The sequence below is a fragment of the Natronosalvus halobius genome, assembly GCF_024138145.1.
GTDB lineage: Archaea > Halobacteriota > Halobacteria > Halobacteriales > Natrialbaceae > Natronosalvus > Natronosalvus halobius.
In genome coordinates this window covers 1,862,042-1,916,757 of sequence record NZ_CP099997.1, presented here as the reverse complement: position 1 = coordinate 1,916,757, position 54,716 = coordinate 1,862,042, and the positions used below count along the sequence as shown (strand labels likewise).

At 65.1% G+C, this 54,716-nt stretch carries 56 protein-coding genes and 1 tRNA gene (2 of these 57 running past the window's edge); 30 read left to right on the top strand and 27 right to left on the bottom strand.

Going from position 1 to position 54,716, the window contains the following annotated elements:
* Nucleotides 1–215, top strand: the 3' end of a protein-coding gene (locus NGM15_RS09450; RefSeq protein WP_253438001.1) for an endonuclease dU. Its footprint begins 472 nt before the window's first position; the window shows 215 of its 687 coding nt (coding positions 473–687); the start codon falls outside the window, past its left edge; its stop codon occupies nucleotides 213–215.
* Nucleotides 216–323: 108 nt separating this feature from the next.
* Nucleotides 324–1,328: an LLM class flavin-dependent oxidoreductase gene (locus NGM15_RS09445; protein WP_253429981.1), complete on the top strand. Its 1,005-nt coding sequence runs from the start codon at nucleotides 324–326 to the stop codon at nucleotides 1,326–1,328.
* A gap of 105 nt (nucleotides 1,329–1,433) precedes the next feature.
* On the opposite strand, the gene NGM15_RS09440 is transcribed toward NGM15_RS09445, so the two are convergent.
* Nucleotides 1,434–1,898: a DUF7992 family protein gene (locus NGM15_RS09440; RefSeq protein WP_253429978.1), complete on the bottom strand. Its 465-nt coding sequence runs from the start codon at nucleotides 1,896–1,898 to the stop codon at nucleotides 1,434–1,436.
* 107 nt (nucleotides 1,899–2,005) lie between these two features.
* Here NGM15_RS09440 and NGM15_RS09435 point away from each other — a divergent pair, with 107 nt between their 5' ends.
* Entirely contained in the window at nucleotides 2,006–2,794 is a 789-nt protein-coding gene (locus NGM15_RS09435) for an HAD-IIA family hydrolase (protein WP_253429974.1), read from the top strand.
* Between the two features lie 66 nt (nucleotides 2,795–2,860).
* Nucleotides 2,861–3,919, top strand: coding sequence for a S66 family peptidase (locus NGM15_RS09430; RefSeq protein WP_253429971.1), 1,059 nt, complete (start codon nucleotides 2,861–2,863; stop codon nucleotides 3,917–3,919).
* Nucleotides 3,920–3,973: 54 nt separating this feature from the next.
* Here NGM15_RS09430 and NGM15_RS09425 read toward each other — a convergent pair whose 3' ends face one another.
* Nucleotides 3,974–4,921 carry an NAD-dependent epimerase/dehydratase family protein gene (locus NGM15_RS09425; protein ID WP_253429967.1) on the bottom strand — a complete coding sequence of 316 codons (948 nt, stop codon included), beginning with the start codon at nucleotides 4,919–4,921 and terminating at the stop codon, nucleotides 3,974–3,976.
* Between the two features lie 115 nt (nucleotides 4,922–5,036).
* Complete coding sequence (locus tag NGM15_RS09420; protein ID WP_253429964.1) at nucleotides 5,037–5,483, bottom strand: acyl-CoA thioesterase; 447 nt, start codon at nucleotides 5,481–5,483, stop codon at nucleotides 5,037–5,039.
* Nucleotides 5,484–5,606: 123 nt separating this feature from the next.
* Here NGM15_RS09420 and NGM15_RS09415 point away from each other — a divergent pair, with 123 nt between their 5' ends.
* From NGM15_RS09415 to purM, 7 genes are all read left to right on the top strand, one after another.
* Entirely contained in the window at nucleotides 5,607–5,849 is a 243-nt protein-coding gene (locus NGM15_RS09415) for a hypothetical protein (protein WP_253429961.1), read from the top strand.
* Nucleotides 5,850–5,958: 109 nt separating this feature from the next.
* The gene (locus tag NGM15_RS09410; protein ID WP_253429958.1) at nucleotides 5,959–7,734 is read left to right on the top strand and encodes a TraB/GumN family protein; all 1,776 of its coding nucleotides are present in this window, start codon (nucleotides 5,959–5,961) and stop codon (nucleotides 7,732–7,734) included.
* Entirely contained in the window at nucleotides 7,731–8,372 is a 642-nt protein-coding gene (locus tag NGM15_RS09405) for a zinc metalloprotease (RefSeq protein ID WP_253429955.1), read from the top strand. Before NGM15_RS09410 ends, NGM15_RS09405 begins: the two co-directional genes overlap by 4 nt.
* Nucleotides 8,373–8,451: 79 nt before the next feature.
* Nucleotides 8,452–9,153, top strand: coding sequence for a hypothetical protein (locus NGM15_RS09400; RefSeq protein ID WP_253429953.1), 702 nt, complete (start codon nucleotides 8,452–8,454; stop codon nucleotides 9,151–9,153).
* Between the two features lie 93 nt (nucleotides 9,154–9,246).
* The gene (locus tag NGM15_RS09395) at nucleotides 9,247–10,164 is read left to right on the top strand and encodes an acetamidase/formamidase family protein (protein WP_253429950.1); all 918 of its coding nucleotides are present in this window, start codon (nucleotides 9,247–9,249) and stop codon (nucleotides 10,162–10,164) included.
* Nucleotides 10,165–10,259: 95 nt separating this feature from the next.
* A complete protein-coding gene (locus tag NGM15_RS18915) occupies nucleotides 10,260–10,655 on the top strand; it encodes a DUF7344 domain-containing protein (protein WP_425494439.1) in 396 nt (131 codons plus the stop codon).
* A 163-nt stretch (nucleotides 10,656–10,818) separates the two neighbouring features.
* Complete coding sequence (gene purM, locus NGM15_RS09385; RefSeq protein WP_253429945.1) at nucleotides 10,819–11,859, top strand: phosphoribosylformylglycinamidine cyclo-ligase; 1,041 nt, start codon at nucleotides 10,819–10,821, stop codon at nucleotides 11,857–11,859.
* Nucleotides 11,860–11,954: 95 nt separating this feature from the next.
* On the opposite strand, the gene NGM15_RS09380 is transcribed toward purM, so the two are convergent.
* From NGM15_RS09380 to NGM15_RS09365, 4 genes are all read right to left on the bottom strand, one after another.
* Entirely contained in the window at nucleotides 11,955–12,734 is a 780-nt protein-coding gene (locus NGM15_RS09380) for a DUF5803 family protein (protein WP_253429943.1), read from the bottom strand.
* A gap of 9 nt (nucleotides 12,735–12,743) precedes the next feature.
* Complete coding sequence (locus NGM15_RS09375) at nucleotides 12,744–13,427, bottom strand: DUF2110 family protein (protein WP_253429940.1); 684 nt, start codon at nucleotides 13,425–13,427, stop codon at nucleotides 12,744–12,746.
* Complete coding sequence (locus tag NGM15_RS09370) at nucleotides 13,427–13,951, bottom strand: transcription factor (RefSeq protein WP_253429938.1); 525 nt, start codon at nucleotides 13,949–13,951, stop codon at nucleotides 13,427–13,429. The genes NGM15_RS09375 and NGM15_RS09370 overlap by 1 nt, the downstream gene beginning before the upstream one ends.
* Before the next feature lie 172 nt (nucleotides 13,952–14,123).
* Nucleotides 14,124–14,678 carry a tRNA (cytidine(56)-2'-O)-methyltransferase gene (locus NGM15_RS09365; protein ID WP_253429935.1) on the bottom strand — a complete coding sequence of 185 codons (555 nt, stop codon included), beginning with the start codon at nucleotides 14,676–14,678 and terminating at the stop codon, nucleotides 14,124–14,126.
* A 172-nt stretch (nucleotides 14,679–14,850) separates the two neighbouring features.
* Between NGM15_RS09365 and NGM15_RS09360 the strand changes: the two genes are divergently transcribed.
* The gene (locus NGM15_RS09360; protein WP_253429932.1) at nucleotides 14,851–15,081 is read left to right on the top strand and encodes a DUF8119 family protein; all 231 of its coding nucleotides are present in this window, start codon (nucleotides 14,851–14,853) and stop codon (nucleotides 15,079–15,081) included.
* Nucleotides 15,082–15,205: 124 nt separating this feature from the next.
* Here NGM15_RS09360 and NGM15_RS09355 read toward each other — a convergent pair whose 3' ends face one another.
* The 7 genes from NGM15_RS09355 to NGM15_RS09325 all read right to left on the bottom strand — a co-directional run bounded on the left by NGM15_RS09355 (nucleotide 15,206) and on the right by NGM15_RS09325 (nucleotide 25,593).
* A complete protein-coding gene (locus NGM15_RS09355) occupies nucleotides 15,206–15,673 on the bottom strand; it encodes a universal stress protein (RefSeq protein WP_253429929.1) in 468 nt (155 codons plus the stop codon).
* 3 nt (nucleotides 15,674–15,676) lie between these two features.
* Nucleotides 15,677–17,395: a VC_2705 family sodium/solute symporter gene (locus tag NGM15_RS09350; RefSeq protein WP_253429926.1), complete on the bottom strand. Its 1,719-nt coding sequence runs from the start codon at nucleotides 17,393–17,395 to the stop codon at nucleotides 15,677–15,679.
* Complete coding sequence (locus tag NGM15_RS09345; protein ID WP_253429923.1) at nucleotides 17,392–17,844, bottom strand: DUF4212 domain-containing protein; 453 nt, start codon at nucleotides 17,842–17,844, stop codon at nucleotides 17,392–17,394. The genes NGM15_RS09350 and NGM15_RS09345 overlap by 4 nt, the downstream gene beginning before the upstream one ends.
* 74 nt (nucleotides 17,845–17,918) lie before the next feature.
* A complete protein-coding gene (gene acs / locus NGM15_RS09340; protein WP_253429920.1) occupies nucleotides 17,919–19,892 on the bottom strand; it encodes an acetate--CoA ligase in 1,974 nt (657 codons plus the stop codon).
* 229 nt (nucleotides 19,893–20,121) lie between these two features.
* Nucleotides 20,122–22,275 (bottom strand): bacterio-opsin activator domain-containing protein, encoded by a 2,154-nt coding sequence (locus NGM15_RS09335; RefSeq protein WP_253429917.1) that lies wholly within the window; start codon nucleotides 22,273–22,275, stop codon nucleotides 20,122–20,124.
* A 146-nt stretch (nucleotides 22,276–22,421) separates the two neighbouring features.
* On the bottom strand, nucleotides 22,422–24,386 hold the full coding sequence (acs, locus tag NGM15_RS09330; protein WP_253429916.1) for an acetate--CoA ligase: 1,965 nt from the start codon (nucleotides 24,384–24,386) through the stop codon (nucleotides 22,422–22,424).
* 130 nt (nucleotides 24,387–24,516) lie between these two features.
* Nucleotides 24,517–25,593, bottom strand: coding sequence for a KaiC domain-containing protein (locus NGM15_RS09325; RefSeq protein WP_253429913.1), 1,077 nt, complete (start codon nucleotides 25,591–25,593; stop codon nucleotides 24,517–24,519).
* Nucleotides 25,594–25,785: 192 nt separating this feature from the next.
* Here NGM15_RS09325 and NGM15_RS09320 point away from each other — a divergent pair, with 192 nt between their 5' ends.
* Entirely contained in the window at nucleotides 25,786–26,616 is an 831-nt protein-coding gene (locus NGM15_RS09320; RefSeq protein WP_253429910.1) for an NAD(+)/NADH kinase, read from the top strand.
* Nucleotides 26,617–26,623: 7 nt separating this feature from the next.
* On the opposite strand, the gene NGM15_RS09315 is transcribed toward NGM15_RS09320, so the two are convergent.
* The 3 genes from NGM15_RS09315 to aroA all read right to left on the bottom strand — a co-directional run bounded on the left by NGM15_RS09315 (nucleotide 26,624) and on the right by aroA (nucleotide 29,846).
* On the bottom strand, nucleotides 26,624–27,361 hold the full coding sequence (locus NGM15_RS09315) for a DsbA family oxidoreductase (protein ID WP_253429907.1): 738 nt from the start codon (nucleotides 27,359–27,361) through the stop codon (nucleotides 26,624–26,626).
* 59 nt (nucleotides 27,362–27,420) lie between these two features.
* Nucleotides 27,421–28,230 (bottom strand): DNA-directed RNA polymerase subunit epsilon, encoded by an 810-nt coding sequence (locus NGM15_RS09310; RefSeq protein ID WP_253429905.1) that lies wholly within the window; start codon nucleotides 28,228–28,230, stop codon nucleotides 27,421–27,423.
* Between the two features lie 323 nt (nucleotides 28,231–28,553).
* Nucleotides 28,554–29,846: a 3-phosphoshikimate 1-carboxyvinyltransferase gene (gene aroA / locus NGM15_RS09305; protein WP_253429902.1), complete on the bottom strand. Its 1,293-nt coding sequence runs from the start codon at nucleotides 29,844–29,846 to the stop codon at nucleotides 28,554–28,556.
* A gap of 102 nt (nucleotides 29,847–29,948) precedes the next feature.
* On the opposite strand from aroA, the gene trpC reads away from it, so the two are divergent.
* From trpC to NGM15_RS09270, 7 genes are all read left to right on the top strand, one after another.
* Nucleotides 29,949–30,734, top strand: a complete 786-nt coding sequence (trpC, locus tag NGM15_RS09300; protein WP_253429899.1) for an indole-3-glycerol phosphate synthase — start codon at nucleotides 29,949–29,951, stop codon at nucleotides 30,732–30,734.
* Complete coding sequence (gene trpB, locus NGM15_RS09295) at nucleotides 30,731–32,083, top strand: tryptophan synthase subunit beta (RefSeq protein ID WP_253429896.1); 1,353 nt, start codon at nucleotides 30,731–30,733, stop codon at nucleotides 32,081–32,083. The genes trpC and trpB overlap by 4 nt, the downstream gene beginning before the upstream one ends.
* The gene (trpA, locus tag NGM15_RS09290; RefSeq protein WP_253429894.1) at nucleotides 32,080–32,922 is read left to right on the top strand and encodes a tryptophan synthase subunit alpha; all 843 of its coding nucleotides are present in this window, start codon (nucleotides 32,080–32,082) and stop codon (nucleotides 32,920–32,922) included. Before trpB ends, trpA begins: the two co-directional genes overlap by 4 nt.
* A 26-nt stretch (nucleotides 32,923–32,948) precedes the next feature.
* Nucleotides 32,949–33,749 (top strand): 2-amino-3,7-dideoxy-D-threo-hept-6-ulosonate synthase, encoded by an 801-nt coding sequence (locus tag NGM15_RS09285; protein WP_253429891.1) that lies wholly within the window; start codon nucleotides 32,949–32,951, stop codon nucleotides 33,747–33,749.
* A gap of 142 nt (nucleotides 33,750–33,891) precedes the next feature.
* Nucleotides 33,892–34,269, top strand: coding sequence for a winged helix-turn-helix domain-containing protein (locus tag NGM15_RS09280; protein ID WP_253429888.1), 378 nt, complete (start codon nucleotides 33,892–33,894; stop codon nucleotides 34,267–34,269).
* A gap of 2 nt (nucleotides 34,270–34,271) precedes the next feature.
* On the top strand, nucleotides 34,272–34,568 hold the full coding sequence (locus tag NGM15_RS09275; RefSeq protein ID WP_253429885.1) for a DUF7521 family protein: 297 nt from the start codon (nucleotides 34,272–34,274) through the stop codon (nucleotides 34,566–34,568).
* Between the two features lie 194 nt (nucleotides 34,569–34,762).
* Nucleotides 34,763–35,467: a hypothetical protein gene (locus tag NGM15_RS09270; protein WP_253429883.1), complete on the top strand. Its 705-nt coding sequence runs from the start codon at nucleotides 34,763–34,765 to the stop codon at nucleotides 35,465–35,467.
* Between the two features lie 165 nt (nucleotides 35,468–35,632).
* Here the strand turns inward: NGM15_RS09270 and NGM15_RS09265 are convergent, their stop codons facing one another.
* A complete protein-coding gene (locus NGM15_RS09265; RefSeq protein WP_253429880.1) occupies nucleotides 35,633–35,893 on the bottom strand; it encodes a DUF8006 family protein in 261 nt (86 codons plus the stop codon).
* Nucleotides 35,894–35,923: 30 nt separating this feature from the next.
* Nucleotides 35,924–39,007 (bottom strand): FAD-binding and (Fe-S)-binding domain-containing protein, encoded by a 3,084-nt coding sequence (locus tag NGM15_RS09260; protein ID WP_253429877.1) that lies wholly within the window; start codon nucleotides 39,005–39,007, stop codon nucleotides 35,924–35,926.
* A 171-nt stretch (nucleotides 39,008–39,178) separates the two neighbouring features.
* On the opposite strand from NGM15_RS09260, the gene NGM15_RS09255 reads away from it, so the two are divergent.
* The 4 genes from NGM15_RS09255 to hpt all read left to right on the top strand — a co-directional run bounded on the left by NGM15_RS09255 (nucleotide 39,179) and on the right by hpt (nucleotide 42,585).
* Entirely contained in the window at nucleotides 39,179–39,916 is a 738-nt protein-coding gene (locus tag NGM15_RS09255; RefSeq protein WP_253429874.1) for an NAD(P)/FAD-dependent oxidoreductase, read from the top strand.
* A 91-nt stretch (nucleotides 39,917–40,007) separates the two neighbouring features.
* Nucleotides 40,008–41,165, top strand: coding sequence for a bifunctional phosphopantothenoylcysteine decarboxylase/phosphopantothenate--cysteine ligase CoaBC (coaBC, locus tag NGM15_RS09250; RefSeq protein WP_253429871.1), 1,158 nt, complete (start codon nucleotides 40,008–40,010; stop codon nucleotides 41,163–41,165).
* A 163-nt stretch (nucleotides 41,166–41,328) separates the two neighbouring features.
* Complete coding sequence (locus NGM15_RS09245) at nucleotides 41,329–41,898, top strand: DUF7344 domain-containing protein (protein WP_253429868.1); 570 nt, start codon at nucleotides 41,329–41,331, stop codon at nucleotides 41,896–41,898.
* Nucleotides 41,899–42,015: 117 nt separating this feature from the next.
* A complete protein-coding gene (gene hpt / locus NGM15_RS09240; RefSeq protein WP_253429865.1) occupies nucleotides 42,016–42,585 on the top strand; it encodes a hypoxanthine/guanine phosphoribosyltransferase in 570 nt (189 codons plus the stop codon).
* 309 nt (nucleotides 42,586–42,894) lie between these two features.
* Here the strand turns inward: hpt and NGM15_RS09235 are convergent, their stop codons facing one another.
* The 7 genes from NGM15_RS09235 to NGM15_RS09205 form a co-directional block, all read right to left on the bottom strand.
* Complete coding sequence (locus NGM15_RS09235) at nucleotides 42,895–44,217, bottom strand: ABC transporter ATP-binding protein (RefSeq protein ID WP_253429862.1); 1,323 nt, start codon at nucleotides 44,215–44,217, stop codon at nucleotides 42,895–42,897.
* A complete protein-coding gene (locus NGM15_RS09230) occupies nucleotides 44,214–45,281 on the bottom strand; it encodes an ABC transporter ATP-binding protein (RefSeq protein WP_253429859.1) in 1,068 nt (355 codons plus the stop codon). The genes NGM15_RS09235 and NGM15_RS09230 overlap by 4 nt, the downstream gene beginning before the upstream one ends.
* Nucleotides 45,278–46,423, bottom strand: coding sequence for an ABC transporter permease (locus NGM15_RS09225; protein WP_253429856.1), 1,146 nt, complete (start codon nucleotides 46,421–46,423; stop codon nucleotides 45,278–45,280). Before NGM15_RS09225 ends, NGM15_RS09230 begins: the two co-directional genes overlap by 4 nt.
* A complete protein-coding gene (locus tag NGM15_RS09220; RefSeq protein WP_253429853.1) occupies nucleotides 46,423–47,406 on the bottom strand; it encodes an ABC transporter permease in 984 nt (327 codons plus the stop codon). Before NGM15_RS09220 ends, NGM15_RS09225 begins: the two co-directional genes overlap by 1 nt.
* A 237-nt stretch (nucleotides 47,407–47,643) precedes the next feature.
* Nucleotides 47,644–49,542, bottom strand: a complete 1,899-nt coding sequence (locus NGM15_RS09215) for an ABC transporter substrate-binding protein (protein ID WP_253429850.1) — start codon at nucleotides 49,540–49,542, stop codon at nucleotides 47,644–47,646.
* A gap of 681 nt (nucleotides 49,543–50,223) precedes the next feature.
* Nucleotides 50,224–50,298: transfer RNA gene (locus tag NGM15_RS09210), tRNA-Met, on the bottom strand.
* Nucleotides 50,299–50,565: 267 nt separating this feature from the next.
* Nucleotides 50,566–50,832 carry an HAH_0734 family protein gene (locus NGM15_RS09205; RefSeq protein ID WP_253429848.1) on the bottom strand — a complete coding sequence of 89 codons (267 nt, stop codon included), beginning with the start codon at nucleotides 50,830–50,832 and terminating at the stop codon, nucleotides 50,566–50,568.
* A gap of 168 nt (nucleotides 50,833–51,000) precedes the next feature.
* On the opposite strand from NGM15_RS09205, the gene NGM15_RS09200 reads away from it, so the two are divergent.
* The 6 genes from NGM15_RS09200 (at nucleotide 51,001) to NGM15_RS09175 (ending at nucleotide 54,021) form a co-directional block, all read left to right on the top strand.
* On the top strand, nucleotides 51,001–51,285 hold the full coding sequence (locus NGM15_RS09200) for a 50S ribosomal protein L44e (protein ID WP_253429845.1): 285 nt from the start codon (nucleotides 51,001–51,003) through the stop codon (nucleotides 51,283–51,285).
* A gap of 5 nt (nucleotides 51,286–51,290) precedes the next feature.
* Nucleotides 51,291–51,464, top strand: coding sequence for a 30S ribosomal protein S27e (locus NGM15_RS09195; protein ID WP_253429843.1), 174 nt, complete (start codon nucleotides 51,291–51,293; stop codon nucleotides 51,462–51,464).
* On the top strand, nucleotides 51,461–52,261 hold the full coding sequence (locus tag NGM15_RS09190) for a translation initiation factor IF-2 subunit alpha (RefSeq protein WP_253429839.1): 801 nt from the start codon (nucleotides 51,461–51,463) through the stop codon (nucleotides 52,259–52,261). Before NGM15_RS09195 ends, NGM15_RS09190 begins: the two co-directional genes overlap by 4 nt.
* Before the next feature lie 19 nt (nucleotides 52,262–52,280).
* On the top strand, nucleotides 52,281–52,460 hold the full coding sequence (locus tag NGM15_RS09185) for an RNA-protein complex protein Nop10 (RefSeq protein WP_253429836.1): 180 nt from the start codon (nucleotides 52,281–52,283) through the stop codon (nucleotides 52,458–52,460).
* A 6-nt stretch (nucleotides 52,461–52,466) separates the two neighbouring features.
* Nucleotides 52,467–53,237 (top strand): proteasome assembly chaperone family protein, encoded by a 771-nt coding sequence (locus NGM15_RS09180; RefSeq protein ID WP_253429833.1) that lies wholly within the window; start codon nucleotides 52,467–52,469, stop codon nucleotides 53,235–53,237.
* A 166-nt stretch (nucleotides 53,238–53,403) separates the two neighbouring features.
* Nucleotides 53,404–54,021: a J domain-containing protein gene (locus NGM15_RS09175; protein WP_253429830.1), complete on the top strand. Its 618-nt coding sequence runs from the start codon at nucleotides 53,404–53,406 to the stop codon at nucleotides 54,019–54,021.
* 113 nt (nucleotides 54,022–54,134) lie between these two features.
* Here the strand turns inward: NGM15_RS09175 and NGM15_RS09170 are convergent, their stop codons facing one another.
* Nucleotides 54,135–54,716, bottom strand: partial view of a DUF7839 domain-containing protein gene (locus NGM15_RS09170; protein WP_253429827.1) — the 3' portion only. Its footprint extends 198 nt past the window's final position; only the last 582 of its 780 coding nucleotides appear in the window; its start codon lies beyond the right edge, outside the window — the gene reads right to left on this strand; the stop codon is at nucleotides 54,135–54,137.

Below are 54,716 nucleotides of genomic sequence, written 5' to 3'. Positions count from 1 at the left end.
ACGAGATGGGTTCGGACGAGATGGGTTCGGACGGGGCGGATTCGGACGGAGCAGAGACCGTCTACGTTCGAACGGCTGGTCTCGACGCCGACCGGGCCGCGTCGTTCGTCCAGACGTTTACGCCGGAAGGCGGCCGCCCGGAGCCGATTCGCGTCGCGCGCACGCTGGCTCGAGCGGGCGATGCGTCCTTCCACGACAGGGTCGGTCACGAGTAGTCGTCGATCACCATTTGTCCGTCGTGCGTCGAGCGTCGAGCGTCCTACGTCGTGAATAGACGCCGTCGTGTAGAAACGACTTTACCTCCCTCGTGCAATTTTTCCACCATGCAACTCGGCACCGGGCTGTTCACGTGCCAACAGCGGCCGGACGACGACCGCTCGATGAGCGAGCTCTACGACGAGGTCCTCGAGCTTGGCCGGGCAATCGACGACGCCGGCCTCGACAGCGCGTGGGTCTCCGAACACCACTTCGCCGAGGACGGCTACCTCTCGGCAACGATGCCAACCCTTGGTGCGCTCGCCGCCGCGACCGAGGACATTGAAATCGGGACCTGCATCGCCCTCGCGCCGCTGTACGACGGCGTGCGCCTCGCGGAGGACGCCGCGACCGTCGACCTGCTCTCCGGCGGGCGGATGACCCTCGGACTCGCCATCGGCTCCAATCCTCGGGAGTTCGACGCCTTCGGCATCCCCCGCGAGGAACGGGTCGAGCGCCTGGCCGACCAGGTCGGCCTGTGTCGGGCTGCCTGGTCCGAAGGCCCGCTCGAGTACGACGCGCAATTTCACGACGTCTCCCCCGACGTGACCGTCACGCCAAAACCGGGCGGCGACGTGCCGATTATGCTCGGCGGAAAGGCCAAACCAGCCGTCAGGCGGGCCGCGCGCACCGCCGACGCCTGGTGTGCGCCCTCGTCGCTCTCGCTCCGGGGCCTCGAGAAGCGCGTCCAGGACATTCGAAACGTACGCGAGGAGGAAGGACTGGACGACGACTTCGGCATCTACGTCATCAAGCACGGCTTCGTCGGCGACTCCCGCGAGGCGGCCTGGGAGACCATGCGAGACGGGTACCTCTATATTCAGCGACGGTACGCCGAGATTTTCTCGGGCGAATCGGTTGAGGAACTCCCCGCAGAGCGCAAGCAGGAACTGAAAGAGCAGGCGATCTTCGGCACGCCGGAGCAGGTCACCGAGGAACTCGAGACGCATCGGGAGGTGCTGGGCGACGACGTCCACGTGATCTTCCGGACGTACCATCCAGGTACCGACACCGAGGCCATGCGCGAGTGCATCTATCGGTTGGGTGAGGAGGTCGCGCCCGAACTCCGCTGACGTCTTCCTGACGTTTCTGGCGCGGTTTCCGTAGATCCCGGGTCGCTGTTCCTCGCGGTCTGTTTCTCGGTGTTTCTCGGACCTGTGAGTGGCCGACTCGAGCGTCTAGAAGTCCGGTAGGTCCTCCGGCGGCTCGTACTCGGCTTCCCAGTCGATGTAGTCGTCCTTGAGGATCTCACAGACCAGTTGCCCGAACTCCGTGAGTTCGGCGTTGATCGAGGAGACGGTGCCCCAGGAATCGAGTGCTGGGTGATACTCCGTCTCCTGCCAGTCCTCGGGAATGCCCGGCGCGTGGTAGCCGACGCGGTCGGCGAAGTCGTCCCAGAAGAAGTCGAACTGGGCGAACAGGCCGAGGTCGGTCGCGATCTCGAACGCTCGTGGCTCGAGGTCGGCGTCCTCGCGCCAAGCGTCGAAAGCCTCCTTCCAGGCGCCCTCCTCGAGGAACGCCTGGAGTTCCTCGCGGCGGTAGTCGATGTCGTCGGGTTCGCCGACGACGGTCGCGTCCTCGTACTCGTTGGGGTCGACGTAGGAGAGTTCGGGCGGATCCGGGGGCTCGACCTCGAGTGTCATGGCCGATGGTACGGCCGGGGTGTGAATAAGGATTGGTACAGCCATCTCGCGCCAGCGCGAACACCGAGACCCGAAGGCTCAACACGCTCGCGCGCCAGGTGCCGGCCATGACGCGCTACGAGGCGGTGATCCTCGACGTCGACGGGACTCTCGTCCGCGGCGACCGACTGCTGCCGGGTGCGACCGTAGGCATCCGAGCGATCGACGACGCCGGCTGCGACCGCCTGTTGTTTTCGAACAACCCGACCCGCGGGGCGGCCCACTACGAGGAGCGACTGTCGGCGCACGACCTCGCCGTCGACCCGCATCGAGTGCTCACGTCCGGGACCGTCGCTGCCGAGTTTCTCGCGGATACGCACCCGGAGGCGTCCGTCTTCGTCGTCGGGGAGTCGCGACTCGAGACGTTGCTCGAGAAATCCTCGCTCGCCGTGATCGACGACCCGCGGGAGGCGGCCGTCGTCCTCGGTTCGATCGACCGCGACCTGACCTACGACGACCTCGGCCACGCTTTGACGGCGCTCGAGCGCGCAGACGCGTTCTACGGGACGGACCCGGACGTGACGATTCCGACCGACGGAGGGATGGTACCCGGATCCGGAACGATCATCGCCGCAATGGAGGCGGTTGCGGACCGCGAGGTCGACGGCATCCTCGGCAAGCCCTCGAAAATCGCGGCCGACGCCGCGTTCGAGCGCCTGGGTCTGGAGGGCAGCCCGGAGCGAACCCTCGTCGTCGGCGACCGGTTGAATACGGACATCGAACTCGGCATGCGGGCTGGCACGGACACTGCGCTCGTAACGACTGGTGTGGCGAGTCGCGCCGATGTCGCGGCCGCCGACCTCGAGCCGACGTACGTCCTCGATTCGCTGGCGGAACTCGAGGACCTGCTCGGCTGACCCGGACCGTGCTATCTCCTCGCAACCCTGGCATAGTTTCTTGAGCCGACCGGCACAGTCACACCTATGGACGATCAGGAGTTCGTCACGCCACCGCCGGTCGAGCGCGGAAGCCGGATCGCCGTCGTCGCCCCGGCGTCGAATCCCGCACTCGAGGCACCTCACGTCTACGAACTGGGACTCGAGCGCCTGCGGACCGTCTTCGACCTCGAGCCGGTTGAGTATCCGACCACGGAGATGGGCCGGGAGGAACTCTACGAGAACCCCGAATCGCGAGCGAGGGACGTGATGGACGCCTTCGCGGACCCCGACGTCGACGGGGTAATTGCCGTTATCGGCGGCAACGACCAGATCCGGATGCTCTCACACCTCGAGCCGGACGTCCTCCGCGAGAACCCAACGCGATTCTACGGCTACAGCGACAACACCAACCTCGCGACGTACCTGTGGAACCTCGGGATCGTCTCGTTCTACGGCCCCGCGGTGATGGTCGAACTGGCGATGGACGGCGAGATGTTCGATCACACCATTGAGTACGCCGAACGGGCGTTCTTCGAGGATTCTATCGGGACGGTCGAACCGGCCCAGCGATTCACCGACCAGCCCGGCAACTGGGCCGATCCCAAGGCCCTCGAGGAGCCACGTGAGACGGAAGCGAGCGACGGCTGGCACTGGTCGGGCGGGAACGACGCCGTCTCCGGACGGGTCTGGGGTGGCTGTCTCGAGATCATCGACCAGCAGTTCCTCGCGGACCGGTACCTCCCCGAGGATGACGCCTTCGAGGGGGCCGTGCTCGCGCTCGAGACCTCCGAGGAGGTCCCCGTTCCCGAGTGGGTCGCCGGCGTGTTGCGCGCATTGGGTGAACGGGGCCTGCTCGAGCGGTTTTCAGGGGTCCTCGTCGGTCGACCCGCGTCACGGTCACACGAGGAGGACCGGCCGCCGGAGTGGCGCGAAACCTACCGGGAGCAACAGCGCGAGGTCGTCGCGGACGTCTTCGCGGAGTACAACCCCGACGCGCCGGTGGTGCAGGGACTCGAGTTCGGGCACGCGTGGCCGACGGTACCGATCCCCATCGGCGGTCGGGTCGAGATCGATCCCGTCGACGAGACGGTTCGGTTTCCGTAGGATCTGAAGGGCGGGGAAGGGGCGAACTCGGACTCGACGGATCGTCCTGGATCGTCAGGGCCACCGGAGATCTCCGACGCCGAACGGCTCGAGTTGTGGCAGTCCCGCCTCGATTCGCCGTCTCGAGCACGGCCGGGTTGGCTCGAGGACCTCCGGCAAGGGATCGCACACGGCTTTCGGCGCCGGCTCCGTCGCTTCTTCGGCGAGCATTCGGACGCCGGCGGTCGTCACGACCGGCGTCTCGAGAATCCGTTCCTGAGCCCAGGCCGAGACGAGGTGTGCCCGAACCGGCGCGGGGACGACGATAGGATTCCGTCCGATTGCGTCGCCCACACGCTTCACGAGTTCCGCGACCGTCAGTTCCTCCGGGCCCGTGACGGCGACCGTCGTCTCCGAGAGCCGATCCTCGACGATCGACGCCGCCAGCACGTCGACGAGGTCCTCGATCGCGACCGGCCGAATCCGTCGCTCGCCGAGTCCGACACGCGGAAACACCGGGACGGTCGCGAGCGAGCGGGCGATTCCCCACAGCATCCGATCCCCCGGTCCGTAGACCACGCCGGGTTTGACGACCGTGTACTCGAGTCTCGATCGGCGGACGATTCGTTCGGCTTCCCACTTCGACTGGTGGTACGCCCACCCGCAGTCCGGACGGGCGCGCAGGTAGCTCGTGAGGAGGAGTTTCGAGACGCCCGCGTCGGTCGCCGCCTCGACGACGTTCCTCGTCCCGTCGACGTGGACGGCCTCGTACGTCTGTGCCCCGCGCTCGTGATTGATCCCGGCGAGATGCGCCACGGCCTCGCAGTCGACGAACGCTTCGCGTAGCGTCCGCTCGTCGGTCACGGCGGCTGGGACGAATTCGACGTTCTCACGCTCGAGCAGGTCGACGTTTCGCTCGTCAACCCCTCGAGCGATCAGCACGAGATCGTGCCCGTCGTCGCCGAGGCGTCGAGCCAGGTGTGACCCCACGAATCCGGTGCCACCCGTGATCGCGATTCTCATCGTCGGGGCTGACGGTGCTCGTCGGGTTAGTAGCGTCGGTCGCGTTCCGTCGGTGGGGCGATGGGTGGTCCGGTACTGACCTCCCAGTATGGACGCGGTCCGTGTCACCGACCGCTCAGCGATCGCCAGTATCGTACTCGAGGGCCTCTCGATGCAACTGCTCGCCGCGCTCGGATTCGATCGTCAGATCCGGAACCGGCGTCGGCTGGCTGGCGTCGTCGACGGCGACGAACGTGAAGACCGACTCGGTCGTCTTCTCGCGCTCGCCCGTCCGGAGGTCCTCGCGGTAGGTCCGGAGTCGCGTCTTTATGCTCGTCCGCCCGGCCTCGAAGACGTACGCCGAGATGAACGCCACGTCGCCGACCTGGATCGGCCGCTCGAAGTTCATTCGGTCGACCCGGGCTGTGACGCAGGTCTCGCCCGAAAACCGCATCGCCGACATCGCCCCAATTTCGTCCATCCAGAGCATGACGTTCCCCCCGTGGGCCGTCTCGAGGTTGTTCGAGTGATTTGGCTGGACCATCTCGCGATTTTCGATCAACGTCTCCAGGAGCGCGGTCATCGCTGCTGGCTTCTCCGCCGGGGAATCAGTTTCTTTCGATCGGGTTCGATCACCTGAGACGTGCCTCGAGTCTCAGCACCAGCACTTATGACGGTCGCGTGCGGACTCGAGACGAACGAACTAATGGGTACTCGAGACAGTGGCAGAGATAGAGACAGCTACAGAACCCTTCGTCGATGGCTCGGGATTCCCGGTCAGTTACTCGTCGGCGGCCTCGTTCTTACCGCTATGCTCGGTCTCGCGTGGCTGGCCGCGCGGTCGATCGACAGCCTGACGTTCCGTCTGGCGGGGATCGCCGTGCTTGGCCTCGTCCTTCCGGCGCTGCTTCTCGAGGTGGCCGCACTGACCGGTGGTCGTCGACGGTGATCAGGAACGGTTGGGTTCGGAACCGACGTCGGCTGCGTCCGTGCACTGCTCGAGGAACATTTCGTCCCCCTTCGATACTGGTAAAAGCCGTGAGCGAGTTACCCCGACAATGAGCGATGCAGGTGACGCGACCGTTCCGGACCCGCCCGAACCACCGGAACGCAGTCGTGGCTCGATTCACGTTCTCGGGACGGCCCACGTCTCCCAGCGGAGCGTCGACGACGTCCACGAGACGATCGACCGCGAGGACCCCGACGTCGTCGCCGTCGAACTCGACGAGGGGCGGTACCGCCAGATGCAGGGCGGCACGCCCGACGACATCGAAGCGAAGGATCTCCTGAGCGGCAACACCGTCTTCCAGTTTCTGGCCTACTGGATGCTCTCGTACGTCCAGTCTCGCCTCGGCGAACAGTTCGACGTCGAACCCGGCGCCGACATGAAGGCGGCCATCGAGGCGGCCGAGCGAAACGGCCACGGCGTCGCCCTCGTCGACCGGGACATCCAGGTGACGATCCAACGGTTCTGGGCACGTCTCACCGGCACCGAGAAGCTCAAGATGGTCGGCGGGCTCGCCCTCGGGGTCACCGACCCCCGGACGCTTTCGGTCGCATTCGGCGGGGTGTTCGGTCTCGCCCTCGGACTCCTCTTCGGAACCCTGTTCGCCACCACGGCCGGCCTCGAGAGCGCACTCGGCCTCGGAATTACGAATCCGACGATGCTCCAGTACGTGGGGGCGCTCGGCATCGGGCTGATCGGCGGGCTGTTCGTCGGATTGCTCTTTCTCCCGTCGCTCGAGCACGCGGGAGAGTACACCGGTGGCTTGCTCAGCGGGTCCTCGCTCCGGGTGGTTACGGGTGCCATGCTCGGCGTCGTCGGAATGGGGGTACTGGTCGCCACCGAGACGTTCGTCGGCCCGTTCGACGCCACCGCGCTCGAGGCGGCCGGGGACTTCGCTATTCGTGGCATCGTCAGCGGACTCGTCGGACTCGGGATCGGCGTCGCCGTCGGCGTGGCCGTCGGTCTCCTGCTCGAAGCGCTCACGTCGGACGTCGAGAACATCGAGGAGATCGACATCGAGGAGATGACCGACGGGGACGTCGTCGCCGCCATGATGGAGGAGTTCCGCCGGTTCAGTCCGAGCGGGGCCAACGCGCTGATCGACGAGCGAGACGCCTTCATCGCCCACAAACTCCACACGCTCAGAGGGCAGGGATACGACGTCGTCGCCGTCGTCGGCGCCGGCCACAAGGCCGGTATCGAACGCTACCTCGCGGCGCCCGAGACCTTGCCGTCCATGGAGTCGATCACGGGAACGGCATCGAGTCGTCGGTTCTCGATCTTCAAAGTCATCGGCTATCTCGTGATGGTCGCGTTCGTCGGCTTCTTCTTCCTCCTGTTGATGGCCGGCGTCCGAGACATCTTCCTGCTCAAGGTGTTTCTCGCGTGGTTCCTGTTCAACGGCGTCTTCGCGTTCACGCTGGCTCGCCTGGCCGGGGCACGCTGGACCAGCGCCGGCGTCGGCGGCGCCATCGCCTGGCTCACGAGCATCAACCCGCTGCTGGCTCCCGGCTGGTTCGCCGGGTACGTCGAACTCCGGTACCGCCCGGTGAACGTCACGGACATCAGGACGCTCAACACCATCATCGGCGACACGTCGAAACCCATCACGGAGTCCATCGAGGAGATGTTCGACGTGCCGCTGTTCCGACTCATCATGATCGTCGCGCTGACGAACGTCGGGAGCATGATCGCGACGTTCCTCTTCCCGCTGGTCGTCTTACCGTGGCTGGCGGGCGGTGAACTCGGCGGGGTCGACGCGTTGATGAACGAACTCATCAGGGGCGCCCAGAACAGCCTCGAGCTGATCTACGAGGTCCTCTCGTGAGCTACGAGCGACCCTCCCCGCTCACATTCACCGATCGGGAACTGTTCGACCTGGCACTCGCGTGGATCGTCCTGAGCGTCGCGTTCGCCCTCCTGCTCGCCCCCATCCACCTCGGACTGGCTTCGCCAGGCCACTTCGCGATGATGATCGCGCTGAGCTTCGTCACCGTCGGCGTCGCGTTCTTGCTCCACGAACTCGCTCACAAGGTCGTCGCGGTTCGTTTCGGCCAGGTTGCGGCCTTTCGAGCCGACTACCAGATGCTCTTTCTGGCGATCATGAGTGCGCTGATCGGCTTTCTCTTCGCCGCGCCGGGCGCCGTCTACCACCGGGGGCAGATCACCTACCGCGAGAACGGGCTGATCTCGGTCGCCGGCCCGGTGACGAACCTGGTCCTGGCCGGGCTCTTCTTGCCAGTATTCGTCGGGACGCGGGCGCTCGAGGGACCCGCACTCCTCCAGCAAATCGGGCACATGGGCGTCCTGATCAACCTGTTCCTGGCCGCGTTCAACATGATCCCCTTCGGGCCGCTCGACGGCAAGTCCGTCCTCGAGTGGAGCAAGCCCGTCTTCGCGGTGACGTTCGCGACGTGTGCCGGCCTGCTCGCGCTGTTTTATCTCGAGTTCGGCCTCCCGTTCTAATATCGGTCCGTTCTTGTAAGCTAAAACGTCGATTTTAGCCTTCATTGGCTTTTTCACCCCTGTTTTCGTACGAATGAGTATGAACAGGCGAGCGATACTAGCCGCACTCGGTGCCACGACGGCGGCCACGGCGGGCTGTCTGGCCGACGAAGCCAGTCCCTCGAGTGTGGACGACGGAAACGGCGCTGAAAACGGTGGAAACGGTGACAACGATGGAACTGACGGTGGTAGCGGGGACGAGAGCCGCGTTCTCGAGGCGTTCGACGGCGAGCCGACCCGGCCCGAGTGCGACATCGAGTCGGAGACGGTCGAGGTAGAGTACGGGGATGACCACGAAGAGTACGAGACGGCCGAAACGATCCCCTACCCCGTCATTCCGGAGGGATTCGACGAAGAGGCGGTGATCGATTACCTCATCGCGTTCGACGAAGCGTACCTCACTCACGACCTGCTGTGTGCCCGATCCGGCTCGGATCGAATCCTCCGCATCGGGCACAGCGTTCGAGAACGCGAGACCTTCGACTGGCACGAGGGAGTCACGACCGTCTTCTTGCTGCGTGCGGCCGGCGCGACAGCGGGTGTCTCCGATGACGGAGCGGTCTGGGAGGCCGACATCGGATTCAGCGCGGTCGTCTACGCCATCGACAGGGGTGGCGTCGCGAGAGCCGACTACCGGGACGCGGGTGCTGCCCTCGACCCGGAGGAACCCGAGACTACGGCGCCGGATCCTCTCGAGGACGGGACGCTGGTGGCGACGTTCGAGGGTGGGGTGACGTTCTGAGCACTCGAGGGCCGCCCGTCGGGCTGGAACGGTCGACGGCCACGAACGATCACGCGGTTTGATGGCCGGGGCACGCCTCTCTGCACTCGAGCCATGACCGATATCGAAACCGATCACACGATCAGCTACGAGGACGGCAAACTCTACGAGTTCACCCCCGACCTCGAGCCAGCGATCACCGTCGAGTCGGGTGACAGCCTGACCGTCGAGACGGCCGACAGCCTCGAGGGCGCGATCCAGGACGACGCGGACGTCCTGGAGGCGGTCCCCGAGGAGGTGAACGCGGCGACGGGCCCTATCGCGGTCGAGGGAGCCTCTCCAGGAGACGTCCTTCGGGTCGGTATCGAGGAGATACGCATTGCGGAGGACGCGGGCCGGGTCGTCACCATCGACGGTTTCGGGTTGCTCGACGGTCACGAGAACGTCGAGTCGCCGCGATCGAAGATGACGCCGGTCGACGACGGCAGCCTCGCCTTCGCGGACCTCGAGGTTCCGCTCGCGCCGGTAATCGGCACGATCGGCGTCGCCACCGCCGAGGACAGCTACAGCACGCTCGTACCTCACGACCACGGCGGCAACCTCGATACGACCGATATCACGACCGGCAACGCGGTCTACTTCCCCGTCTTCCAGGAGGGTGCTATGCTCGCGATGGGCGACTGCAAGGCCGCGATGGCCGATGGCGAGATGTGCGGCACCGGCGCCGAAATCGCCACCGAGATCGACGTCACCCTCGACGTGCTCTCCGACCCTGCGACGAGCCTCGAGCGCCCGCTGGTCGAGACGAGCGACGCCTGGAAGTCGCTGGCGAGCGCCGAGACGCTCGAGGCAGCCTGCGAGCTCGCGAACCAGGATGCCATCGCGTTGCTTGGCGCCGAGCACGACTTCGACGATACCGAGGCGTACATGTTCTCGAGCCTAGTTGGCGGCCTCGAGATCAGCCAGGTTGTCGACCCGCTGGTTACGGTTCGGAACGCCGTCCCGAAGGCCTACCTCTCGAGTCCGTTTTGATCGGGTAGCGACTCGAGCGGCTGGCGGTCCACTGTCGTTGTCGTTGCGTGTTCCGTCGATATTGTCTGGATGCGGCACCCTGTCGGCGAATCTGCATGGTTAGGAACAGTCCTCACCTCGATCCTCGAGAAGGGACTGGTACGATGTCGAAAACACGACCGACGGTTCGTAATCGAGAGGCAGCGTATCGGATACTCACGAACCCCCGACGACGACGGCTCCTCACTATACTCACGATGCGAGGGCAGGATACAGTCGATGGCCTCGCTGAGGCGATCTCGAGACGGGAGTGTCTGCCGGACGACGACGCCGAGGACCGTCGGCGCGCTCGACGGGACGTTCACGTTTCGCTCGTCCACGTGCATCTGCCGATGGTAGCAGATCACGGGCTCGTCGAGTACGACAGGGACGAGGGCGACGTTGCATTACTCGAGAAGGCGGAGTCCGTCACGTCCGAGGGCGCCCTCGAACTGGCTGTCGGTGACGCCTGACCTCGAGCGGTTGATCGAACTGCCGAACGCCACGCTGCCGTACTCGACAATGCCGCACTCGACACCGCCGCACGCGATGCTGCCGCTCGCCGTAGCGTCCGTCGCCCGCCTACTCCGACGCTGGACCGGTGACCTTTTGCCCTCGCCCCGTGCTCTCTCGAGCATGACCAACGAGGCGAACGAGGCAGGGGGTGGTTCCGGCGGTGGCGACGGAGACGGCGACGACAGTGATGGCGAGCCAGAGGAACTCACCTACGCCGAGACGGGCGTCGACATCGACGCTAGCGAAGACGCCACGGCCGCGCTCCTCGAGGCGTTCGGGAGCGGCATAACGACCGAGTACGCCGGCCTGCTCGACATCGGCGACCGCTACCTCGCGCTGGCGACCGACGGGGTCGGCACCAAGCTCCTCGTCGCCGAGGCCATCGAAGACTTCTCGACCATTGGTATCGACTGCATCGCGATGAACGTCAACGACCTCGTCGCCGCAGGCGTCGAACCGGTCGCGTTCGTCGACTACCTCGCGGTCGACGAACCCGACGACGACCTCACCGCCGAAATCGGTGAAGGGCTGGCGGCCGGCCTCGAAGAGGCGAACCTCACGCTCCTGGGCGGCGAAACCGCGGTCATGCCCGAGGTCGTCACAGGCTTCGACCTCGCCGGAACCTGCGCCGGTCTCGCGCTCAAAGACGAAATTCTCGATGAAGACGCCGAGGCGGGCGACGTCCTCGTCGGCTTCCCCTCGAACGGCATCCACTCGAACGGCCTCACGCTCGCCCGCGAGGCTGTGACCCGGAACCACGACTACGGCGACACCTTTCCGCTGGACCCCGAGGTCACCATCGGCGAGGAACTGCTTCGACCGACCCGTCTGTACACGCACTTACTCGAGCCGATGCGCCGCCACGACGTTCGGGCTGCCGCACACGTCACGGGCGGCGGCTGGACGAACCTGCTTCGGATGGGCGAGAATCGCTACGTGATCGAGGATCCTCTGCCGATTCAGCCGATCTTCGAGTTCGTCGCCGAGGAGGGGAACGTCACCGACGAAGAGATGCACCGCACCTTCAATATGGGTACTGGCTTCGTGGTTGCCCTGGACGAGTCGGACGCCGAGGCGCTCGTCGACGAGACGGACGGCGAGATCATCGGTCGCGTCGAGGAGGGCGACACGGTCGAGATTCGCGGCCTCTCGCTGTCCTGAGCGTCACGGCTCGATTTCTCGTTCCTGGATCACGCCTCGAGACCTTCCCGATCCGGGCCTCGACTTCTCGCCTCTGTACCCACGCGTCGAGCCGCCTACATCCCCGGCGGCGGCCCCTTTCCGGAGTCGTCCTCGAGTTCGACATCGAGGCCCATCGACTTCCGCTTCTCTTCGAGGGCCTTGACCTTCCGGTAGTAGTAGGCGACGCCAGCGCCGCCGACGGAGACGACCACCAGAACGACGCCGGCGAAGATGAAGACGTCTCGCCCCAGATAGTACCGAATCGAGAGCGAGCTATCGACGTGGTCCCATCGGAGGTGCTCCTGGTCGTCGACGACCTCCCGTTCGTGTCCGCCCGGGTTCACCGACCCGAAGAGATAGTTCGTCGATCGATAGCCTGGAGGGAGGATGACCTCGTAGGAGCCGTCGACGTACGCCGGCAGGTAGAACCGCCCCTGGCTCGCGGATCCGGTGAACGCCAGCGTCCCGTTGCCGTCCGGAACCCTGATGTCGGTGCTCGAGCGGTCCTGGTCGACCTCGAGTTCGGAACCGGTGAGTTCGGTGCCGTTCGGGTACCAGTAGCGGACGGCCCGAACCTCGAGTGGCTCCTCACGGTAGAGCGTCGACCGGTACAGCGACAGGTCTTCGGTGTCGTTCAGGTCGTAGACGGCGCGAAACTCCCCGTCGCTGACGAACGACCCGCTCTCGACCTCGATGGCGACGTCCGCCTCGCGGTCCCGAAGGTCGTCGTACGACTGGGACTCATCGAGGGTCTCGTCGGAGATGCCGCCAAAGAGCATCGTACACCCGGCAGTCGTCGCGAGCAGGGTGACGGCGAGCGTTGCGAGGACGAGGCGACGGTTGACCGTTCTCATGGCTTGCGGTCAGGGAACGACGCAGCGCAACTCCGCCGGCAGGTACGAGCCGATGCTCGAGAGCAGCCCCGGCGGGTCGGTGTCGTCCGTACAGATGACGCTCTGCTCGAGCAGACCCAGCCGTTCGATCGTGACGTAGTCCTGGGCGTGGCCGGCGCGGTTGAGCGTCGCCCGAACCTCCGCGCGGGTCGCACTGTTGACGTTCAGACGGCCGTCCCCGCGGGTCCACTCGAAGAGGCGGTCGCGCTCGGCGTCGGCCAGCCGTGATCCATCCGCCTCGTCTGGTCGGTAGACGAACTGCAATGGCAGGTGCTGGACCAGGCCGAAGCGTTCCCTGACCTGTGCGGGCGACCCCTGCCCCAGACCTAGCTGGTCGGCGGGGATTCGAACCCCGGTTTCGGTTCCGACGTCCAGGACGAATCCATCGTCGTCCCAGGATTCGAGCGTGCCGACGTAGGTTTCCCCGGCCTCGAGGTCGGGGACGATTTCGCCCCACTCTTCGCGGAGGACGTTGCGGGCGACGACGGCGTCCTCGCCCTCGATCGTGACGGAGGGGAAGTCGTCGTGTCGGACGCCGATCTCGAACTCGACGTCGAGTTCGCCGATTTCGTTGTCGACCAGCGATCGCAGGGAGTCCAGCGCCCGCTGGCGGGCATCGCCGTCGACGTACAGTTTGGTTGCGAGGACGACCATCAGGCGGTGGATTCGACGTTGAGTTCGTTCTCGAGGGCGTCGAGGCGGTCGTCCATCGCGCGGACGAGCCGGCTGTTGTCCATCGATTCGACGGGCGAGCCACACTCGGGGCACTCGAAGCCGAAGTCCATCGCCTCGCCGAATTCGAAGCGGATCGAACAGATCTCACAGAGGTAGAACTCGTGGTTCTGCTCGTACTCCCGACGGTCGAGGAGGGCGTCGTAGAGCCGGTAGAGCTCCTCCTCGAGGTTCTCCGGGATATTGTCGTACTCGAACGTCCAGAGGTAGGTGAGCCAGCCGGAATCCTCGTCGCGGAGGCGGCGATAGGTGGCGAGGTCGTTCTCGTACAGGATGAACAGCGCCCGCCGCACGTCGTTCAGTTCGAGGTCCAGCGTCTCGGCGAGTTCCTCGTCGGTCACCTCCCCGTCCGGCGGCGCCGCCGCGACGGGCATCCCCTTGGGACCGACGAGCTCGTGTAAGTACTTCTGGATAACCGGGTCCTCGAGCAGGTCCTCAAAAGCCATTACCCCGTACTAATCGCATGCGGCCATTAAGTCTTGTTACTCGGTGCTCCAGCCGCGACGCTGTAAACCGTAGGGGCGTCGAGACACGAGTCCGTGCCGCTCGAGTTCGGGTGTCTTCTCTGCTGTCCGTCTGCCGTCACCCACTCTCCGTCGACCGTCTGCCAGCCGGCACTCACTCCTCGTCGGCCGAAACGACCCGCTTGCCCGTCTCCATCGGAACCACGCGCCGATCCGCCCCCTCCCACTCGCGCTCGAGTTCACGCCCCTCGAACAGGCGGTCGAGGAAGACGGCCAGCCCCGCGACCTCGGAGTGGGGCTGGTTCGTCACACCGACATTCCAGTCGGCCTCCTCGTAGACGTCGAACGGCACCTTCTCCGCACCGACGACGACCAGGAGCGGATCGCCGTCCTCGTGGTGACTCGCTCGGACGGCGTCCTCGACGTCCTGGACGCGCTCGCCGTACATCGTCAGGTGGACCACCTTGCCCTCCCACCCGCGGACGACACCCTGCGGCGAGTCGGTCAGTTCGACCGCGAACGACCCGCCGAAGCGTTCGGTGATGTCCGCGACCGTCTCGAGGGACTGGCCGGCGTTGTCCGGGAGGAGGACGCGGTCGGCGCCCAGTGCCCGGGCTGTCAGGCCGACGTGGGTCGTCATTCGTTCGTCTCGCCCGGGGCGGTGGCCGAGTCGGAGGACGGCGACCTCGGGGTCGCGACGCTCGTTCATACGAACGCGTAGCTGGCTGGGGCATATGTGCGTTCGGATCCGCATTCGCTCCGGCTCGAGACCGCTCGTGGACGCTTCCCGAACGGTGTTCTCGGCGGTAGCTTTTTGCTCGCACCGGGACACACACCGGCATGCACTCGACGAAACCGCTGGCCGCGCAGGGTGACTCGCGATGAAGCCGGGAGCGTGGCTCGAGACCGCCCGCGAGGAACGGTGGGGAATGCTGGTCGACCTGCTGTTCGCGATCATCTGGGTGACGATCGTCCAACTCCTCTTCAACGCCCTCGAGGGGCCGACTTGGGCGTACTACGCGCTCATGCTCGCGGGGATCGTCGCTTACTTCGCGTTCGTCTGGAACCTCGAACTGGCCCGGGAGTGGTACGGTTCCGGCGAGAAGCGGTGAACGCTGGATTCTCGAGGTCGTCACCGAGCGCGAAACGAGAGGTCATCACCGAACGCGAAACGAGAGGTCGCCGCTATTGAGCGATCGAAACGCGAAAAACCGGGGGTGGTAGTCGGTTCTACCGTTACTCGTCGGCCGACTTCCGGGCGTCGACGACGAGCACCGGAACGGTCGTCGACCGAAGGGTTCGTTCGGTGACGCTGCCCAGCAGGGCGCGTCTGACCCCGGAGCGACCGTGGCTGCCCATCACTACGAGGTCGATGTCGTTGTCCTCGACGTAGTCGGCGATCAGGGCGTGCGGTCGACCACCAGAGTAGTGTTCGACCACCGGGATGCCCCTCGTCTCGGCGAGGTCGCGAACGTACCCGGTCGCGGCTTCCGCCTTCTCGCGAAGTTCGGTCATGCCCTGGAAGTCGCCCTGCCTGAGGCGATCGACCTGCTCGGCACCGAGTCCGTAGGCGACCGCGTCGGTGTCGACGACGTACAGCGCGTGTACTTCCGCACCGTACTTCTCCGCGTGGTCGAGCGCGTGCTCGACCGCTACTTCCGCCACGCTGCTACCGTCCGTCGGGATGAGTATGCGTTCGTACATTGGTCAGTCGTCCGCTGGGGTGGGTCCGTTTCCGTTTCGTTCCCTGACGACGTCGGCCGCCGTCTTGTCCTTTGGCATCGGATCCGGGCTGTGACACTGCCGGACCATCTGCTTGGTCTGGAGGGGCGGTTCGGGCGTCACCAGCGACACGACGATCGTGACGGCGAAGACGACCGGAACGCCGATCAGTCCGGAGCCGATCGCGGGCATCCAGGTCTCCAGGAACTCGATTCCCAGGGGTGCGATCTGGAAATGACCCTCGTTGAACATCGGGATGAGCCAGAGGATCAGCCCAGTGGACATCCCGGCGAGTGCCCCCTGGCGGTTCGTCTTCTCCCACCAGAGTCCGAGGAAGAACATCGGGAACAGTACCGTGGCTGCCAGCGAGAACGCGAACGAGACCAGCGCGGCGATCGGGGCGGACGGGTCGAGCGAGAACAGGATCGTCAGCGCGCCGAGTGCGACGATGCTCAGTCGGCCGACGAGAACCTGCTGGCGCTGGGTCGCGTCGGGGTTGATGATGTTCGCGTAGATGTCGTGGGAGATCGCCGACGAGCCGGCGATGAACAGTCCGGCGACGGTCGCGACCGCCGCGGCGATGCCGCCCGCCGCGACGATGCCGACGAGCCAGGTGGGCAGGCCGGCCAGCTGCGTCGCCAGCACGACGATGACGTCACCGGCCTCGGCACTCATGCCCGGGTCACCGTATGCCGGCTGGACCTCGCTGCTGTATAGGTCGGTCCCGAACGCCGCGTACGCGGGCGCCGAGAGGTACAGCAGGCTGATGAAGAACAGCCCCCAGGTGCACGACCAGCGAGCCATTCGCTCGTTCTCGACCGTGTAGAAGCGAACGAGGACGTGCGGGAGCCCACAGGTCCCGAAGATCAGGCTGAACGCCGTCGCGATCCAGACGTAGTAACTCTGGTTCACGAACGGCTCGGAGAACTCGGCACTGAGTTCGCTGATCAGCATTCCGTACTCGAGCTGTGGGAGGATCGTCGAGTAGCCGCCCGCGTAGCCGGTCACCACCAGTCCGATCAGGAACGCGCCGATGAGGATGACGTACTGGAGGACCATCGTTTTGGTCGCACCGAGCATCCCCGACAGCGAAAGGTACGCGATCGTGATGATCATGAAGATGACCATCATCGCCTGATAGCCGCTCAGGCCAGGAATACCGGGGTCGCCGAGGATGTACAGGCCGACCAGTCCCATCCCGCGGGCCTGCCCGAGCGCGTAGACGAACCCGATGAGGAACGTCGTGACCGCCGCGATAGCGCGAGCGGCGTCGGAGTTGAATCGATCGCCGATGAAGTCCGGCGCGGTGTACTTCCCGAACCGGCGCATCTGAGCGGCCAGGAAGATGAGCAGGACGAAGTAGCCGGCGGTCCAGCCGACGACGAACGCCAGCCCGTAGACGCCCGACAGTGCAATGAGCGCAGCCATGCCGAGATAGGATGCTGCCGACATCCAGTTGGAGCCGATAGCCATCCCGTTCTCGACGTTCCCGATCGAGCGGCCGGCGACCCACATGTCCGACGTGTCGGCGACTTTGTAGAAGACGCCGGCCGCCAGGAACAGGCCCATCATCGCGATGACGATGATCGCCGGGACCGGCTTGAACCCGATGTTCAGGCCCTCCGGGAGCAGTTCTTCGTCCGCTTGCAGCACGACGGCGGCGTCCCCGATCAGCGAGAGCGCCGCGAACGCGAGGCCGTTCATCGATCGACACCCCCGTCAGTTGCCGCCGGCTCCGAGCTCGTGTCGGTTCGGGTCGTTTCTGGCGCCTGTACCTGCTCGATTCCGTACTTCTCGTCGATCTTGTCGCGCTTACGCACGTACCAGACCGACAGGAGGAGTGCGCCGCCCGGGCCGCCGATCGCGATCAGGAAGTAGTGAAGCGGGAACCCCAGCCCTGGAATCGGCTGGGTCATCAGATCCGGCGCTAGCCGTGTCGCAGTGACCGGCCCGAAGACGATGATCGCCCAGAGGAAGAACCCCGTCAGGATGACTCTGTTGTGATCCCGCATGAACGGTGTTCCGGGCTTCAGTAGGTTGATCTCGACGTTCAGGTAGTCGATCTCCTTCTCTCGTTCGACGTCCGAACGGCCGCCGTCTGTCACGACGGTCCGTTCCTTTCGCTCCGATTCGTGAGTGGTATTATCTGGCATTGTATCGTTCGTGTATCGTGTGCTGTGATTGTGGTCTCGCTAATCGATAAGCGGTGATCTACCCAGGCCCCTCCTCAGTCGTCCCCAACCTGGGCAGCGATGTCCTCGACGACGTCCGGGTTCCGGAGCGTCGAGGTGTCGCCAAGTTCGTTGCCCGAGGCGATGTCCTCGAGCAGGCGACGCATGATCTTGCCCGAACGGGTTTTGGGGAGTTCGGGGGTGACGATGACCTCTTCGGGTCGAGCGATGGGCCCGATGGCGTCTTCTACTCCCGCCACGATGCGCTCCTCGAGGCTGTCGTCGTCCGCGTAGCCGTCTTCGGGGATGACGTAGGCGTAGACAGCTTCGCCTTTGATGTCGTGGTCGCCGCCGACGACGGCGGCTTCGGCGACGCCCTCGACGCCGACGATGGCGCTCTCGATTTCCATCGTGCCCAGGCGGTGCCCGGAGACGTTGATGACGTCGTCGACGCGCCCGAGGATGGTGATGTAGCCGTCGTCGTCGATTTTCGCGCCGTCTTCGGGGAAGTACACCCACTCGTCGCTTTCCTCGTCGGAGTACTCCTGCCAGTACTCGGAGAGGAAGCGCTCGTCGTTGTTGTACAGCGTGCGCAGCATCCCCGGCCACGGATTATTCACCGTAAGGTAGCCGGCGTTGCCCGCCTCGACCTGGTCGCCGCTGGCATCGACGATGCGGGCGTCGATACCCGGCAGTGGCGGCCCGGCCGAGCCGGGTTTCATCTCGCCGACACCGGGGAGGGTGGTGATCATCATCCCGCCCGTCTCCGTTTGCCACCAGGTGTCAATGATGGGACACTCGCCGTCGCCGATGTGATCGTAGTACCACTGCCAGGCTCGGGGGTTGATCGGCTCGCCCACCGTCCCCAAAAGACGCAGACTCGAGAGATCGTGCTGATCGGGGTACTGCTTGCCCCACTTCATGAACGCCCGGATGGCGGTGGGGGCGGTGTAGAATATGTCCACATTGTTTTTCTCGACGAGTTCCCACAGCCGGTCCTTCTCGGGGTAGTCGGGCGTCCCCTCGTACATCACGGTGGTGGTTCCCAGCGCGAGCGGGCCGTAGACGATGTAGGAGTGGCCCGTAATCCAGCCGATGTCGGCCGCACACCAGTAAGTGTCCTCGGGTTTGACGTCCAGGACGGCGTGAGAGGTCCAGGCGGCGTACGAGAGGTAGCCACCCGTGGTGTGTTTCACCCCCTTTGGCTGACCCGTCGTCCCCGAAGTGTACATCAGGAACAGCATGTCCTCCGCATCGCGAGACACCGGCTCGACCGTCTTGCCTTCGTGTGCGTCGACCAGTTCCTCGTAGTCTCGCTGGTTCTCACTCAGCGAGTGCGAGTGATCGTCGCCGAGGCGGTCGACGACGACCGTCTCGACGTCGTGGTCGACGTCCTCGAGTCCCTCGTTGGCCTTCGAGAGGTGGTTTAGCGGATCGCCACGGCGGTAGTAGCCGTCGCAGGTGACGAGGTACTCGCTGTCGGCGGCGTTCATCCGGGTCGCGAGCGCGTCGGCGGAGAAGCCAGCGAACACCACCGAGTGGGGCGCGCCGATGCGGGCACACGCGAGCATCGCGATGGGTAGCTCCGGAATCATCGGCAGGTAGAGCGTGACGACGTCGTCCTCCTGGACGCCTAGCTCCCGCAACGAGGCGGCAAACGCCTCGACCTCGTACAGCAGGTCGCTGTAGGTATACGTTCGAGTTTCCCCGAGTTCGCCCTCCCACTTGATCGCCGCCCGATTCTTCGCGCCGTCCTCGACGTGGCGATCCAGACAGTTGTACGACGCGTTGAGCTCGCCGCCGGTGAACCACCGATAGAACGGCGCGTCGTCGTCCTCGAGGACGGTGTCGTACTCCTGGCTCCAGGAGAGCAGGTCCGCGGCGCGCTCCCAACACTCCGGCCAGTTCTCTGCGAACTCCTCGTAAATCTCGGGGTCGCTCACGTTCGCCTGGTCGACGAACGACGCCGGCGGCTCGTAGGTCTCCCCCTCGGCTAACCGCGCCTCGAGTGCAGGTTCTTCCTGTGCCATGTTACACTACAGCAATACGAGATAAGGGGGGTAAATACCGACTCTAGGTGAGCAAAATCACGCCGGGTCGGGAGCTCGAGTAATCAATTGGATGGGGTTAATTTGTGGATTATTCGGGAAATTGTGGAGTGGAATATATCCTGGACGCGACCCGAACGTGTTCGAGACGGGCGTCCCCAACTTTGGGGGGCGGTACGTGGGCAGCGGGCGACCGGCGGTATCTAGACAGTTAGGGTCGACCGTCGAAAAACGTCCGCAGTAGTTCGTGCTGGCCTTTCCTGAGGTGATTGTGCAGAGTCGGTGAGGAGACGTCCATCGCGTCGGCGATCTCCTCGGCTGTGCTCTCGCGCGGCCAGTCGTAGTACCCGCCGAAGTACGCCGCTCGAAGCGCGGCCTCCTGGCGGTCGGTGAGTCGATCCTCCAGGCCCGTTCGGAACGCGCGGGCCGTCTGGACGGAGCGCTCGACCTGGCGCTTTCCGACGAGTTCTGACGCGGGAAACGCCGCGCGCAGACCGTCGACGACGGTTCTGACGTCAGTATCGCTCGCGCACTCGGCCGTGATCGTCGTCGTCCCGTCCCGGGTCACCGACTCGAGCACGGTCACGCCGTACTCCATCAGCGTGAGCGCCGGCGAGGAGCCCTCGACGACGAACTCGAGGCGGCTACCGTCCGCGTAGGTATCGATCACCCGGCACTCTCGAATGCCGGAGTCCGATTCGGCGTGCTCGAAGACGGCTGCCGGGGTGGCGTCGGTGACGTGGACGTAGTATAACTGGGTGTGGTCGTCGATGGGGACGAGTGAGTCGAGTTCGAACCGACAGTCGAGTCGAGCGCTGGCGTCGACGAAGAACGACGCCGCGTCCCGGCACGCGAAGTCGAGTTCGACCACCGCATCGGAAAGTAGGAGGTTACGTCGTCGGACGGCCGCGATGGTGTGACCGACCTGGGAACCGAGGGTCTCGAGCCAGGTCCGTTCCCGTTCGCCGACCGTCTCGCGCGCCGTTCCGAGGGTCAGCGTGCCGTAGACGGTGTCGCCGTAGCGGACGGAAACCGCCAGGAGCGTCCCGTCGAAACCGTCGGTCGAGACGTTCGTGCGAACGATCCCGTCGTCCAGGTCTCCGTAGTCCACGTCGGTGGCTTCCCCGAAGGCCGCCTGCAGGTGTTCGATCGTCGCGCCCTCGAGGCCGTTCGCGGCGTACCACTCTCGGCGGGTTCTCGAGGCGGTCGTTCGGTCGATCCAGGCGAGTTCGTACGGCCCTTCGTCGACGAGCGCGCGACAGACTTCGGTTTCGACGGCCTCGTGCGTCGAGGCCTCGAGCAGCGCGGCCGTCACTGCTCGAGCGGATTCGAATCGGTGGTTGGGTGTCGAGTCCTGACACGCGAGAACGACGAACCTTCGGCTCCCGTCGGCGTCGACAGGAACGGGGACGATCGTTTCCAGCACGCGCGTCCGCGACCCGTCTGCTCGGCAGCGCCACCCGTCGATGTCGACCCCGTTTTCGTCGCGCGCAGTCTCGAGCAGTCGATCTGGAACGCCCTCGTCGACGGCCGCGTCCGGAAAGAGAATTCCGACGTGTGAGCCGATCACGTCTGCCTCCGTGTGGCCGAAGAGGCTGGCTGCCCCATCGCTCCAGCGGTCGATACGTCCGTCGTGATCGAGGCGGAACCAGGCGTATCGGTCGGAACGCTCGAGTACTTCCTGCAGCGCGTCGTCCGTCGAGTTCCCGGCCGGTTCGCTCGCTCGTTCCTGTACCGGTCGACCACCGTTCGAGAGGGCCGAGGGGGTCGACGAACGATCCGGCGTGCCCGCCGTTTCGAGCGGCTCGAACGCCCGAACCAGCTCGTCGGGCGTCGGGCTGGGGAGGTAGGGCTCGAGCGCCTCGAAACTCTGCCAGTCACCGGCGGCTTTGATGGCTCGGGGGTTGGCGGTTTCGCGAAGTGCACGTTTCGCGAAAAACTGACGCAGATCCCTCGAGGAGACGGTCTCGAGCGCCGGATCGTCGAACCGCTCGCTCGCCCGGGTGCTCACCTCGGCAACGAGCATCTGGACGCGACGCGGCGTGACGGGAACGAGGTGGTCGTCGTCGCCGATACCGTTACCGTGGGCGTACTGGCGAAGCGCTCGTTCGACCCGTGTCGGGAGGTAGGCGACTCGAGCGAGGTCGTCGACCGATTCCGTCGAGGCGGGGATAGCGAGTCCGTATCGTGGCGGATCGGCGCGAAGTTGCCGGACGCAACCCGGCGTCAATCGGACGACTTCCGCCGGGCGAAGGCCGACGTCGCCGCACAGCCGGACGACGAGAGCCTCGCGGTGGGTTTCGGCGGCGTTCAACAGCACCTCGTACCGATTCGTCGTCAGTACTGCCGATCCACCGTCGGTCATGTTTCGTGCTCTCGAATAACGCGAATATAAGTATATCCTTCTCGCTCGGCGTTACGCCCAGATCATCACTATTACCGCTCGGCCCAACGGCTAACGGCCAGAGTCCGTATTTACAGTTATTTCGCCTCTCTCAAAAAAGCGAAATGTTACTGGTCGCGAACCGCCGATTGAATCTCCCCGACGATTTCCGGATTTCGTAATGCGCTCGTATCGCCCAGCGGTTCGTCGTTCGTCACGTCCTCGAGGAGGCGGCGCATGATCTTGCCCGAGCGGGTCTTGGGTAACTCGGGCGTGAACACGACGGTTTCGGGCCGAGCGATTGGTCCGATCTCGGTCTCGACGGCCTCGAGAATCCGTCGTTCGAGGGCGTCGCTGTCGTCGGTGGAACCCTCGGTACTCACGTAGGCGTAGACGTCGCCGCCGTCGGATCCGCCGACGACGGCCGCTTCCGCGACACCCTCGACGCCGGCGACGGCGGACTCGAGTTCCATCGTGCTGACTCGCTGGCCGGCGATATTGAGCACGTCGTCGACGCGTCCGAGGATCGTGAGGTAGCCATCCTCGTCCATCCGGGCGGCGTCGCCGCTGGCGTAGCGCCACTCGCCGGCGTCGGGGTCGGAAAACTGCCGCCAGTACTCGGCGACGTACCGCTCGTCGTCGTCGTAGAGCGTCTCGGCCATCCCCGGCCACGGCCGCCCGAGGGTCAGGTACCCTCTCTCACCGGGGTCGACCACGGTGCCGTCGCCGTCGAGCAGGTCGACCTCGATGCCGGGCAACGGTGGCCCCGCGGATCCCGGCTTCATCTCGTCGACGCCCGGCACCGTCGAAATCGCGATGCCGCCGGTCTCGGTCTGCCACCAGGTGTCGACGATGGGGCACTCCCCGCCGCCGACGTGCTCGCGATACCAGTGCCAGGCTCGCGGGTTGATCGGTTCACCGACGCTCCCGAGTAACCGGAGGCTCGAGAGATCGTGGCGCCCGGGGTACTGTTTCCCCCACTTCATGAACGCACGGACAGCCGTCGGCGCCGTGTAGAAGACGTCGACGGCCATCCGCTCGATGATCTCCCAGAGTCGGTCGCGGTCGGGGTAGTCGGGCGTCCCCTCGTACATCACGGTGGTCGTGCCCAGCGCGAGCGGGCCGTAGACGATGTAGGAGTGACCCGTGATCCAGCCGATGTCCGCTGCACACCAGTAGGTGTCCTCGGGTTTGATATCGAGGACGGAACGGGCGGTCCAGGCCGCGTAGGCCAGGTAGCCGCCGGTCGAGTGGACGACACCTTTTGGCTCGCCGGTCGTGCCCGAGGTGTACATCAGGAAGAGCATGTCCTCGGCGTCTCGCGAGACGGGTTCCACGGTTTCTCGGGAGTGGGCCTCGAGCAACGCGTCGTAATCGTACTCGTTCGAGCCGAGGACGTGAGGGAGTTCCTCCCCGAGACGGTCGACGACGACGGTCGTGACGTCCGCGTCGACCGAGAGAACGGCGTTGTCGGCCTTGCTCTTCTGGTTGAACGCGTCGCCGCGGCGGTAGTAGCCGTCGCAGGTGAGCAGGTACTCGCTGTCGGCGGCGTCCATCCGGGTCGCGAGTGCGGCCGCCGATAACCCGGCGAAGACGACCGAGTGGGGGGCGCCGATTCGGGCACAGGCGAGCATCGCGATCGGGAGTTCGGGGATCATCGGGAGGTATATCGTCACGACGTCGTCCTCTTCGACGCCCAGCTCTCGCAAGGCCGCCGCACACTCGTTCACCTCGACGTAGAGTTCCTGGTAGGTGAACGTTCGACGCTCGCCGTCTTTTCCCTCCCAGCGAATCGCCGCGTGGTTCTTTCGACCGGACTCGAGGTGGCGGTCGAGGCAGTTGTACGAGGCGTTGAGCGTTCCGCCGGGGAACCAGCGATAGAAGGGCGGGTTCTCGTCGTCGAGGACGGCCTGGTAGGGGTCGTCCCAATCGAGCAACTCGCCGGCTCGATCCCAGCAGTCGGGCCACGTCCGCTCGAAGGCATCCGTGAGGTCCTCGTCGACGTTCGCCTGCTCGACGAAGGACGTCGGTGGCGATTGGCTCGGCTCGTCGCTCGAGGTCCCGTCGTTCGGAACCTCGTCTCTGTCTCCCATTCTAGGTGAATCTGATGGAAGTGAAACGAATAAGCGTTCTGTCGGCGGCGAACGAGAGGGTGCGTTGACCGATGCCGGCCTGTCGGACGCTCGCTGGGGAAGGCGGAGGCGGGAGAGAAGGAGAGGGCGATCAGAACAGGTTAGCCTGCTGGTAGACCGAGAGCCCCTCGCCCGTAATCTCGTACGGTTTCTTCTCCCGCGAGTGGTTCGCGTCCCGGATCTTCTGAATCTCGATCGCCAGCCGCGTCTCCCGGAAGTCGTCCGGGCGCACGTACTGCAGGACGAACACGGCGTCGGTGAGGTACTCCACGATTCCGTACCGTGAGGCGTACGGCGAGGTTTCTGACACCTCGCTCGTCAGCATCGCCGTGACGCCCGCCTCCTTGAGGCTGCGCGTGAAGTCGTAGATTTCGTTGCGGCGCTTCGCCCGTTCCTCGTACATCATCTCGAGTAGCGAGACGGAGTCGAGGACGAGTCGCGACGCACCGAAGTCCTCGATGAGTCGGGGGAGGTCGTTTCGGATCGACGTGAGGCTGTTCGCCATCTCGATCGGGTCGACGCCGACGACCGCGAGCTGGCCCGTCTCGACGTACTCCTCGAACGGGTAGCCCTTCTCGGTGGCGCTGTTGATCACCCGTTCGCGGCTCTCCTCGAGCGTGATGAACACGGCGCTCTCGCCGGACTCGAGGCCGTAGTGGAGGAACTGGAGCCCGAACGTGGTCTTGCCGGTGCCGGCGGGCCCCATCGCGACCATGAGCGTGCGTTCGGGGACGCCGCCCTGGATCATTCGATCGAGGCCGTCGATTCCCAGGTCGATCCGTGGTAACTCGCTGTCGACGTCCGCCTCGAAGTCGGTTTCCTCCGATCCGCCGAGGTCGAAGTCGAGGTCGTCGAAGCCGTCGGGCCCTGTTGAGACGTCTCCTGGAGGCGCCGTTTCGACGCCGACGTCCGGCATCTGGACGTTGTCCAGGGCGCTGCCGAAGCCCTCGTCGAACAGGGAGGACGAGGAGTCGTTCGTCTCGTCAGCACCCTCGGTTTTCGCGGCGTCGATCCCCTCTTCTGCTCGTCCGCTGTCGCTCTCTTCCGCTCGGTCGCCGTTCCCGTCTTCCGTTCGGTCGCCGCCCGCCCCCTCTTCGCCGTCGTCAGTCTCGCTTTCGCGCTCCTGGAGGGCGCGCTCGAACCAGTCGTCCTCGAGGTCCTCACTCATCGTAACCACTCCGCAGGGGGGTTCTGGTCCGGGGTTGGGAGTTGGCAGGGTGGTCCATGGCTGTCGTCGCGTTCGGGTGGCGACGTTCGTTTCCGGGGAAACGCCCCAGAACGATGAATGTTGTTGCCATCCTGGGCCGGACTGGAACTGGATAAGGTGGATTTTTGCCCGCGGAGACGCTACCTGGCAGGTATGGGAGTCGACGTCGGCATTGTCGCTCAGCGAGGGAACGACCGGGCACAGCGACTCGCGGCCTCGCTCATCCGGACCGTCCACGACCACGGCGACCACGCTGTCGTCGACGAGGCGACCGGACGGGCGATCGACGCGGATTCCGTCCCGCTCGAGGCGATGAACGACTGCGCGTTCGTCGTCAGCATCGGCGGCGACGGCACGTTCCTCTTCACGGCCCGTGAGGCCGGTGGCGCCCCCCTGGTCGGCGTCAACCTCGGCGAGGTCGGCTTTCTGAACGCCATCTCTCCCGCCGACGCCGTCGAGACGGTCGAGACGTTGCTCGAGGAAGCCCACGAAACCGGATCGATCACCGGTCGCTCCGTCGCTCGCCTGACAGCTACCGGCGACGGCTGGACGCTCGCACCGGCGCTCAACGAGGTCGTCGTCCACGGCCCGAAGCGGGGTCCGGCGGGCGGGGTCGACGTCGAGGTTGCGATCGACGGCGAGACCTACACCGCGGGCCGGGCCGACGGCGTCCTCGTCTCGACGGCAACCGGTTCGACGGCTTACAACCTGAGCGAGGGCGGCCCGCTGGTTCGACCGACCGTCGATGCGTTCGTCGTCACGCAGATGTGTGCGACCGAGGCGATGCCCCCGCTGGTCGTCGGGGCCGAGAGCGAAATCACGCTCACCGCCTCGGGCGCCGAGACGGCCTGGGCGATCAGCGACGGGCGCAATCGACAGCCGCTGGACCTGCCCGAGACGGTGACGGTCCGGGCCGCCGACGCCCCGATCACGCTGGCGGGGCCGTCGGTCAACTTCTTCGACGCGCTCGAGAAACTCGAGTGAGCGCGGACTACCGTTTGCTGACTTCCGCCCCGTCCTCGCCTTCGACCAGCCGCTCGAGGTGTTCGGGCGGAACCGCACCCTGGGCGGCGTAGCCCTCGTAGACGAACGTCGGAACGCCGCGCACGCCGGCTCGACCCCCCTCTGCAAACAGCTCCTCGAGGCGCGATCGGAGGCTCTCGTCTTCGTCCTCGTCTTCACTACCGAGCGCCTCTCGAACGACGTCGCCGGAAACGCCGGCGTCGTCGGCGATCTCCAGCAAGACGTCGTGATCGCCGATGTCGCGGCCGTCCTGCCAGAGGGCGTCGTAGATCGCGACGTCGAACGCCTCCCAGCGCTCGGGCGCGGCGGACGCGACGGCCAGCGAGGCGAGCTGGGCGTCGTAGGAGTCGACATCGACGGCGAGGTCCTGGACCATCTCGATGTCGTAGCGCTCCCGGAGTCGGCGGACGTTCTTCCTGGCCTGCTCGAAGTACTCGTCGTCCTTGCCGTCGTCGACGTCGTGATCGATCGAGCCGTCGGGGTTTCGCTTCCCGCGTCGAAGGTCGAACGGGTGCCAGTCTATGGCGAGTGGTTCCTCCCGGGTCTCCCGGTAGCGCTCGAGAGACTGGCGCCCGAGGTAACAGAACGGGCAGACGTAGTCCGCGTAGAGAGTGATCGTGTCCGGACCGTCACCGTCACTCGCTCCGGAGTTGCTCGACTCGAGGCCACGCTCGTCGTCGATCGGGCTCGACTGGTCGGTGGTCATCGTGTGTCGTAGGGTCGCCGTCCACAAAAGGACCGTCCTGCTCGAGGCCGTTGCCGGTATCACTCGTCGTGGAACCCGTTTCGCGTGTCGTCGACGCCATCGGTTTCGCCGTCAATCGTTGTGTCCGCTTTCGCTCCCTCGCCCTCTGCTTCGTCCACGTCGACGGACTCCGTCACGCCCGTCGGCAGGTTCGGATCGCGGTAGGGTGCCCGTCCGTAGGCCGGGAGTTCGGCCTCGAGCTGACCCTTGAGTACGCGGCGAAGTCGGTTGAGACTCGTCGTATCGAGCCCGTGGCGAGCCGCGAGTCGCTCGAACGTCGGGTCGTCGGTGATGTCGTGGGCGCGGTACTGGCCGAACAGTTGCTCCATCCGCTCGGGCGAGAGTTCGCTCACGTCGACGTCGTCGAGGCCGAAGTACGCGCGTCGGTCGACGTCGACGACGTGACGGATCACCACCAGCGCGACCGTCGCGATGGCGCGCTGGCTCCCGAACGCGGTCAGGTCAATCTCGTCCATGACGCCCAGCGCCAGGTCTCGCTGCCACGGCGTCAACTCGAGGGCGTTACAGAACGCCTGGGTCGTCCGCAACCGGTCGAGACGGTGGGCGCGTTCGGCGTAGCCGGGGGTCGCGGGGTGCTGCTCGTCGTGGAGTCGACGGACGCTCGACGAGAGGTCCATCTCGGGCGAGTCGGGCCGGCCGATGACGGTCGCGCTCGGCGTGATGACGCCCCACTGGCGGACGGTGGCGTCGCGCTGGTGAGCGGCCCGCGAGAGCGACCCCGATCCAGGACGGGTTTCGATCTCCCGCTCGCTGTCGTTGCCACTCGGTCGCTCGAGCCTCGCTCCCTGCGGCACGCCGTTCGGACTCATCCTCGTGCGTGGATGGAACGTAGACGGTGAAAAACCCTCGCTCGCGTTCTCCTCGAGTGATACGTTCCCCTGTGTGATGAGTTCCTCGAGTGATACGTTCGCACGTCGGACGCAGGGCCTCCGCTATCGAGTGTGGAACGTCGGCGCTACCAAAATGCCCTTCATAGCTCTACCTTGTGACGAGAGGCACTTAAAGGAATTCGCACATAGACGACCAGTCGTTTGGCTCGCTGCGTCGCCTCGATCAGCCGCTCGAGACCGTCTACTGTTCGAGGCTGACCACCGCTCGAAACTCGGCCGACGACGAGCGGTCGAGACTCGACCTACGCCGACCGTTCGAGGCTCGCCCCCAGATCGTAGAGCACGTCGAAGAACGACGGGAACGAGACGTCGACGTGTTCGCCACCTGCGATGCGCGTCTCGCCCTCCGCCTGGAGGGCCGCGACGGCCAGCGACATGACGATCCGGTGGTCGCCCCGACCGTCGACCGCCGCGCCCTCGAGCGAGGAGTCGTCGCCGTGGACGGTCAGGGAATCGCGCTCCTCCGTCGTCCGAACGCCCATCTTTCCCAGTTCTTCGGCCATCGCGCTCACGCGGTCGGTCTCCTTGTAGCGGACGTGTTCGGCGTTCGTGATGTGGGTATCACCGTCGGCGACGGCGCCCAGAACCGCGATCGTCGGCAGCAGGTCGGGTGTGTTTGCGACCGACACCTCGACGCCCTCGAGGTCGCTCCTGGAGACCTCGAGGACCCCCTCCTCTCGGTCCCAGGCCACGTCGGCGCCCATGCGCTCGAGGATCTCGAGGATGGCGCTGTCGCCCTGGGCGCTCGGATAGACGCCCTGGACGCGGACGCTTTCGTCGCCGGCGACAGCGCCCGCGGCCGCCAGGTACGAAATCGAGGAGAAGTCGCCGGGGACGTGATACTCGCCGTCTGCCGGGTCGTAAGACTGTCCACCGTCGACGGCGAACCCGTCGTCCGTGCGCCGGGTAGCGACGCCGAAGTCCTCGAGGACCTCGAGGGTCACGTCGACGTAGGGTGCGGACTTGAGTTCCGTCTCGAGGTCGATCTCGAGGCCGTCCTCTACCAAGCCGCCGGCCATCAGCAGTGCCGAGACGTACTGCGAGGAGACGTCGCCGGGAATCGAGACGTGCTTTCCCGAAACCGGGCCGGTCACGACCAGCGGTGCCTGGCCGTTCCCCCGCGTGCTGAACGCCTCGCCACCGAGGTCGTCGATCGCCTCGAGCAGCGGTCCCTGCGGGCGCGAGCGGAGCGAGTCGTCGCCCGTGAGGATGGTCGTCCCGTCGGCCAGTGCCGCGGTCGCGGTGACCAGGCGCATCGTCGTGCCGCTGTTAGCACAGTCGATCACGTTTTCCGGGACGTTGGGTCGGCCGCTAAAGCCCGCGACCTCGAGGCGGTTGCCGCTCGCTTGCAGGACGTCTCCGCCGAATGCCTCGACGGCGCGCGCCGTCGCCTTGGTGTCGGCCGACCAGAGCGGATCGTGGACGGTCGCCCCGTCGGCGTAGCCCGCGGCCAGGATGGCTCGGTGAGTGTAACTCTTCGACGGCGGGGCGCGGGCGGTCCCGCGAACGCTCGAGGGCGAGAGGGTGACGTGCATGGTCGTCGTGTGGTGGACGGGGCATAATACGGTACCGGTGGGTTAGATATTTGCACGCGTCCCGCAAGCCTTATGTATAGATTAGTACATTAGTGTACGATAATGGAAACCACTGGCGACCTTGCGCCGTCCGTTTGGTCGATCCTCGAGTCGGCCGGCGAACGCGGCGGGGCCGATGCGGTTCTGGACGTCGACCCGCGCTCGTTTGCACGCGCGCTCGACCAGGCCGAAGCCGACGGGCGGGTGCCGATCATCGCGGAAGTAAAACCGACGAGCCCCACGAGCGACGGGGTTCGGGACGACGACCCGGCCACTCTCGCTCGAGAGATGGTCGCGGGCGGCGCGGCCGCCATTTCCGTCCTCACCGAACCGACCCACTTCGGCGGCTCCGCTGACGCGCTTCGAGACGTTCGAACAGCCGTCGACGTCCCCGTGTTGCGCAAGGACTTCGTGCTCGAGGAAGCCCACCTCGACCTCGTGGAGGCCGACCTCGTGCTCCTGATCGCCCGGTTCGTCGACGACCTCACGGGGCTGCTCGCGGCCGCGCGGGACCGAGGGTTCCAGGTCCTCGTGGAGGTCCACGATCGGGCGGAACTCGAGGCGGCTCTCGAGGCGGGCGCCGATATCGTCGGCGTGAACAACCGCGACCTGGCTCGACTCGAGGTCGACCTCGAAACCTTCGAGTCGGTCGCGCCCCACGTCCCCGACGACGTGACGCTGATCGCAGAGAGCGGCATCTCGACGCCGTCGGACGTTCGGCGAATGCGCGAGGCGGGCGCCGACGCCCTCCTGGTCGGGAGCGCAATTATGGATCACGCGGGCGAGATGGACGGCGACGTGCGTGCGAACACCCGGCGGCTGACGACGGCGGAGACTGATACGACATGACCGAGCTAGAGGCGAGCGACGACGGCACCGAACGCACCCCAGCTGGGCGCGAGAACGAAACCGAACACGAGGGGGACGATCGGCCTCTCGAGGACGGAAGCTTCGGCCGCTTCGGCGGCCAGTACGTCCCCGAGGCGCTGATGCCCGCCCTCGAGGAACTCGAGGACGCCTACCGGCGGTACGTCCTCGCGAACGAGGACGGCTTCATGGACGAGTTCCGGCAGCGACTCCGGGACTTTGGGGGACGACCGACGCCACTCCAGCGGGCTGACCGACTCAGTGAGCGCTACGACCGCGACGTGTACCTCAAGCGCGAGGACCTGGTCCACGGTGGCGCGCACAAACTGAACAACGCCCTCGGGCAGGTTCTACTCGCGAAGTACATGGGCAAGGAGCGAATCATCGCCGAGACCGGCGCGGGCCAGCACGGGACCGCGACCGCGATGGCCGCCGCCCATCTGGATATGCCCTGTGAGATATACATGGGTCGGACGGACGTGAACCGCCAGCGACCCAACGTCTTCCGGATGCGGATCAATGGGGCCGAGGTGAACCCGGTCGATGCGGGTCGCGGAACGCTCAAGGAGGCCATCTCGGAGACGATGCGCGACTGGTCCCAGACGGTCGAGAACACCCACTACGTCATTGGCTCGGTCGTCGGCCCCCACCCGTTCCCGGCGATGGTCCGGGACTTTCAGTCGGTGATCTCCGAGGAAGCGCGCGATCAGTGTCTCGAGCAGATCGGCTCGCTGCCGGATTCGGTGCTCGCGTGCGCGGGCGGTGGATCGAACACGATGGGTGCGTTTCACCACTTTACCGCCGACGAATCCGTGTCGCTCTACGCCGTCGAAGCCGGCGGCTCCTCGCTCGAGGTCGACGAAGATGCAGGAGTCGCGCCCAACTCCGCGACGCTCTCGACGGGTACCGAGGGCGTCCTCCACGGCGCGCGAACGCACCTCCTGCAGGACTCCCACGGCCAGATCATGGAATCACACAGCGTCTCCGCCGGCCTCGACTACGCCGGCGTCGGCCCCGAACTCGCCCACCTCGTGGAGTCGGACCGGGTGACGCCGGTCACCGTCGACGACGACGCCGCGCTCGAGGCGTTCCACCGGCTCTCGACCGAGGAGGGGATCATCCCGGCGCTCGAGACCGCCCACGCTTTCGGCTTCCTTCACGAGGCCGCCGGGCGCGACGACGCCGACGAAGTGCTCGGCGATTCGGTCGTCGTCACCGTCTCCGGTCGCGGCGACAAGGACCTGGAGACGGTGATCGAGGAGACCGAGAAACGAGGGCTCGAGGCCGCGCCCGACCTGTCGGTATTCGCGAAGGAGGGAGGGCTTCGATGAGCGAGCGCATCGACGCGGCGTTCGCCGATGGCCCCGCGTTCGTCCCGTACCTCGCGGCGGGTGACCCGACCTACGAGGCCTCCCTCGAGTACGTCGAGGCCCTGGACCGCGGCGGCGCGGACGTGATCGAACTCGGCCTCCCGTTCTCGGAACCGATCGCGGAGGGACCGACGATCCAGGAGGCCGTGATCCGGGCACTCGAGGGTGGGATGACCCCCGAACGCTTCTTCGAATTCGTCGAGGACCTCGAGGTCGAGGCGCCGCTGGTGTGTATGACGTACTACAACCTGATCTACCAATTTGGCGAAGAACGAGGTCCCAGACCGTTCGTCGAACGCGCCGCCGAGGTCGGCCTCGAGGGATTCGTCGTCCCCGACCTGCCCGCTGAAGAGGCCGACCCGCTGCGCGACGCGTGCGACGAGTTCGGCCTCGATCTGATCTTCATCGTCGCCCCGACCACCCGCGGCGAGCACCTCGACCGGATGCGCGAACACGTTTCGGGGTACGTCTACGTCCAGGCGCGACTCGGGACGACCGGCGCGCGCGAGGATGTCTCCGATCAAACCAACGCGAGCCTCGAACGACTGGCCGACTGGGACGTCCCGAAGGCGGTCGGCTTCGGCATCAAGACCGGCGAGCACGCCGAGCGCATCGTCGCCTCGGGGGCCGACGGGATCATCGTCGGGAGCGCCCTGGTCGACATCGTCGCCGAGGGCCACGAGAACGATGAACCGACCGCCGAAACCGCGGCCCGCCTCGAGACGAAGGCGCGCGAACTCGCCGAGGGCGCCGCCCGCGGGGCGAACCCGGAAAACGTACCGCAACCAGAACAGCCATAACCACCAGTTTGCTACTCATTCGCAATATGACTTCGACAGCCGGACTCGACGCACGACTCGACCGTATCGGAACAGACGGGCGGTACGTCATCGTTCCGATGGACCACGGGATCACGCTCGGCCCCGTCACGGGCCTGAAAGACATCGAATCGACCATCGACGCGGTCACGCGCGGCGGCGCCGACGCCGTCTTGACCCAGCGCGGCATCGCCCCGCGCGTCCACTCGAGCAAGAACGACGCGGGCTACATCGTCCACCTCAACGCCTCGACGACCATCGGACCGGACGAAAACGACAAGCGCCTCACGGGGACCGTCCAGGACGCGATCCGGGCTGGTGCCGACGCCGTCTCCTTTCACATCAACGTCGGTTCGACCCACGAGCCCGGCCAGCTCGAGGATCTCTCGAAACTGACCAGCGAAGCCGCTCGTTTCGGTGTGCCGGTCCTTGCGATGGCCTACGCGCGCGGCCCCGACGTCGCGGGCGACGACCCCGAGGCGCTCGGTCACGCCGTCCGCCTGGCCGAGGAGGTCGGCGCCGACGTCGTGAAGACCGGTTACAGCGGCGATGCCGACAGCTTCGAACACGTCGTCGAGGCTACCCGGCTCCCGGTCGTCATCGCCGGCGGCTCGCGCGGCACCGACCGCCAGACCCTCGAGATGGTCCGCGGAGCCGTGGACGCCGGCGGTGCGGGCGTCTCGATGGGTCGGTCGATTTTCCAGCACGAGGACCCCGAGGGAATCGCCCGCGCGGTCGCCGCGGTCGTCCACGACGACCGGGACGTCGACGAGGCGATCGAACTTGGCGGACTCGCGCTCGAGGCCTGAATAAACGACGAGGAACTCGAACTCGGCGGACTCGCGCTCGAGGTCTGCGTGATCGACGGCGCGAATCGCCACGAACGTATTCGGGTCGTGTCGTCTCCTCGACCGATGGGATTAAAGGCTGCTTCTTCGAATTTCCACGCGAATGGTTCGGGATCCACTCACCTCGGACGTCGCCCCCTCGGCCGAGGACATCTGCGCCGCCCTGGACGATCCCGATAGCCGCGAAATCATCCGCCACCTCGACGAACCCATGACAGCCGCAGAACTCAACGCCCGCTGTGACATCCCACAGTCGACGCTGTACCGAAAACTCGAGTCGCTGACGGAGGCGACCCTGCTCGAAGAGTCGACCGAGATTCGACGCGACGGCCACCACGCGAGCAAGTACGGGGTCGCCTTCTCCGAAATCACGCTCGTACTCGAGGACGACAACACCCTGGGCGCCAGAATCGAGCGCCCGCCGCGGACGGCCGACGAGCGTCTGGCCGACCTCTGGTCGGAAGTCCGCGAGGAACTCTAGTGATGAATCCGCACGCACCCGGCGACGTGACCGTGATGATCGCACTGACGATCGTCAAGACGCTGATCCTGGTCGTCGGCGGGACGATCACGTTCCTGACGCTCAAGGCCTACCGGCGAACCAGACGGCGGGAACTCGGTCTGCTCGCGGTCGGGTTCGGCGTCGTAACGCTCGGGTTCGTCCTCGCCGGCGTGCTCTTCGAGGTACTCGAGGTGGCGCTGGCCGTGGGCGTTTTGATCGAGAGTCTGCTCGTGCTCGGGGGCTTTCTGGTAATCGCGTACTCGTTGTACGTTGATTGAGCAGGCGGCGCTGTCGTCGATAGAGGGCGGAGCTTACGCCGGTTGGGCGGGGGACGCTGTACATCGGTTGAGCGGGCGGCACTGGGTGGAGAGCGGCGGGGGTGGCGACCGTTGGCTCACACGCAGCGCCGCCGGGTGAAACACGGATTTCACCTTGGGCCAATTATATGGGATCGCTAACACATTCTCGGTCCATGCATCGACGAACGATGATCGCTGCGCTCGGCACGGCAGTTACCATCGCCGGCTGTCTCGACGAGTCGCCGGCGGGCAGTAGTGACGGGGATACCGACGATTCGACGGAGAACGGCACCGATACGGGCGACGAAAACGAGACCGATCCGAGTTCCGGCTCCGATACCGACCGCAACTCCCGAACGATCGACGCGAAATCCGTCGCCACCGCCTTCGACGGTCAGGTGGAACGGCCGGAGTGTACGAAGGAATCGGAGACCGTCGAACTCGAGCGCGGCGACGAGACGCGCGAGTACGAAACCGCGGCCACGATTCCGTATCCCGGACCGCCAAAGTCGTTCGACGACGATGCAATTTTCGAGTACGTCGCGGACTTCGAAGAAGCCTACATCACGCACGACGTGCTGTGCGATTCGAACTCGGGATATATCTTCGACGTCGCGACCAGCGTTCGGGAGCAGCACCTTCTCGGGTGGGACGAGGAGATTACGGTGATGTTTTGCCAGCGAGCCGCGGGCGCCACACACGGCGCGGACGAAGACGGCGGCGAGTGGCAGGCTGATATCGGATACAGTGGAGTCGCCTACGCCGTCGACGAAACGGGTGCGGCCAGGGTTCGCGCTGAGACCCACGATGTCGAGACGTACGAGGCCGATGGGTCCAGTCCGCTCGAGGAAGGGGATTTGGTCGCCGTCTTCGAGTGACGGCGCGGCGGCTCCGACTTCCTGGATACACTTCAAAAACTATAGTATAGGTGCTTCGCACGGCTCGTGCATAGCGGACGCTCGAGCCGTCGATCGATCCTCGGAAGCAACGTATCGGAGAAGAGATGGTGAGAACGGATACCAAAACGACTCGAGTCCTATCGACTATCGACCGCCGGCGTAGAGAATTGGGCCGACCAGCACCAACACGACGCCGATCAGGCGGAAGACGACCATGTTGTCGGTCAGGCTCGTCGGTACCAGCAGGAACAGCGCACCCAGTGCGGCGAGGTTGATGCCCATGATCTTCATCGACTTCAGCGGGAGCGTCCCGAGGATCGCGAGCACGAGCAACCCGATGAGGGCGTGGCCCATGTGGATGGGGCGCAGCAGGTTGTCGATCGTCTGGAGAGGTACCTCGATCATTCGTACACGTATCTCCCCACGATTCGGCCTTTAATACTTCGATTGTGTCCCCAGGGCTGCCTCGAGGCACTCGATGGGCGTCTGTGGTCGGGCGTGGTTCCGTCCACGGCCTGCCAGCTGGGTGCGACAGGAGGCACCGGGGGCGACGACCCGCTCACCCGGGCTCTCCTCGACCTGGTCGTACAGAATCTGCCCGATGGCCGTACTCATCGAGGCGTGCTCGGCCTCGTAGCCGAAACTGCCGGCCATCCCGCAACAGCCCGAATCGAGCGGGTCGACGCGGTAGCCCGCCCGCCGGAGGACCCCCACGGCGTGGTGGTCCTTCCGGGTCGCCTTCTGGTGGCAGTGGCCGTGGTAGGTCAGTGTCTCGTTCCCCGGCGCAAACGAGAGGGCCTCGTCCAGGTCGAACGCGTCGAGATACTCACAGATCCCGTAGGTCGCCTGCGAGAGCGGACGAGCGTCCTCGCCGAGGAGTTCGAGGTAATCCGACTGGAACATGACGGCATCGGAGGGCTCGAGGACGACCACGTCCCAGCCGTCCTCGATCGCTGGTTCGAGCGTCTCCACGTTCTCTCGGGCGGTCGCTCTCGCCTGCTCGAGGAAGCCCTTCGAGAACGCGGGACGGCCCGTATCGCCGAGGTCGTCCGGCACCGCGACGTGGACGCCGGCCGCCTCGAGGACGCGCACGGCGGCTTTTCCCGCCTGGGGGTTGTTGTAGTTGGTGAACGTGTCCGGGTAGACGATCGCCTTCCGCGTCGCTCCCGACAGCGGTCGCAGGGTGCCGCCACGGTCCTGGAACCAGTTGGTGAACGTTCGCCGGTGGAACCGGGGCAGGGGTTTGTCGGCGCTAATGCCGGCGACGGCCTCCATTACCCGCCGTGCACCCGGTATCTTCGGTCCGAGGTTCGACAGCGGAGCCAGCCGGGAACCCCACCGGGAGAGGGCGTGAACGTTCGCGAACAGGCGGTCGCGCAGGCTGGATCCGTGTCGCCGGTGGTGCTCGTGGGTCACCTCGGCCTTGAGTTTCGCCATGTCGACCTCGCTGGGGCAGTCGATCGCACAGCCCTTACAGCCGATACAGAGGTCGAGGACTTCGTCGAGGAACTCGTCGGTGAAGGCCTCACCGGGCTCGAGGTCGCCGCTCATCGCCTGTCGGAGGGCGTTCGCCCGCCCGCGCGTGCTCGTGATTTCCTCACGGCTGGCCCGGTAGGTTGGACACATCACGCCGCCGGTCGTCGACTGGTCGCCCCGACAGCCGCCACAGCCGTGACAGAGTTCGACCATCCCCTGGAAGCCGTTGTCGACGTCCCACTCGAGTTCGGGGTCGAAGTCGGGGTCGAAGGCGTAGTCGGGGCCGAAGCGGTGATGCTCGGTCATCGCCGTGGGATCGCCCTCGCGGAAGACGACCTGGCCGGGGTTCAGGAGCCAGTCGGGGTCGAACGCCGTCTTCAGTCGTTGGAAGGTCTCCCAGAGTTCGTCGCCGTACAGTTTGTGGTTCCACTGCGTGCGTGCGCGCCCGTCGCCGTGCTCGCCCGAGACCGACCCGTCGTACTCGACGACCAGGTCCGTCGCGGCGTCGGCGATCGATTCCATATTCTCGAGCCCCGATTCCGTCTTGGTGTTCACGAGCGGCCGGATGTGGAGGACGCCGGGGCCGGCGTGGGCGTAGAAACTCGCGTAGGTGTCGTGGGCTTCCAGCACCGCCTGGAAGTCGGCGACGAACGCGGCGAGGTGCTCGGGCGGGATGGCGGTGTCCTCGATGAACGCGACGTGCTTCTCGTCGGTCGTTCGCGAGAGCAAGATCGGGAGGCCGGACTTGCGGAGTTTCCAGACCTTCGCCCGGGTGACCTCGTCGTAGGCCTCGAGGGCGTCGAACGCGCGAACGTCGGCTTCCAGGACGGGGCGTTCGTCGGCGGGGTCGGCGTCGACGGCCGTCGCGACGGTCGGACACCGATCGGCGAGCAGGTTCGCGACTTTCCGTTTCCCGTCCGTGTCGTCCTCGGCGTAGAACTCCACGAGGAGGACTGCACCTGTGCCCTCCGGAAGCATCTCGGTCACCTCGACGAACTCCGCGGTCCCGCGCGCGAGGTCGATCAGCACGTCGTCGACCAGTTCGACCGCGGCGGGGTCGTGTGCGACGATGGATTCGACGTCGGCGACCGCCTCGAGCACACTGTCGTAGGCCAGCAGGGCCATGCTCTTGGTCTCGGGAATCGGTTCGAGGGCGACGGTCGCCTCGGTGACGATGGCGAGCGTTCCCTCGCTGCCACAGAGGAGTTTCGCGAGGTTGATCGTGCCGCCGTCGGCGTCGGGTTCGCCGGCCTCTCGAATCGCTCCGCGGGCGTCCTCGAGCAGCCAGTCCAGGTTGTACCCCGAGACGTTTCGTTTGAGATCGGGGTACCGATCCGCGATCAGCTCGCCTTCCTCCTCGAGCATGCGGGCGACTTCGGCGTAGATTTGCGACTCGAGGTCGTCGCCGTCGGCGAGGTCGGGGAGATCCGCGAGGGCGACCTCGCCGAAGCGGGTGACGGTGCCGTCCGCGAGGACGACTTCCACCTCCTCGACGTAGGCGTCGGTCTTGCCGTACTGCAGAGAGTGGGCCCCCGTCGAGTTGTTGCCGATGGCGCCGCCGAGGGCGCTCTTGTCGCCCCAGGCGGGGTCGGGCGCGAACTTCAGGTCGTGGGGGGCGACGGCCTCGTTGAGCCGTCCCAGCGTGATTCCGGACTGTGCAGTCGCTCGTCGGGCGTCGGGATCGACCTCGAGGAGGGCGTCCATGTCGATCGTGAAGTCCAGGACGACGGCCTCGTTGACGCTCTGGCCAGCGAGGCTGGTCCCGCCGCCGCGCGGGAGGACGGGAATCTCGCGGCGAGCACAGTAGTTCATCACGGCGGCGACGTCGGCCGTGGAGGTCGGGAAGACGACGGCGATGGGCGTCTTCTCGTAGATGCTCGCGTCGGTCGCGTAGAGGGAACGGGAGTACGAGTCCGCGCGGACGTCGCCCTCGACGACGCGCTCGAGGTCCTCGACGAGCGCGGGTCGGTCGACATCGTCGCTCCGATAGTCGTAGGTCGCTCGAGAGTCGGCGGCGGGGTCGACGCCGCGCTCGGTAGCCATACCCCTCTGTTGGCCGTCGATCGTATAAAGCGTCGGGCATGCGGCGAGTTGTTGTGTCATTGTCGCCGCAGCGGCTGCTCCACCTCCGCCGAACCACCGTCAACTCGCATCGTTCAGAGCACGCCCGTCTCGAGTCGGAGCGTTTCTATACCGCTCTCGTCCACATCGAGTATGCAAGACGTCTGCATCGTCGGCGGCGGCGTCGCCGGCCTCTCGGCGGCCATCTACACCGCCCGCAACGGACTGGACACCCTCGTGATCGACGGGGGCGAATCGATCCTGGCGCGCAACGCCAGCCTCGAGAACTACCCTGGGTTCCCCGACGGCGTCGACGCCCGCCGATACCTCGCACTCGTCCGTGAGCACGCCAGGAACGCCGGCGCCGAGTTCGAACTCGGATACGTTACGCGCGTCGAGCAACGCGATTCCCGGAATCCCGAGGCCGGGTTCGTCCTCGAGACTGACGGTGGCGAACCGCTCGAGGCGCGCCGGGTGATCGCCGCCTCCTGGGCCGACAGCGAGTATCTCACGCCCCTCGACGTCGGTCGCGAACAGCGCGGGAGCAAGTACGTGGTCAGCGTCGACGAGGCGGGCAGGACGGCCGTCGACGGCGTCTACGCTGCGGGACGGCTCGCAGGTGAGCCCCACCAGGCGATCGTCGCTGCTGGCCATGGCTCGAAGGTCGGCCTCGCCGCGATTCACGACTCTGGGGTTCCCTTCTACCACGACTGGGTCGCCCCCGAGGGCTACTTCACGGGCCGCGATCGGGATGTGCCGCCGGCCTGTGAAGAGATCGACGACGTAGAGCGACGCGAGCGGGACGAGACGGCGAGAGAACGGATGCTCGAGGCGTTCGCGGAGCCACTCGAGGCCGAGCCGACGATGCACCCGAGCGTCGCTCGCGACTGATTCGTCCGCGCACCGAAAGACCGTCGCCCATCGTCGGCGCTCGACGGCGATCCATACGCATTTTACACCTCCCGCCGAAGTCCAACCGAGAATGCTCGAGGGAGTCAACGTTGCGCTCGGGGTTTCGGGGTCGATCGCGGCCGTCAAGACGGTCGAACTCGCCCACGAGTTGCGCCGGCAGGGGGCGAGCGTCCGCGCGGTGATGACCGACAGTGCCCGGGGAATCGTCCACCCATGGGCACTGGAGTTCGCGACCGAGAGCGAGGTCGTCACCGAAATTACGGGCGGGGTCGAACACGTCGCCCTCTGTGGGAACGACGGCTGGGCCGACGTCCTCTTGCTCGCACCGGCCACGGCCAACACCGTCGGCAAAATCGCCAGCGTGGTCGACGACACTCCGGTCACGACCTGCGCCACGACGGCCCTCGGTGCGGGCGTACCCGTCGTCGTCGCCCCGGCCATGCACGAACCGATGTACGGCCATCCGGGCGTACTCGAGGCCATCGAGCGCGTCGAGTCCTGGGGCGTCGACTTCGTCGACCCGCGCGTCGAGGAGGGGAAGGCCAAGATCGCCGCCGAGGAGGCCATCGTCTGTGCGGTCGCGCGGGCCATGGGCGACCGACCCCTCGAGGGGCGCCACGTCGTCGTCACCAGCGGCGCGACCAGCGAGCCGATCGACCCCGTCCGCGTGCTGACGAATCGCTCCTCGGGGAAGATGGGTCGGGCCGTCGCTCGCGCGTGTTACGTCCTCGGAGCCGACGTGACGCTGATCCACGACGGCGACGACGTCCCCTACGCCGACGTCCGAGCCGTCGAGAGTGCCGCGGAGATGCTCGAGGCGACGCTCGAAGCCTGCACCGAGGCGGACGCCCTCGTCTCGGCCGCCGCCGTTGGCGACTACACCGTCGACGCCAGCGACGCGAAGCTTCGCTCCGGCCAGGAGCTGTCTCTCGACCTCGAGCCGACGCCGAAACTCATCGATCGGGTGCGCGAGGCTCGTCCCGATCTGCCCATCGTTGCGTTCAAGGCAGAGACGAGCGGCGAGGACGAGGCGATGATCGACGCCGCACGAGAGGTACTAGAGCGCGTCGACGCGGCCTTCGTCGTCGCCAACGACGCGAGCGTCATGGGCGGCGACCGGACTCGAGCGCTCCTCGTCCACGCCGAGGACGTCGCGAAGTTTTCGGGTGTGAAGGCCGACCTGGCGGACGAAATCGCTCGATCTCTGGCCGTCGTCGTCGTCGGCTGAGAGACGGGACGATGTCGGGTAGTGCCATCTTCCGATGCCTGGTTGATATTTTCAATCGATTAACCTGTCGTCGAAAGCGACCGTCACGAGAATTATATACGTGGCGTTCTTGCCGTCAATCGATGACGATCTCTCCCCCCATGGCTGGTGTCGCGAGGTGACGATGAAGATGGACCGACCCGGCCGGCCGAGCACGCTCTCGAAGGGCGAAATTTTCGAAGTCCTCCGCAACCAGCGACGGCGCTACGTCCTTCAGTTTTTGAAACAGGACGGCCGACCAGTCGAACTCGGCGACCTCGCCCAGCAGGTCGCCGCCTGGGAGTACGAGACCACTCTCGAGGGCGTCACCCCGGAGCAACGAAAGCGCGTCTACACGACGCTTCAGCAGACACACCTCCCGAAGATGGACACCGCCGGTATCCTTCGATTCGACTCCGACGACGGGGTCATCGAACCGACCGATCGGACCAGCGATCTCAACGTCTACCTCGAGATCGTCCCTGGCCGCGAGTTCGCCTGGCGCGAGCTGTACCTCTCGCTGGGTGCGATCGGCTGTGCGCTCGTGGCCGCGCTCTGGCTCGGGATCTACCCGCTCACGATGCTGTCGGAACTCGCCTGGGCGGGCCTCCTCTCGGTGACGATCACCGCGACGGCGGCCGCTCACATCTACTACGAACGGAACATGCGCGTCGGCCACGGCGACGAACCGCCGGAGCTGAGTTACGGACGGTAACGAGAGTACAGGCGGTAGAGCTAGCGCACACAGGAGAACGCTCGCTTCGAGGTCGTCCAGGGTCGAGGGGCGAGCGCGTATCGTCACCTTTTACTCGATATCTCCCCCATCCACGACATGGATCAGTTGAAACGGTCGCTCCTCGAGGCCCCCATCATCGAGAAGAACGGCTACCACTACTTCGTCCACCCCATCAGCGACGGCGTCCCCAAACTCGACCCCTCCCTCCTCCGCGAGATCGTCATCCGCATCACGCGCAAGGCCGACCTGGAGGACGTCGATCGGATCGTCACCCCGGCCGCGATGGGCATCCACATCTCGACGGCCGTCTCGCTCATGACCGACATCCCGCTGACGGTCATCCGCAAGCGCGAGTACGGCCTCGAGGGCGAGGTCTCTATCTCACAGAAAACCGGCTACTCGGAGAACGAGATGTTCATCAACGACGTCTACGAGGGCGAGCGCGTGCTCGTCCTGGACGACGTCCTCTCGACTGGCGGCACGCTCGCAGCTGTCCTCGGGGCGCTCGACGAAATTGGGGCCGAAGTCGTCGATACCGTTGCCGTCATCAAGAAAGTCGGTGGCGAGAACAAGGTTGCGGACGCGGGCTACGACGTGAAGACGCTGATCAACGTCGACGTCGTCGATGGCGAGGTCGTCATCGTGGACGAAGACGGCGACGATTGAGGTCGAACTGGAGTGACGAGTGCGGGTGACGATCACCTGAACCGACCACCACCCGTCGCGGCCATTTGCGTCGTGGGCTGCGGCCGAAGCACTTCTCGATCCGGCGTCGAACGCGCGCGTCCTCGCCTCGAGCGAGAGCTGTTCTCACGTTCCTCTCGACTCCCATTGCCGGAACATCTCGATTTTCGCCGTCCGAGAAATCGGTCGAAAGGCTGTTGGTGAACCACTGGACAACCGGGAAAACCCTCGAAAACCGCTGGACGATCGGTTGAAAACTGCTGAAAAACAGTTCCGAACTCCGAACCAGTGTCAATCGCTCGAGCGAGCCGGCGTTTCGACCGTGGTTTCCGCTTCCGCGAGGTGACAGACCGCCCGGTGGTCGGACGCAACGTGAACCTCCGCCGGCGTCTCCTGGCGACAGACGGTCCCGAACTCCTCGCGAAGGAGCGACGCCGCCGCCTCGAGGTCCCCGTCGTAGACGGAGCGTACCGACCGATCGAAGACGTCCTCGGCCCGCTCGTCGGGAAGCGGAGCCGGAATCGAGAACTCCGACCGAAGTCGCGATTCGAACGGCTCGAACGAAACCTCGTTCGGCTCGTCGTACGCGTCTTCCTCCGTGACGACGCTCTCGAGAATCGATTCGGCGTCGAGCGATCCGTCCTGGACGCGGTACTTGTAGTCCATGACGTGCCGCCAGGTCTCCTGGTCGAAGTCGTACGCGTCGGGCTGGATCACTTCGGGACAGCGGGTGTGGAACCGACATCCCTTCGGTGGGTTCGACGGGCTCGGGACGTCCCCCGATAGCGCGACGTCGTCGCGGCTCAGGTGCGGGTCGGGGACCGGAATCGAGGAGATCAGCGCCCGCGTGTAGGGGTGCTGTGGATCGTTGAATATCTCCTCGGTGGGCCCCTCCTCGACGATCTGGCCGAGGTACATCACACCGACGCGATCACAGATCTCCCGGATGACGCCGAGGTTGTGGCTGATGATCAGGATTCCCAGACCGAACTCCGTCTGGAGTTCTTCCATGATCGAGAGGATCTCCGCCTGGATCGAGACGTCCAGCGCCGACACCGGCTCGTCGGCGACGAGGAGGTCGGGATTGACCGACAGCGCCCGGGCGAGCGCGATTCGCTGCTTCTGGCCACCGCTGAACTCGTGGGGATAGCGATCCGCGTCCGACGCCTGTAGGCCGACCCTGACGAGGAGCTGTTCGACGATCCGTCGTCGCCGCTGTCGGTCGTCCATCCCGTTGACGAGCAACGGTTCGGCCACCGATTCGCCGATCGACATCCGCGGGTCGAAACTCGAGTCCGGATCCTGGAAGATCATCTGGGCGCGCCGACGGAACCGCTTCATGTCCCGCTTTCCGAACTCGGTGACGTCTTCTCCGTCGAAGAGGACCTGCCCGCCCGTCGCCTTCTCGAGCTGGAGGATGGTGGTCGCGGCTGTCGACTTGCCACAGCCGGACTCACCGACCAGGCCGACCGTCTGTCCGCGCTCGACGGTGATGTCGATCCCGTCGACGGCGCGGACGCGCCCGACCTCGCGCTTGAGAATGCCCTTCGTGATCGGGTAGTGCTTCTCGAGGTCGCGTACCTCGAGGAGCGGGTTCGGACCCGGAGCACTCATCGACGATCACCTCCGGGGCCCGAAACCGGCCGTGAGCGCGTCGCGTTCGCGCCGTTCTGGGGGCGCTCTTCGAGGACGACCGACTCGTCGTAGCCGTCGTGGTAGTAGAGACAGGAGACGGTGTGCTCGCCGGTCGTCGCGGGAACGAGGTCCGGCTGATCCCCGACGGTACAGTCGTCGATCGCGTAGGGGCACCGATCGGCGAACCGGCAGCCGTCAGGCGGATTCAGGACACTCGGAAGCGTCCCACCGATCGGTTCGATCGTTCCGCTGCTGCCAGGGAGGCACTTGAGCAGGGCTCGCGTGTAGGGGTGGGCCGGGTTGTCGAAGAGTTCGTAGACGTCGGCCCGTTCCATGACTTTCCCAGCGTACATGACGATGACGCGGTCGGCGATCTCGGCGACGACGCCGAGGTCGTGCGTGACGAAAACGATCGACATGTCGAACTCCTCCTGGAGGTCCATCAGCAAGTCGAGAATCTGCGATTCGATGGTGACGTCGAGCGCCGTCGTCGGTTCGTCGGCGATCAGGAGGTCGGGTTCGCACGCGAGCGCCATCGCGATGATCGCCCGCTGTTTCATTCCGCCGCTGAACTCGTGGGGATAGTCGTCGACACGGGAGGCCGCTTCCGGAATGCCGACCTCGTCGAGCAGTTCGATCGATCGTTCGCGGGCGGCCGCCTTCGAGAGATCCTGATGAGTGTTGATCGCCTCGCGTATCTGGGCGCCGATGGTGTACACCGGATTGAGTGCGCTCTGTGGGTTCTGGAAGATGTGGCTGATTCGCCCGCCTCGAATCCGGCGAATCTCCTTGTCCGACATAGCCGTTACGTCCTGGCCGTCGAAGACGATCTCTCCGCTGGCGATCTCTCCTGGCGGCATCTTGAGGATTCGAGTGATTGATTCGGTGGTTACGGACTTCCCGCTCCCGCTTTCGCCGACGATACAGACGGTTTCACCGCGCTCGACGTCGAAGCTGACGCCGTCGACGGCGTGAACCGTGCCTTCGTCCGTGTGAAACACCGTGTGCAGGTCGCGAACGGAGAGTAGTGAATCGTCAGTCATTGTTCTGTCTCGTGTCGTGGGTCGAGTGCGTCTCGAAGTGCGTCACCGAGGAAGTTGAACGACAGCACGGTGAAGAACAGGAAAATTCCTGGAATCGTCGCGATCCACCACGCGTCAGCGAGGTTTCCTCGGCCCGCGGCGATAATCCGACCCCACGACCAGACGTCGGGATCGCCGAACCCGAGGAACGCGATGATCGCCTCCGTCAGGATCATGCCGGGAATCAGCAGGGTCGCGGCCGTAATGATCGTGTTCGAGACGTTCGGGAGGATGTGCCGCCGGATAATGTACGCCCGGCTCGCCCCGGCCGCCTCCGCGGCGCTGATGTATTCCTCCTCGCTTCGCTGGAGCGCCTCGCTCCTGATTAGCCGGGCCGTCCCGCCCCAACCGGTGAACGCGAGGATGATGATGAGTAAGAACAGGCTCCCGCCGTAGATGTAGATCAACAGGATGATCAGGAAGAACGTCGGGAACGTCATCAACAGGTCGACGAACCGCATCAGCAGGGCGTCGGCCCAGCCACCCATAAAGGCCGCCGTGGCACCGACGATAGCTGCCAGTACGACGCTGAACAGCGTCGCGATGAGTCCAACCTGGAAGCTCACTTCGGCCCCGGCGACGACGATCTCGAGGATGTCCTCGCCAGTCCGGTGGGTGCCGAAGGGGTGGGCCCAGGTGCCCCCGAAGAACACCGGCGGAACGAGCAGATTCCCCCAGTCCGGCTCGGGTTGCCCAATGATACGCGGACCGAGGGCGCCGACGAGGAAGATGCCCGAGAGGAAGTACAGGCTCAAGACGGCGGCGGTATTTTGCCTGAATTTCTTCCAGTAGTACATCGTCATCCGCTTGTTCTCCCACAGCGGCGCCACGACGAACCAGAACACGGCGACGAGCGTCATCAGGAACAGCCAGTCGACGTTGTTCGGGTTGAACGATAGCTCGAACAGTCCCAGGTTGACGTCGACGATCGGGAGCCGTTCCGGGATGAAGAAGTAATCGTACAGCCAGAGCAATCCGACCAGCAGGAGCGATCCGTACGTACCGATCGTTCGACGGTCCAGTCTGAACCGTCCCTGGTCGTACTCCTCCCAGTCGATGGACGTGACCTCGAGTGCGTCGGATGTGGTCGTATCAGTTGCCATCAGTTTCTCGCCTCGTAGCTAATTCGTGGATCGAGCACGGTGTACAGGATGTCCTGGAGCAGGTTCGCGAGAATCGCCAGGATAACCGGGACCAGCGTCGTCGCCAGGACCAGCGGCGTATCCATCCGAATCAACGCGTTGTAGCTGACCAGCCCCAGTCCGGGGATGCCGAAGATCACCTCGACGATGTACGCCGTCGAGAAGATGATCCCGACGAAGTCGGCCACCAAGATGGTGATCAACACCGGCGTCGCCGGACGGAAGATGTGGTGGTACATGATCCGCCACTCGCTAACCCCCTTCGCTCGAGCGCTCTTGACCCACTCCGCGTTGACGTACTCGAGTGTCTCCGCCCGTGCGTATCGCATCTCGGAGGCGACCGCCGCCGTCGTAAGGACGAAGATGGGCATGATGAGGTACTTTACGTGCTCGAGCGACCAGAACGCCATGCTCCTGTCGGGCGAGTAACTGGCCGGTAACCACTGTAACATCACCCCGAAGATGAGGATGAGCATGATCGATAGCCAGAAGTTCGGGACGCTGATGCCGAAGAACGCGAAGAACGTCGCGGCGTAGTCCGACTTGGTGTACTGGTGCGTCGAGGAGTAGATCCCGACGGCGAAACCGACCACGACCGCGATGATCGTCGAGGGGACTACGATGAGCGCCGAGTACACCCAGGAGTTGCCGATGACCTCCATGACGTCCGTGTCGTAGGTATAGGAATCACCCCAGTCGAGCGTGTACATCGAGACCATGAAATCGATGTACTGTTCGCTCAGCGGTCGATTTTCCCCCCGCGTTTGCTCGTAGGTCTCGATCGCGTCCTCCGGATTGTCCCCCTCCTGGGCGGCTTCCCAGGCGACCGTACTCGTCGCCGGGTTCGGCGAGGCCGTCAGAAAGCCGAACGTGACGCTCATGATGATAAACGACGCCAGGAGCGCCCAGGCCAGTCGACGACCGATGTACCACGTCATACTCATCTCGACCACCCCCCCGAGCGGTGTCCGAGCGTGCCGCGGTGATTGTTTGCTCTAACGTACATGATCGATATTTGCATTAATTGAGTGGTGTGATATGTGTCCTTCGATGTGTATGTTCACGATCAAAAAAGGATAGCCGATACGCAGAAACCCTGCCCGGTAGCGAACCGGGGCAAATCGGGCAAGCGGCGTCGATACCGTCGATGGTGAGCGGCTATCCGTTAGTGGCCCCGCAGCTCAGTTGTGCGGGTCGTCGGTCATCCACCAGGAGTTACTCTTGTACCCCCATGACGGGGACGGATCCTCGGTGAAGACGACCTCGTTCTGGTAGCCGTAGATGTCGTCCTGGAAGTGCATGAAGTTGACCGGGAGGTCGCGGCTCAGGATGCCGAACACTTCGGCGAAGATTTCCTGTTGTTCGGCCTCGTCGGTCGCCGTCGCTCCTTCCTGGATCATCGATCCGAGGTCCTCTTCGGGGACGTAGCCGTAGAAGTTGGTTCCGGACGAAGCCGTCCAGAAGGCGGCGATCGATCCCGGAGACCGTGGGTACGTGTTGAATCCAATTCCCCACATCATATCCCACTCCCGGGCGCTGGACAGCGCCTGTGGATCCTCCGCCTCGGGGTCGTTGAAGATACCCTGTGGCTCGCCATCCTCGGCGACCATCGCGTACTGCTCGAGCATCGTGTTGAACGGCACGCCGTTCGAGTCGACGTCGATGCCGAGGCCTCCGAGCGCGTCCGCAATGTATCGCGCGGAGTCCTCGGTGAGCGGCGACCCGTTCGTGTAGACGAACGACAGGACGACCTGATCGCCGTCGGGGTCGAGGAGCGCGTCGCCGTCGTAGCTGTATCCGTCGCTCAGGTTCTCCTCGAGCAGCGACCGGGCCTCGTCTACGTCGTAGGTATCGCCGACGCCGACGGGGTCGACCTCGCTGTCGTCGTAGAAGTCAGAGTACTCCGGCTGGAACGTCTGCGCAGGAATCGCGTATCCGCGGTAGATGTCGTTGGCGACCGTCTCCTTGTCGATGGCCATCGAGAGGGCGCGTCGAACTTCGCGCTTTCGCAGTTCCTCCCAGCCGTTTGCGCGCTGGTTGAACGCGAGGATACTACAGTACGGCGTCGCGGATTCCACGAGGGTGTAGTCGTCCTGACCCTGGTAGTTCTCGACCTGGTCGGCCGGGATGCCGACCGTCGAGAGGCCACCCGTCTCGAACTCCGCGAGTCGCGTGCTCTCCTCTTCGAGGATGTTGATCGTATACTGGTCGAAGTACGGTGCGTCCTCCCAGTCCTCGTCGTCGCCGCGTTTGTAGTAGTCCTCGTTACGGACGGCGACGAAACGGTCCTCGACGGCTCGTTCCTCGAACGTGTACGGACCGAGGTTCCCCGTGTACGTCAGCTGCTGGACGGCGTCGGAACTGTTGAGTTCCTCACCGGCCTCCTCGTTTCCGTCCTGATAGTCCTGGAAGTACGGTTCGACGAGCCCCTTCGGCAGGATGTACGTTCCCCAGAAGGTCGGCTGCCGAACGAACAGTGGATCCGCTGCCGCGATCTCGATTTCGAGGGTCGTGTCGTCGACTGCCGTGACGCTCTCGACGTCGTCCCAGTTCGACTGGTTGACGTGAGCGGCCCAGTTGTCCTCGTTTTGAGCGACGTTCTCGATGTGGAAGACCCAGTCCTCGGTTGTCATCTGACCGTAGTCGTCGCCCCATTCGAGGTTGTCGCGGAGGTGGAACGTCCACGTCTTGTTGTCCTCGGTTTCGTAGTCTTCGAACCAGTAGCCGTAGAACTCGTCGTTTTCGTCGAGGCCGTATGGGCCGTCGAGCAGCGGCGCGAGTCGAGCCGACGACGTCGTGTCGTTGATTCGAAGCGGGTTCAGGTCCTGGGCTTCGGAGGCGGAGGGCGCGATCCAGTCGGGCTGGATCTCCCGGTCGCTCACGTCGGCCTGATCGCTGATGTCGTCGCTGACGTCGTCGTCGTCATCGTCGCCGTTGCCGTTACCGGTGTTATTCCCGTTGCCGTTACCGTTATCGTCACCGCTCATACAGCCTGCAAGTCCAGCAGCACCTGCAGCACCTGCAAGCAGTAGCACCTCCCGGCGGTGGGCGCCGGGTGCCTTCAAGTCTTTATGAGGCATAGTAAGAGTACAGATACTAATTACATAAATAGCTTCCGACTGTTGCCTTCACTGACCATTTCTCAATCATGGGAACGATCTTCGACCGTATAATTGGATGAACGTCCATTCCTCACGAATATTGCTTTTGATACATGTTGGAAACTGACGTGGTACTGGATTTCAATCAACCGGCGAACATTTTTCGTTTGCACGATTTGGATCGCAACCGATGAATCGATTTCTACCTGTCCAGGAACACGGTCGCTGTCTGCCGAATTTTCGCCGCCAAATTCTCTATGTCCGCAAGGCTACCGGCTCACGCTGTGACGCTTCTACCGAAACTGGAGCGTTCGATGTCGCTATCTGAACGGGACGTAGACGAGGCGAAGACTGCTCGCACCGCCCTCGCAGTCGTCACTCGTTTGTTTACTCGTTATTGTCGCTTACGAACAGTATTGCGTCGAAGCAGCGGGAGGTAGATGTGAACCACGAAAAGACCGCTCGCTACGCTCACGGCCTTCTCTCGTTCAAACTACTCGTGTTGTTTCCGCCGCTCGCAAATTTGCTCGCGACAAAACATAGCGGGAGGTAGATTTGAACCACGGTCACGGAGAAGCCGCTCCCTGCTTCAAATCTACTCGTCGTCTTTTCAGGGACACGGCCTCCTCGCTACGCTCGTCGGGTCGTGTTCCTGAAAAGTAGCGGGAGGTAGATTTGAACTACCGATCTGCGGGTTATGAGCCCGCCGGAATCTCCTGGCTATCCCATCCCGCTGGCTCATGATAATCCGGTACGGTAGTTAAGGGTTGTGATTCGGGTGCCGTGTGTGGGTTTCTACCGGCCGTCTCGAGTACACTGGCCCAGTCTGAACCGACCCGTCGACCCCAGGTAATCGTCGAACAGGTACTTACGGACGCGCGAACGAACAACTAAGCGAGTAGGTAAGAAAGCCGACGACATATTCTTGCGGCCACGTTGGTCGAAGGGGGGCGGGGGCACTCGGGTGAGTCGAACGCGGTACCTGACCCACGATTCGACGACTCAGACGAAGAGGTCGCCTTTCGCCTCGAGAACTGTAATCTCGCTCGCGTCCGCGCGGACGACATCGAGCCAGTGGGGCGTGAAGTTGCGGCGCTGGAAGTCCTCGAACTCGCCTTCCTCGCCGACGGTGCACCAGAGCTGGACCCGGTCGGGTCCGTGCCACTCGCCGTTGCGACTGATGCCGAAACACACCAGTTCCTCCCCGTCGTGTTCGACGACCGCGCCCTTTCGAATGCCGGGGTCCCCGTGGATGATGAGCCGCTTCATGCCCGGCGGTTCGCACGATGGGGAATTAAGCGCTTCGAAGCACCCCCTGGCTCTCGTCCCGCGACGTCTCTGTCGGCGTCGGTAGCAACGAAACGAGCGCGGAGCGTCGACGGCGAACCAAACGGGTTTTAAACGGGGCTCTCTTAGCCCACTCCAAGTGAGTTAACGATGCAGATGCCACGCCGTTTCAATACGTACTGTCCGCACTGCCAGGCCCACCACCAGCACGAGGTCGAGAAGGTCCGAACCGGCCGCCAGACCGGCATGAAGCAGATTGCCGACCGACAGCGTGCCCGGAAGCTCTCGACGATCGGAAACTCCGGAAAGTTCTCGAAGGTGCCAAGTGGGAACAAACCGACGAAAAAGACCGACCTCAAGTACCGCTGCAACGAGTGCGGCAAGGCCCACCTCCGCGAGGGATGGCGCGCCGGCCGACTCGAGTTCCAGGAGTGATTTCAATGGCAGGAAGCTACTACCGCGTCCGATGCAGCGACTGTGAGAACGAACAGATCGTCTTCGGCAAGGCGGCCTCGGAGGTCGCCTGCGCCGTCTGTGGGACCACGCTCGCCGTCCCCACCGGCGGGAAGGCCGAGATCGACCACGAAATCCTCGAAACCGTCGAGTCACGATGAAGTACAGCGGCTGGCCCGAACCGGGCGAACTCGTCGTCGGCAAGATCGACGAGATCGAGGACTTTGGCGTGTTCGTCGACCTCGAGGAGTACCAGGACAAGCGCGGCCTGATCCACATCTCGGAGGTTGCCAGCGGCTGGATCAAGAACGTCCGCGATCACGTTCGAGAGGGCCAGATCGCCGTCTGCAAGGTCCTCGACGTCGACGAGTCCCACGAGCAGATCGACCTCTCGCTCAAGGACGTCAACGACCACCAGCGCTCCGACAAGATCCAGGAGTGGAAAAACGAGCAAAAGGCCGACAACTGGATGGAGATCGCCTTCGGCGAGGACATCGCCGACGAGGAGTACATCGGCATCGCCAACGAACTTCTGGGTGCGTACGGCACGCTCTACGACGGGTTCAAACAGGCGGCCATCCACGGCGACGAGGCTCTCCAGGACACGGATCTCGACGACGACGAGCGCGACGCCATCGTGGAGGCGGCCCGCGAGAACGTCTCGGTGCCGTACGTCAACGTCACCGGCTACGTCGACCTCGAAAATCCCTCCCCGAGCGGCGTCGACGGGATTCGATCGGCGCTCGAGGCCGCCGAGGGGAACGGCGAGATCCCCGACGGCGTCGAACTCGACGTGACCTACGTCGGGGCGCCCGAGTACCGGATCAAGGTCCGTGCGCCGAACTACAAGACCGCCGAGAGCGTCCTCGAGGCCAGCGCCGAACGAGCGGTCGATGCGATCGAAGCCGAGGGCGGAGAGGGCGAGTACCACCGCGAGCGACGAACCGACGACGAGTAGCCGGTTCCGTTTTTCGACGATGAAATCCGACATTCGCATCTGTTCGGCCTGGCAGTCGGTTCACGACCGGCCGGTCTACACGCTCTCTGATTCCTGCCCCGAGTGCGGTGCCGACGCGGTCAACAGTGCCCCCGCGCCGTTCGACCCCGAGGATCGAAACGGAGAGTACCGACGTGCTCTTAAACGTCGCGTCCGCTGATACGGTATGGACGAACTCGATATCGAGGCGGTCGCCGAGACGACACTCGACGAACCGGTGTTGATCGAGGGACTACCCGGCGTCGGCCACGTCGGGAAACTCGTCGCCGACCACCTGCTCGAGGAACTCGAGGCCGAGAGCACCCTCGTTCGGCGGATCTACTCCCAGGAGTTCCCGCCACAGGTGACGGTCGAAGACGGCGTCACCAGTCTGACCTGCGCGGAGGTCCACGCGGTGACGCCCGAGGAGGGCCGAGACGTGCTCGTCCTGACGGGCGATCACCAGGCCCAGACCAACGCGGGCCACTACGTCCTCACCGACGCGTTTCTCGACGTCGCCGAGGACTTCGACGCGACGGAGTTGTACGCCCTCGGCGGCGTTCCGACGGGCGAGCTCATCGACGAGTACGCCGTCCTCGGTGCGGTCACCGACGAGTCGCTAATCGAACCCCTCGAGGACGTCGGTGTCGAGTTCCGCGAAGACGAACCGGCGGGCGGCATCGTCGGTGTCTCTGGGCTGTTGCTCGGCATCGGGGAGCGTCGCGGGTTCGAGGCGACCTGTCTCATGGGCGAGACCAGTGGCTACCTCGTCGATCCCAAGAGCGCTCGTGCCGTCCTGGAGGTGCTCGAGGCACGACTCGGGTTCGATGTCGACTACGACCCCCTGGACGAGCGCGCCGACGAGATGGAGGAGGTCATCGGCAAGATCCAGGAGATGGAACAGCAACAGCAGGCGATGGACGTTCCGAACGACGACGACCTGCGGTACTTCGGCTGAGTCCCTGGGCTCTCTCCGTTGCGCCCCATCCTGGTGACGGAGTCGTCTCCGTCGCGTCTACCTCGGTCGTGCCGCCGTCGCGTCTGCTTCAGTGACGTCACCGTCCGGGTCGGTTCGGCCACTCGCGAGCGAGCGGTTCTTTATCCTCCGGCGACTACGGTGGTCCGTGCCAACGAGCGTCCTCGAGGTGATCCCGCCGGCGGTTCTGTGGGGGCTCGTCCTCGGCGGGATTTTCACCGGGGTCGCCGCGACGCTCTTCGTCGTCGGCGAACGGTTGTTCCCGAGTCGCGTCACCACCAGCGAGAGCAAGTACTCGAGCGAGCGACGACGCCGTGGCGAGATTCGGACGTATCTGCAGGAGATCGACGAACGCTACCTCGAGGAGTGGAAACTTGAGGACGCAGCCGAGACGGTGGCGTTCTATTTGCCCGACCGTGACGTCGCCGTCACCTTCGACGCGGAGGCGTTCGTCCGGCTCCAGGCGTGCACCGGCACGCACCTCATCCTGGCCGAACACGAGATGCCTGGCGTCCATCTGGCCGATCGACTCCCGTTCGAGGTACCGTCCCTCGAGCACGAGCGCGAGTACGGGACGATGACCGTCGAGGGCCGCCTGAAGCGGGCCTACGAGGCCCTCGGCGTCTCGACGACGGCGGACGCGGAGGCGATCCGCGAGGCCTACCGCGAGCGGGTCAAAGCCGTCCACCCCGACCACGGCGGCGACGAGGAATCGTTCCAGCGGGTCCAGGAGGCGTACGCGACGGTGCGAGAACACGCCGACTAGTGGCGTTCCAGGCCTGAACTGATTGGTGAAACCGATAGAATTCATCCGGTTTCGCGCATCGGTCGACGTTTGGAATCGCACTAACGCCCTATTTTCGGCACCGACGTCGCCTCTCACCCCTCGAGCACTTCGTAGGCCACGTCGCCGTCTCTGAGCACGTCGGTGACGCGCCCGACGGCGTCGGTGGTGGCGACGACGGCGGTGTCGAGGCCGCGTTCGGCGGCGTCGGCGGCGACGGCCCCGACGGCGAACGTGACCGCCGGTTCGACGTCGGCCTCGTCGAGGGCGACGATGGCCTCGACGCCCGTCGCCAGGACCAGATCCGCGTCGGCACAGCCGTCCGCGATGGCCTCGAGGGTCGCCGACTGGCTGCCGCCTGCTCGGACCGGTGGAACCTGCCAGACCGTCACGGAACCGGGCTCGAGATCGATGACGCCCTCGAAACTCGTGACGCCGACGTCCGATCCGGCGGCGGCGTCGGTGGTCGCGACGCCGGTCGCGGGACCGGCCTCGCCGGGGGCCGCGTGGAGGAGGCCGTCTTCGACGGTGAGCGAGACGGGGTCGCCGGCCTCGAGGTCGGCGCTGGCGATGGCGGCGTCCTCGCCCATGGCGCCGAGGATGTCCTCGGTGACGTGGTCGGCGAACCGGCGGACGTCGCCGGCGGCCTGGAAGAGCCAGTCGACGCCCTCGTTCGT

Excerpts from the sequence above, each read along its gene's own strand:
- NGM15_RS09445 (WP_253429981.1), top strand. The coding sequence starts at position 324 with ATGCAACTCGGCACCGGGCTGTTCACGTGCCAACAGCGGCCGGACGAC.
- NGM15_RS09440 (WP_253429978.1), bottom strand. The coding sequence starts at position 1,898 with ATGACACTCGAGGTCGAGCCCCCGGATCCGCCCGAACTCTCCTACGTC.
- NGM15_RS09435 (WP_253429974.1), top strand. The coding sequence starts at position 2,006 with ATGACGCGCTACGAGGCGGTGATCCTCGACGTCGACGGGACTCTCGTC.
- NGM15_RS09430 (WP_253429971.1), top strand. The coding sequence starts at position 2,861 with ATGGACGATCAGGAGTTCGTCACGCCACCGCCGGTCGAGCGCGGAAGC.
- NGM15_RS09425 (WP_253429967.1), bottom strand. The coding sequence starts at position 4,921 with ATGAGAATCGCGATCACGGGTGGCACCGGATTCGTGGGGTCACACCTG.
- NGM15_RS09420 (WP_253429964.1), bottom strand. The coding sequence starts at position 5,483 with ATGACCGCGCTCCTGGAGACGTTGATCGAAAATCGCGAGATGGTCCAG.
- NGM15_RS09415 (WP_253429961.1), top strand. The coding sequence starts at position 5,607 with ATGGGTACTCGAGACAGTGGCAGAGATAGAGACAGCTACAGAACCCTT.
- NGM15_RS09410 (WP_253429958.1), top strand. The coding sequence starts at position 5,959 with ATGAGCGATGCAGGTGACGCGACCGTTCCGGACCCGCCCGAACCACCG.
- NGM15_RS09400 (WP_253429953.1), top strand. The coding sequence starts at position 8,452 with ATGAACAGGCGAGCGATACTAGCCGCACTCGGTGCCACGACGGCGGCC.
- NGM15_RS09395 (WP_253429950.1), top strand. The coding sequence starts at position 9,247 with ATGACCGATATCGAAACCGATCACACGATCAGCTACGAGGACGGCAAA.
- NGM15_RS18915 (WP_425494439.1), top strand. The coding sequence starts at position 10,260 with ATGGTTAGGAACAGTCCTCACCTCGATCCTCGAGAAGGGACTGGTACG.
- purM (WP_253429945.1), top strand. The coding sequence starts at position 10,819 with ATGACCAACGAGGCGAACGAGGCAGGGGGTGGTTCCGGCGGTGGCGAC.
- NGM15_RS09380 (WP_253429943.1), bottom strand. The coding sequence starts at position 12,734 with ATGAGAACGGTCAACCGTCGCCTCGTCCTCGCAACGCTCGCCGTCACC.
- NGM15_RS09375 (WP_253429940.1), bottom strand. The coding sequence starts at position 13,427 with ATGGTCGTCCTCGCAACCAAACTGTACGTCGACGGCGATGCCCGCCAG.
- NGM15_RS09370 (WP_253429938.1), bottom strand. The coding sequence starts at position 13,951 with ATGGCTTTTGAGGACCTGCTCGAGGACCCGGTTATCCAGAAGTACTTA.
- NGM15_RS09365 (WP_253429935.1), bottom strand. The coding sequence starts at position 14,678 with ATGAACGAGCGTCGCGACCCCGAGGTCGCCGTCCTCCGACTCGGCCAC.
- NGM15_RS09360 (WP_253429932.1), top strand. The coding sequence starts at position 14,851 with ATGAAGCCGGGAGCGTGGCTCGAGACCGCCCGCGAGGAACGGTGGGGA.
- NGM15_RS09355 (WP_253429929.1), bottom strand. The coding sequence starts at position 15,673 with ATGTACGAACGCATACTCATCCCGACGGACGGTAGCAGCGTGGCGGAA.
- NGM15_RS09350 (WP_253429926.1), bottom strand. The coding sequence starts at position 17,395 with ATGAACGGCCTCGCGTTCGCGGCGCTCTCGCTGATCGGGGACGCCGCC.
- NGM15_RS09345 (WP_253429923.1), bottom strand. The coding sequence starts at position 17,844 with ATGCCAGATAATACCACTCACGAATCGGAGCGAAAGGAACGGACCGTC.
- acs (WP_253429920.1), bottom strand. The coding sequence starts at position 19,892 with ATGGCACAGGAAGAACCTGCACTCGAGGCGCGGTTAGCCGAGGGGGAG.
- NGM15_RS09335 (WP_253429917.1), bottom strand. The coding sequence starts at position 22,275 with ATGACCGACGGTGGATCGGCAGTACTGACGACGAATCGGTACGAGGTG.
- acs (WP_253429916.1), bottom strand. The coding sequence starts at position 24,386 with ATGGGAGACAGAGACGAGGTTCCGAACGACGGGACCTCGAGCGACGAG.
- NGM15_RS09325 (WP_253429913.1), bottom strand. The coding sequence starts at position 25,593 with ATGAGTGAGGACCTCGAGGACGACTGGTTCGAGCGCGCCCTCCAGGAG.
- NGM15_RS09320 (WP_253429910.1), top strand. The coding sequence starts at position 25,786 with ATGGGAGTCGACGTCGGCATTGTCGCTCAGCGAGGGAACGACCGGGCA.
- NGM15_RS09315 (WP_253429907.1), bottom strand. The coding sequence starts at position 27,361 with ATGACCACCGACCAGTCGAGCCCGATCGACGACGAGCGTGGCCTCGAG.
- NGM15_RS09310 (WP_253429905.1), bottom strand. The coding sequence starts at position 28,230 with ATGAGTCCGAACGGCGTGCCGCAGGGAGCGAGGCTCGAGCGACCGAGT.
- aroA (WP_253429902.1), bottom strand. The coding sequence starts at position 29,846 with ATGCACGTCACCCTCTCGCCCTCGAGCGTTCGCGGGACCGCCCGCGCC.
- trpC (WP_253429899.1), top strand. The coding sequence starts at position 29,949 with ATGGAAACCACTGGCGACCTTGCGCCGTCCGTTTGGTCGATCCTCGAG.
- trpB (WP_253429896.1), top strand. The coding sequence starts at position 30,731 with ATGACCGAGCTAGAGGCGAGCGACGACGGCACCGAACGCACCCCAGCT.
- trpA (WP_253429894.1), top strand. The coding sequence starts at position 32,080 with ATGAGCGAGCGCATCGACGCGGCGTTCGCCGATGGCCCCGCGTTCGTC.
- NGM15_RS09285 (WP_253429891.1), top strand. The coding sequence starts at position 32,949 with ATGACTTCGACAGCCGGACTCGACGCACGACTCGACCGTATCGGAACA.
- NGM15_RS09280 (WP_253429888.1), top strand. The coding sequence starts at position 33,892 with ATGGTTCGGGATCCACTCACCTCGGACGTCGCCCCCTCGGCCGAGGAC.
- NGM15_RS09275 (WP_253429885.1), top strand. The coding sequence starts at position 34,272 with ATGAATCCGCACGCACCCGGCGACGTGACCGTGATGATCGCACTGACG.
- NGM15_RS09270 (WP_253429883.1), top strand. The coding sequence starts at position 34,763 with ATGCATCGACGAACGATGATCGCTGCGCTCGGCACGGCAGTTACCATC.
- NGM15_RS09265 (WP_253429880.1), bottom strand. The coding sequence starts at position 35,893 with ATGATCGAGGTACCTCTCCAGACGATCGACAACCTGCTGCGCCCCATC.
- NGM15_RS09260 (WP_253429877.1), bottom strand. The coding sequence starts at position 39,007 with ATGGCTACCGAGCGCGGCGTCGACCCCGCCGCCGACTCTCGAGCGACC.
- NGM15_RS09255 (WP_253429874.1), top strand. The coding sequence starts at position 39,179 with ATGCAAGACGTCTGCATCGTCGGCGGCGGCGTCGCCGGCCTCTCGGCG.
- coaBC (WP_253429871.1), top strand. The coding sequence starts at position 40,008 with ATGCTCGAGGGAGTCAACGTTGCGCTCGGGGTTTCGGGGTCGATCGCG.
- NGM15_RS09245 (WP_253429868.1), top strand. The coding sequence starts at position 41,329 with ATGAAGATGGACCGACCCGGCCGGCCGAGCACGCTCTCGAAGGGCGAA.
- hpt (WP_253429865.1), top strand. The coding sequence starts at position 42,016 with ATGGATCAGTTGAAACGGTCGCTCCTCGAGGCCCCCATCATCGAGAAG.
- NGM15_RS09235 (WP_253429862.1), bottom strand. The coding sequence starts at position 44,217 with ATGAGTGCTCCGGGTCCGAACCCGCTCCTCGAGGTACGCGACCTCGAG.
- NGM15_RS09230 (WP_253429859.1), bottom strand. The coding sequence starts at position 45,281 with ATGACTGACGATTCACTACTCTCCGTTCGCGACCTGCACACGGTGTTT.
- NGM15_RS09225 (WP_253429856.1), bottom strand. The coding sequence starts at position 46,423 with ATGGCAACTGATACGACCACATCCGACGCACTCGAGGTCACGTCCATC.
- NGM15_RS09220 (WP_253429853.1), bottom strand. The coding sequence starts at position 47,406 with ATGAGTATGACGTGGTACATCGGTCGTCGACTGGCCTGGGCGCTCCTG.
- NGM15_RS09215 (WP_253429850.1), bottom strand. The coding sequence starts at position 49,542 with ATGCCTCATAAAGACTTGAAGGCACCCGGCGCCCACCGCCGGGAGGTG.
- NGM15_RS09205 (WP_253429848.1), bottom strand. The coding sequence starts at position 50,832 with ATGAAGCGGCTCATCATCCACGGGGACCCCGGCATTCGAAAGGGCGCG.
- NGM15_RS09200 (WP_253429845.1), top strand. The coding sequence starts at position 51,001 with ATGCAGATGCCACGCCGTTTCAATACGTACTGTCCGCACTGCCAGGCC.
- NGM15_RS09195 (WP_253429843.1), top strand. The coding sequence starts at position 51,291 with ATGGCAGGAAGCTACTACCGCGTCCGATGCAGCGACTGTGAGAACGAA.
- NGM15_RS09190 (WP_253429839.1), top strand. The coding sequence starts at position 51,461 with ATGAAGTACAGCGGCTGGCCCGAACCGGGCGAACTCGTCGTCGGCAAG.
- NGM15_RS09185 (WP_253429836.1), top strand. The coding sequence starts at position 52,281 with ATGAAATCCGACATTCGCATCTGTTCGGCCTGGCAGTCGGTTCACGAC.
- NGM15_RS09180 (WP_253429833.1), top strand. The coding sequence starts at position 52,467 with ATGGACGAACTCGATATCGAGGCGGTCGCCGAGACGACACTCGACGAA.